51 protein-coding genes and 1 pseudogene (2 of these 52 running past the window's edge) are annotated in these 56939 nt (G+C 70.3%); 15 read left to right on the top strand and 37 right to left on the bottom strand.

What is annotated here, in order from left to right:
- The 4 genes from ACO0M4_RS04125 to ACO0M4_RS04110 all read left to right on the top strand — a co-directional run.
- Positions 1-251, top strand: the 3' portion of a protein-coding gene (locus tag ACO0M4_RS04125; RefSeq protein ID WP_430368226.1) for an Lrp/AsnC family transcriptional regulator. 223 nt of this gene lie to the left of the window's left edge; 251 of the gene's 474 nt are visible here — the last part of the coding sequence; its start codon lies off the left edge, out of view; it ends in the stop codon at positions 249-251.
- A gap of 2 nt (positions 252-253) precedes the next feature.
- A complete protein-coding gene (locus tag ACO0M4_RS04120; RefSeq protein WP_430368225.1) occupies positions 254-1615 on the top strand; it encodes an aspartate aminotransferase family protein in 1362 nt (453 codons plus the stop codon).
- Positions 1616-1828: 213 nt separating this feature from the next.
- Positions 1829-2569 (top strand): ABC transporter ATP-binding protein, encoded by a 741-nt coding sequence (locus ACO0M4_RS04115; protein ID WP_430368224.1) that lies wholly within the window; start codon positions 1829-1831, stop codon positions 2567-2569.
- Positions 2551-3729: a hypothetical protein gene (locus ACO0M4_RS04110; RefSeq protein WP_430368223.1), complete on the top strand. Its 1179-nt coding sequence runs from the start codon at positions 2551-2553 to the stop codon at positions 3727-3729. Before ACO0M4_RS04115 ends, ACO0M4_RS04110 begins: the two co-directional genes overlap by 19 nt.
- A gap of 1016 nt (positions 3730-4745) precedes the next feature.
- Here the strand turns inward: ACO0M4_RS04110 and ACO0M4_RS04105 are convergent.
- The gene (locus tag ACO0M4_RS04105; protein WP_430368222.1) at positions 4746-5168 is read right to left on the bottom strand and encodes a RidA family protein; all 423 of its coding nucleotides are present in this window, start codon (positions 5166-5168) and stop codon (positions 4746-4748) included.
- A 163-nt stretch (positions 5169-5331) separates the two neighbouring features.
- Between ACO0M4_RS04105 and ACO0M4_RS04100 the strand changes: the two genes are divergently transcribed.
- From ACO0M4_RS04100 to ACO0M4_RS04090, 3 genes are all read left to right on the top strand, one after another.
- Entirely contained in the window at positions 5332-5739 is a 408-nt protein-coding gene (locus ACO0M4_RS04100; RefSeq protein WP_430368221.1) for a MarR family winged helix-turn-helix transcriptional regulator, read from the top strand.
- Between the two features lie 845 nt (positions 5740-6584).
- Positions 6585-6788 carry an LOG family protein gene (locus ACO0M4_RS04095; protein ID WP_430368220.1) on the top strand — a complete coding sequence of 68 codons (204 nt, stop codon included), beginning with the start codon at positions 6585-6587 and terminating at the stop codon, positions 6786-6788.
- A 360-nt stretch (positions 6789-7148) separates the two neighbouring features.
- Complete coding sequence (locus ACO0M4_RS04090) at positions 7149-8201, top strand: hypothetical protein (RefSeq protein ID WP_430371235.1); 1053 nt, start codon at positions 7149-7151, stop codon at positions 8199-8201.
- Here the strand turns inward: ACO0M4_RS04090 and ACO0M4_RS04085 are convergent.
- Entirely contained in the window at positions 8118-8642 is a 525-nt protein-coding gene (locus ACO0M4_RS04085; RefSeq protein WP_430371234.1) for a glycosyltransferase, read from the bottom strand. The two genes, ACO0M4_RS04090 and ACO0M4_RS04085, sit on opposite strands and share 84 nt — an antisense overlap.
- 492 nt (positions 8643-9134) lie before the next feature.
- On the bottom strand, positions 9135-9572 hold the full coding sequence (locus tag ACO0M4_RS04080; RefSeq protein ID WP_430368219.1) for a hypothetical protein: 438 nt from the start codon (positions 9570-9572) through the stop codon (positions 9135-9137).
- A 461-nt stretch (positions 9573-10033) separates the two neighbouring features.
- Between ACO0M4_RS04080 and ACO0M4_RS04075 the strand changes: the two genes are divergently transcribed.
- Together ACO0M4_RS04075 and ACO0M4_RS04070 are read left to right on the top strand one after the other, a co-directional pair.
- The gene (locus ACO0M4_RS04075; RefSeq protein WP_430368218.1) at positions 10034-11188 is read left to right on the top strand and encodes a sensor histidine kinase; all 1155 of its coding nucleotides are present in this window, start codon (positions 10034-10036) and stop codon (positions 11186-11188) included.
- The gene (locus tag ACO0M4_RS04070; protein WP_430368217.1) at positions 11182-11868 is read left to right on the top strand and encodes a response regulator; all 687 of its coding nucleotides are present in this window, start codon (positions 11182-11184) and stop codon (positions 11866-11868) included. Before ACO0M4_RS04075 ends, ACO0M4_RS04070 begins: the two co-directional genes overlap by 7 nt.
- A 54-nt stretch (positions 11869-11922) precedes the next feature.
- Here ACO0M4_RS04070 and ACO0M4_RS04065 read toward each other — a convergent pair whose 3' ends face one another.
- The 9 genes from ACO0M4_RS04065 to rpsB all read right to left on the bottom strand — a co-directional run bounded on the left by ACO0M4_RS04065 (position 11923) and on the right by rpsB (position 21960).
- On the bottom strand, positions 11923-12993 hold the full coding sequence (locus ACO0M4_RS04065) for an ABC transporter ATP-binding protein (protein ID WP_430368216.1): 1071 nt from the start codon (positions 12991-12993) through the stop codon (positions 11923-11925).
- Positions 12994-14643: an ABC transporter permease gene (locus tag ACO0M4_RS04060; protein ID WP_430368215.1), complete on the bottom strand. Its 1650-nt coding sequence runs from the start codon at positions 14641-14643 to the stop codon at positions 12994-12996. It lies immediately after the preceding gene.
- Positions 14644-14696: 53 nt separating this feature from the next.
- Entirely contained in the window at positions 14697-15779 is a 1083-nt protein-coding gene (locus ACO0M4_RS04055) for a thiamine ABC transporter substrate-binding protein (protein WP_430368214.1), read from the bottom strand.
- A gap of 257 nt (positions 15780-16036) precedes the next feature.
- Positions 16037-17149: a 23S rRNA (adenine(2503)-C(2))-methyltransferase RlmN gene (gene rlmN / locus ACO0M4_RS04050; protein WP_430368213.1), complete on the bottom strand. Its 1113-nt coding sequence runs from the start codon at positions 17147-17149 to the stop codon at positions 16037-16039.
- Between the two features lie 168 nt (positions 17150-17317).
- A complete protein-coding gene (locus ACO0M4_RS04045) occupies positions 17318-18460 on the bottom strand; it encodes a phosphatidate cytidylyltransferase (protein WP_430368212.1) in 1143 nt (380 codons plus the stop codon).
- Complete coding sequence (gene frr / locus ACO0M4_RS04040; RefSeq protein ID WP_366337560.1) at positions 18460-19017, bottom strand: ribosome recycling factor; 558 nt, start codon at positions 19015-19017, stop codon at positions 18460-18462. Before frr ends, ACO0M4_RS04045 begins: the two co-directional genes overlap by 1 nt.
- A gap of 175 nt (positions 19018-19192) precedes the next feature.
- A complete protein-coding gene (gene pyrH, locus ACO0M4_RS04035) occupies positions 19193-19963 on the bottom strand; it encodes a UMP kinase (protein ID WP_016572241.1) in 771 nt (256 codons plus the stop codon).
- 162 nt (positions 19964-20125) lie between these two features.
- The gene (gene tsf / locus ACO0M4_RS04030) at positions 20126-20962 is read right to left on the bottom strand and encodes a translation elongation factor Ts (protein WP_390020818.1); all 837 of its coding nucleotides are present in this window, start codon (positions 20960-20962) and stop codon (positions 20126-20128) included.
- 107 nt (positions 20963-21069) lie between these two features.
- Positions 21070-21960, bottom strand: a complete 891-nt coding sequence (gene rpsB, locus ACO0M4_RS04025; protein ID WP_430368211.1) for a 30S ribosomal protein S2 — start codon at positions 21958-21960, stop codon at positions 21070-21072.
- A 337-nt stretch (positions 21961-22297) separates the two neighbouring features.
- On the opposite strand from rpsB, the gene ACO0M4_RS04020 reads away from it, so the two are divergent.
- A complete protein-coding gene (locus ACO0M4_RS04020) occupies positions 22298-23503 on the top strand; it encodes a murein hydrolase activator EnvC family protein (RefSeq protein WP_430368210.1) in 1206 nt (401 codons plus the stop codon).
- A 370-nt stretch (positions 23504-23873) separates the two neighbouring features.
- On the opposite strand, the gene ACO0M4_RS04015 is transcribed toward ACO0M4_RS04020, so the two are convergent.
- The 17 genes and pseudogenes from ACO0M4_RS04015 to ACO0M4_RS03935 all read right to left on the bottom strand — a co-directional run bounded on the left by ACO0M4_RS04015 (position 23874) and on the right by ACO0M4_RS03935 (position 38406).
- Positions 23874-24413 (bottom strand): TetR/AcrR family transcriptional regulator, encoded by a 540-nt coding sequence (locus ACO0M4_RS04015; protein ID WP_430371233.1) that lies wholly within the window; start codon positions 24411-24413, stop codon positions 23874-23876.
- A 393-nt stretch (positions 24414-24806) separates the two neighbouring features.
- The gene (gene whiG, locus ACO0M4_RS04010; protein WP_430368209.1) at positions 24807-25643 is read right to left on the bottom strand and encodes an RNA polymerase sigma factor WhiG; all 837 of its coding nucleotides are present in this window, start codon (positions 25641-25643) and stop codon (positions 24807-24809) included.
- A gap of 375 nt (positions 25644-26018) precedes the next feature.
- Positions 26019-27185, bottom strand: coding sequence for a DNA-processing protein DprA (gene dprA / locus ACO0M4_RS04005; protein ID WP_430368208.1), 1167 nt, complete (start codon positions 27183-27185; stop codon positions 26019-26021).
- A gap of 284 nt (positions 27186-27469) precedes the next feature.
- Positions 27470-29356, bottom strand: coding sequence for a YifB family Mg chelatase-like AAA ATPase (locus ACO0M4_RS04000; protein ID WP_430368207.1), 1887 nt, complete (start codon positions 29354-29356; stop codon positions 27470-27472).
- A pseudogene (locus tag ACO0M4_RS03995) lies at positions 29356-29709 on the bottom strand (YraN family protein); the annotation flags it as partial. The gene ACO0M4_RS04000 and the pseudogene ACO0M4_RS03995, both read right to left, overlap by 1 nt.
- A gap of 644 nt (positions 29710-30353) precedes the next feature.
- Entirely contained in the window at positions 30354-30662 is a 309-nt protein-coding gene (locus tag ACO0M4_RS03990; RefSeq protein ID WP_003980220.1) for a DUF2469 domain-containing protein, read from the bottom strand.
- Between the two features lie 38 nt (positions 30663-30700).
- On the bottom strand, positions 30701-31234 hold the full coding sequence (locus ACO0M4_RS03985; protein ID WP_430371232.1) for an NUDIX hydrolase: 534 nt from the start codon (positions 31232-31234) through the stop codon (positions 30701-30703).
- A 109-nt stretch (positions 31235-31343) separates the two neighbouring features.
- Positions 31344-32072 (bottom strand): signal peptidase I, encoded by a 729-nt coding sequence (gene lepB, locus ACO0M4_RS03980; protein WP_430368206.1) that lies wholly within the window; start codon positions 32070-32072, stop codon positions 31344-31346.
- Positions 32073-32126: 54 nt separating this feature from the next.
- Positions 32127-33089 carry a signal peptidase I gene (lepB, locus tag ACO0M4_RS03975; protein WP_430371231.1) on the bottom strand — a complete coding sequence of 321 codons (963 nt, stop codon included), beginning with the start codon at positions 33087-33089 and terminating at the stop codon, positions 32127-32129.
- Positions 33031-34077, bottom strand: coding sequence for a signal peptidase I (gene lepB / locus ACO0M4_RS03970; RefSeq protein WP_430368205.1), 1047 nt, complete (start codon positions 34075-34077; stop codon positions 33031-33033). The genes lepB (ACO0M4_RS03975) and lepB (ACO0M4_RS03970) overlap by 59 nt, the downstream gene beginning before the upstream one ends.
- Positions 34070-34834, bottom strand: coding sequence for a signal peptidase I (lepB, locus tag ACO0M4_RS03965; protein ID WP_430368204.1), 765 nt, complete (start codon positions 34832-34834; stop codon positions 34070-34072). Before lepB (ACO0M4_RS03965) ends, lepB (ACO0M4_RS03970) begins: the two co-directional genes overlap by 8 nt.
- Before the next feature lie 96 nt (positions 34835-34930).
- Positions 34931-35278, bottom strand: a complete 348-nt coding sequence (gene rplS, locus ACO0M4_RS03960; protein WP_430368203.1) for a 50S ribosomal protein L19 — start codon at positions 35276-35278, stop codon at positions 34931-34933.
- 133 nt (positions 35279-35411) lie between these two features.
- Entirely contained in the window at positions 35412-36221 is an 810-nt protein-coding gene (trmD, locus tag ACO0M4_RS03955) for a tRNA (guanosine(37)-N1)-methyltransferase TrmD (RefSeq protein ID WP_430368202.1), read from the bottom strand.
- A complete protein-coding gene (gene rimM / locus ACO0M4_RS03950) occupies positions 36221-36766 on the bottom strand; it encodes a ribosome maturation factor RimM (RefSeq protein WP_430368201.1) in 546 nt (181 codons plus the stop codon). Before rimM ends, trmD begins: the two co-directional genes overlap by 1 nt.
- Positions 36767-36976: 210 nt before the next feature.
- Complete coding sequence (locus ACO0M4_RS03945; protein WP_003980229.1) at positions 36977-37216, bottom strand: RNA-binding protein; 240 nt, start codon at positions 37214-37216, stop codon at positions 36977-36979.
- A 2-nt stretch (positions 37217-37218) separates the two neighbouring features.
- Positions 37219-37659 (bottom strand): 30S ribosomal protein S16, encoded by a 441-nt coding sequence (gene rpsP, locus ACO0M4_RS03940; protein WP_390020845.1) that lies wholly within the window; start codon positions 37657-37659, stop codon positions 37219-37221.
- 156 nt (positions 37660-37815) lie between these two features.
- Positions 37816-38406, bottom strand: a complete 591-nt coding sequence (locus ACO0M4_RS03935) for a hypothetical protein (protein WP_039632402.1) — start codon at positions 38404-38406, stop codon at positions 37816-37818.
- A gap of 557 nt (positions 38407-38963) precedes the next feature.
- Between ACO0M4_RS03935 and ACO0M4_RS03930 the strand changes: the two genes are divergently transcribed.
- On the top strand, positions 38964-39815 hold the full coding sequence (locus tag ACO0M4_RS03930; RefSeq protein ID WP_430368200.1) for a methyltransferase domain-containing protein: 852 nt from the start codon (positions 38964-38966) through the stop codon (positions 39813-39815).
- A gap of 84 nt (positions 39816-39899) precedes the next feature.
- On the opposite strand, the gene ffh is transcribed toward ACO0M4_RS03930, so the two are convergent.
- From ffh to nsdA, 5 genes are all read right to left on the bottom strand, one after another.
- A complete protein-coding gene (ffh, locus tag ACO0M4_RS03925) occupies positions 39900-41450 on the bottom strand; it encodes a signal recognition particle protein (protein ID WP_430368199.1) in 1551 nt (516 codons plus the stop codon).
- 144 nt (positions 41451-41594) lie between these two features.
- On the bottom strand, positions 41595-44102 hold the full coding sequence (locus tag ACO0M4_RS03920) for a [protein-PII] uridylyltransferase (RefSeq protein WP_430368198.1): 2508 nt from the start codon (positions 44100-44102) through the stop codon (positions 41595-41597).
- Positions 44103-44172: 70 nt separating this feature from the next.
- A complete protein-coding gene (locus tag ACO0M4_RS03915) occupies positions 44173-44511 on the bottom strand; it encodes a P-II family nitrogen regulator (RefSeq protein WP_039632407.1) in 339 nt (112 codons plus the stop codon).
- Positions 44508-45857: an ammonium transporter gene (locus ACO0M4_RS03910; protein WP_430368197.1), complete on the bottom strand. Its 1350-nt coding sequence runs from the start codon at positions 45855-45857 to the stop codon at positions 44508-44510. The genes ACO0M4_RS03915 and ACO0M4_RS03910 overlap by 4 nt, the downstream gene beginning before the upstream one ends.
- Positions 45858-46028: 171 nt before the next feature.
- Positions 46029-47549, bottom strand: coding sequence for a transcriptional repressor NsdA (nsdA, locus tag ACO0M4_RS03905; RefSeq protein WP_430368196.1), 1521 nt, complete (start codon positions 47547-47549; stop codon positions 46029-46031).
- A 477-nt stretch (positions 47550-48026) separates the two neighbouring features.
- Between nsdA and ACO0M4_RS03900 the strand changes: the two genes are divergently transcribed.
- Positions 48027-48737 carry a bifunctional DNA primase/polymerase gene (locus ACO0M4_RS03900; RefSeq protein WP_430368195.1) on the top strand — a complete coding sequence of 237 codons (711 nt, stop codon included), beginning with the start codon at positions 48027-48029 and terminating at the stop codon, positions 48735-48737.
- Positions 48738-49078: 341 nt separating this feature from the next.
- Here the strand turns inward: ACO0M4_RS03900 and ftsY are convergent, their stop codons facing one another.
- Positions 49079-50311 carry a signal recognition particle-docking protein FtsY gene (ftsY, locus tag ACO0M4_RS03895; protein WP_430368194.1) on the bottom strand — a complete coding sequence of 411 codons (1233 nt, stop codon included), beginning with the start codon at positions 50309-50311 and terminating at the stop codon, positions 49079-49081.
- A 111-nt stretch (positions 50312-50422) separates the two neighbouring features.
- Positions 50423-50674, bottom strand: a complete 252-nt coding sequence (locus tag ACO0M4_RS03890; RefSeq protein ID WP_430368193.1) for a hypothetical protein — start codon at positions 50672-50674, stop codon at positions 50423-50425.
- Positions 50675-51097: 423 nt separating this feature from the next.
- Between ACO0M4_RS03890 and ACO0M4_RS03885 the strand changes: the two genes are divergently transcribed.
- From ACO0M4_RS03885 to ACO0M4_RS03875, 3 genes are all read left to right on the top strand, one after another.
- A complete protein-coding gene (locus ACO0M4_RS03885; RefSeq protein WP_430368192.1) occupies positions 51098-52597 on the top strand; it encodes a purine-cytosine permease family protein in 1500 nt (499 codons plus the stop codon).
- A gap of 92 nt (positions 52598-52689) precedes the next feature.
- Positions 52690-53694, top strand: a complete 1005-nt coding sequence (locus ACO0M4_RS03880) for an LLM class flavin-dependent oxidoreductase (protein ID WP_430368191.1) — start codon at positions 52690-52692, stop codon at positions 53692-53694.
- A 77-nt stretch (positions 53695-53771) separates the two neighbouring features.
- Complete coding sequence (locus tag ACO0M4_RS03875; protein WP_430368190.1) at positions 53772-55490, top strand: ankyrin repeat domain-containing protein; 1719 nt, start codon at positions 53772-53774, stop codon at positions 55488-55490.
- A gap of 132 nt (positions 55491-55622) precedes the next feature.
- Here the strand turns inward: ACO0M4_RS03875 and ACO0M4_RS03870 are convergent, their stop codons facing one another.
- Positions 55623-56939 carry the 3' portion of a sugar porter family MFS transporter gene (locus ACO0M4_RS03870; protein WP_430368189.1) on the bottom strand. The gene runs 102 nt beyond the window's last position, so 1317 of the gene's 1419 nt are visible here — the last part of the coding sequence; its start codon lies beyond the right edge, outside the window — the gene reads right to left on this strand; its stop codon occupies positions 55623-55625.

The raw sequence follows: 56939 nt of genomic DNA, 5'->3' as shown, positions 1-56939 counted from the left end.
CAATGGTCGGCATCAACGTCGAGGGTGACCTCGATCCCGTGGCCGACGCCCTGACGACCATGGAAGAAGTCGAGTACGTCGTCATGACGGCAGGTTCCTTCGATCTCATCATCGAGATCGTCTGCGAGGACGACGACCACCTTCTGCAAATGATCAACAAGCGGATCCGCACGCTTCCCGGCGTCCGATCCACCGAGAGCTTCGTCTACCTCAAGCTCCGGAAGCAGACCTACACCTGGGGAACGAGATAGCAATGAGCGCTGACCTCTCCAAGACGGCGTACGACCACCTGTGGATGCACTTCACCCGCATGTCGTCGTACGAGAACGCCTCCGTGCCCACGATCGTGCGCGGCGAGGGCACCAACATCTACGACGACAAGGGCAAGCGCTACATCGACGGCCTCGCCGGCCTCTTCGTGGTCAACGCCGGCCACGGCCGCGTCGAGCTCGCCGAGACCGCCTACAAGCAGGCCCAGGAACTGGCCTTCTTCCCGCTGTGGTCCTACGCGCACCCCACGGGTGTGGAGCTGGCCGAGCGCCTGGCGAACTACGCCCCGGGCGACCTCAACAAGGTCTTCTTCACCACCGGCGGTGGCGAGGCCGTCGAGACCGCCTGGAAGCTCGCCAAGCAGTACTTCAAGCTCACCGGCAAGCCGATGAAGCACAAGGTGATATCCCGCGCGGTCGCCTACCACGGCACCCCGCAGGGCGCCCTGTCGATCACCGGCCTGCCGGCCCTGAAGGCCCCCTTCGAGCCGCTGGTCCCCGGCGCGCACAAGGTGCCGAACACCAACATCTACCGCGCCCCGATCCACGGCGACGACCCCGAGGCCTTCGGCCGCTGGGCCGCCGACCAGATCGAGCAGCAGATCCTCTTCGAGGGCCCGGAGACCGTCGCCGCGGTCTTCCTGGAGCCGGTGCAGAACGCCGGTGGCTGCTTCCCGCCGCCCCCCGGCTACTTCCAGCGGGTCCGCGAAATCTGCGACCAGTACGACGTGCTGCTCGTCTCCGACGAGGTCATCTGCGCCTTCGGTCGCCTCGGCACGATGTTCGCCTGCGACAAGTTCGGCTACGTCCCGGACATGATCACCTGCGCCAAGGGCATGACCTCGGGCTACTCCCCGATCGGCGCCTGCATCATCTCCGACCGCATCGCCGAGCCGTTCTACAAGGGTGACAACACCTTCCTGCACGGCTACACCTTCGGTGGCCACCCGGTCTCCTCGGCCGTGGCGCTGTCGAACCTCGACATCTTCGAGCGCGAGGGCCTCAACCAGCACGTGCTCGACAACGAGGGCAACTTCCTCAACACGCTGCAGAAGCTGCACGACCTGCCGATCGTCGGCGACGTCCGCGGCAACGGCTTCTTCTACGGCATCGAGCTCGTGAAGGACAAGGCCACCAAGGAGTCCTTCAACGACGAGGAGACCGAGCGCGTCCTCTACGGCTTCCTCTCCAAGGCGCTGTACGACAACGGTCTCTACTGCCGCGCCGACGACCGTGGCGACCCGGTCATCCAGCTGGCCCCGCCGCTGATCGCCGACCAGTCGGTCTTCGACGAGATCGAGCAGATCCTGCGCTCCGTCCTCACCGAGGCGTGGACCAAGCTCTGATCATCGCGTCACCTCCTGGTGCGCTAGTACACAAGTGAACATTCGACGGCCCGGATTCGCTCGTTCCCATCCATACGAGTGAATCTGGGCCGTTGTGGCTGCCGAACCACAAATGACCGGGGACCCGATTCCTTACCGTGCTGGTGACCGATACCCTCCGTGGTCGTTCCCCCGACCGGGGGAACGACCAGCGAACAAGCGAGAGGTGTGCAGATGGTGGCCCCGCCTGACAACGACGTTCTCTGGGCACGCGGCCTGCACCACATGCACGGCGCCACCGTCGCCCTCACCGGGGTCTCACTCGGTGTGAGCGAGGGCGAGATCCTCGCCGTCACCGGCCCCCGTGGCAGCGGCAAGACCACACTCCTCAAGTGTCTGTCCGGCCAACTCGTCCCGTCCGAGGGCGAGATCTTCTTCAACCGCGCCCCCGTACACACCCTCTCCTCCCCCAGCCGCGAGCGGCTGCGTCTCGAACGGTTCGGCTGGATCGACACCGAACCCCACCTCGTCCCCGAACTCACCGTCTGGGAGAACGCCGCCCTCCCCCTCCTGCTGCGCGGCACCGGCCACCGCGCGGCCAAGCACACTGCCCTCGAGTGGCTGGAACGCCTCGACGTGGGCATGTGCGCCCGCCGACGCCCCGCCCGGCTCGACCAGTCCCAGCGCCAGCGCGTCGCCATCGCCCGCGCCCTGGTCACCACTCCGCAGGTGCTCTTCGCCGACGAACCCACCGCCCCGCTGCACAGCGCAGACGGCACCCAGGTCCTGCGCACCCTGACCACCGCGGCCCGCTCCCACCACATCACCGTGGTCCTGGCGACCTACGACCCCCAGGTCGCCGCCCTCGCCGACCGGACGATCAGCCTCCTCGACGGCCGCCGCTCGGGCGCCGCCCCCGAGAACGCCGGCGCCTCCGATGAGGAAAGCAGGGCAGCGTGCTCGCTCTCCGTCTAGCCTTCCGCGTTCACCCCCTCGTTCTGCTGCGCCGGCTCCTCGTCGCCGCCGCAGCGGCCGGCACGGGCTTCCTGGTACTGGCCGCCCTCGGTCACGCCGCCGCCCACCCCGCCACGGCCGGCGACTCCCTGGCCCGGCTCCTGTGGTGCGCCGCCCCGCTCGCGGCCACCGCCCAGCTCGCCGTTTCCGTGGCCCGTACGGACCCGGCCGCCCGCCTTCAGCGCGGCATGACCGCCGCCGGTCTGGGCCCGTTCCGGCTCACCCTGCTCGCCGCGGCCTCCACCGCCCTCTCCTGCGCCCTCGGCGTCCTCCTCTCCCTCGTCGTCTTCCTGGCCCTCCGCGGCGACTTCGGCGACGCCGCCCGCACCACCGGCTCCCGCACCATCGACGCCGGTCTGCTCGGCGCCGGCCACCCGCTGCCGCTGATCGGCGCCCTCATGCTGCTGGCCCTCGTCCCACTGACCGCCGCCGCGGCCACCGCCTTCTCACTCCGCCCCCGCGCCGAAGCGGGCGCCGTCGACACCGAACCCGCCTCGACCACCGAGGCCGCCCCCTCCGGGCTCCCCTGGGGCGTCGCCCTGACCGCGGCCGGCCTGGCCATCGAGGCCTACACCAGCCCCGCCACCGGCACCCCCGGCGGACTGCTGCCCCTTCCCGGCCGGCTGATCGGCAGCCCGCCGGGCCTCCTCGCCGGCTGGGCCATGGCCGCCTTCGGCCTCGTCCTGGCCGGCCCCGGCCTGGTGTACCTGTCCGGCCAACTGCTGTGTGCGGGCCGCCCCGGCGCTCTGCGACTGCTGTCCGGGCGTGTGCTCCAGGAGGAGTCACTTCGCCTGGGCCACCCGCTCGGCGTCATGTGCGCGGTCGCCTCCGGTACCTACGCCGCCGTCGCGGTATATCAAGCTGCTCCTTCCCGTCCCCTCGGTCCGTTCACTGCGATCGGCGCGGCGATCGTCCTCGCCTGCGTCACCGTCAGCGCACTCTCCGCCGCCCTGGAATCCCGGACGGCTCGTGCCCGCACCACGGCCGCCCTGCGCCGGCTTGGCGCATCCGCCTCCGCCTTCCACCGCGCGACGGCCCTCCGAGCCCTGGCCTTGTTGCTCGTCCTCGGCCCCCTGACCTGGACCGTCGCCGAAATGGCCACACTTCCGCTGGTGCACTGAGTTGGGGCGCGTGGAGCTCCAGACCGGGGAACTCTGGTGCCTCGGAAATGGGGCGCCGGATTTCCGGCCTCGTGGGTTCCGGCCTCGCGAGTTCCGGCCTCGTGAGTTCCTGTGTGGTGGGTTCTCGTGTGGTGGGTTCCGGTCTTTTTGAGTTCCAGCGCGGTGGATTCCCACTCGTTGATGCCAGCGCTTGGCCTGTCGGACGCTGGCCTTGTTGAGGTCCGGCGATGGGTCCTGCGGCCCGTTGAGTTCCGGCTCATTGGGCTCCGGCTCGTTGGGCGCGGTTGGGTGGCCGCTGGCCCATGGGGTACCCCTGAGACCACGAGGTCTTAGGCGATATCCCGTGAGGCGAAATTCGCTGAGGCGTTGTTCGTTGCGGCCCGGACCCCAGAGGCGTTGTTTCGGCGGCGATGTGCGGCCCTGAAGCTCGGTGCCGCCGATCCGGAGCGTCGAGGGTTGACGCGGCCAACACCCTGCGCCGGAGGGGCGAATACCAAAGGACCGTGTACTGAAGTCCCTTGCGGGATATGTGCGTTCGCCTGTGCCTGCACTCCCTTGTATGCGCGTTCTTCCGGTGCGAGGAAGGGTGCCGAGGGCCGTGGGGATGCAACTGGACTTGCTTGCTGCTGGAGCGGGGTGAGCCGACGAGGCGGAGAGGCGGAGCAGCCGATAGGGGCGGAGCGGCCGGCAGAGGCAGGCAAGGGCAGCTCGGTCCGGCGGGCCCGTGTGCAGAGTGGCGGCGATTGGTCGGAAGGCTGGCAGGCTGGCAGGGCTCAGGACCGTGGCGCGATGAAATTGCTGCGGGTGATGCCCCTGGGCCCCGTCCCGGTGGGATCCGGCCGGTCTGGATCCCCTTGGTGTCGGCACCGGCACCGGCATCGGCATCGGCGTCGCCCAGCGCCCAGCCGCTGCCCGGGGAGAAACCGAGGTCCTGGACGGGGCGAGGCGCGCCTGGCAGGGGCAGGGACTTGGGCCGTGCGCCCCGGACTGTCCGGCAACCCCTGGGGGCTTGGGCTTCAGCGGGCGAGGGCGGTGACCTCGACCTCTATTCGCCACTCCGGTTGGGCCAGCGACGAGACCTCGAGCAAGGTGTCCGCGGGATAGGGCTCGGACAAGAACTCCTCGCGCAAGGTGATGACATGGCCGAGGTCGGTGGCCATGTCCGTGACGAAGATTCCGACCTTCACCACGTCGGCGAGCGACGCGCCGGCCTCGGTGAGCACCCGCTCGACATTCGCGAACGCCTGACGCCCCTGGGTCAGGAAGTCATCCGAAACGGTCCGCCCCTGTTCATCGATCCCCGCCTGCCCTGATACATGGATCAGTCCGCCGGCCTTGATGGCCTGTGAAATCTTGTACGGCTCGTACCAGTCCGGCGTGGTCGCAATTCGCTGAATCTCCTGCGCACTTCCCACTTCTGCGACATCCGTCAACGACATGACGCTCCCCCTCAAAGTTCCATGTCCACACATCCCTTGCATGCACATACATAAGTTTCAGGCGCATGTACGCTGATGTCAAGCGCATCAGTGGAAGATGCCTCGGAAGGCGTCCGGGGCGGGACGCGCCAGAGAAGGCGGACGAGGGAAGAAAGCGGAATCGATGGACGCGGAGCACTGGGACCGGTTCGGAGCACTGCACACACGCGTCGAGCAGGAGCTCGCGAAGGCCCTGCAACAGCGCCACAGGCTCGGCCTCTCCGAGTACCGCGCGCTGGCCCGACTGGCGGAGTCGGAGGACGGCGAGCTGCGGATGCAAGAGCTCGCGGATCTCATCGGCCTCAACCAGAGTTCCGTCAGTCGGCTGGCCTCGCGGCTGGAGTCGTCCGGTCTGACCCGCCGGGACCTGTGCCCCGACGACCGACGCGGTGTCTACAGCGTGATCACCAACGAGGGCCGCGAAGCACAGAGCAGGGCCCGCCCGACGTACGACAGCGCGCTGCGCACCGCTCTGGACTCCGCCGCCGAAGACGGCTTGCTCGGGCCCCTGGTGAAGTCCCTGCGCCCCTGACATGAGAGGCGTGCAGTCGAACGCAGCACCCCGATACCCCGACACCCCGCCACCTCCGCTGACACAACCGCGCGATCGACTGGCTCGCGGAGTTCAACCAGGTCACCGCGACCGGCAGCCTCGCCGGATACCGCATCCACTCCCTTGGCTTGACGGACCGTAGGTTCACCCCGCTCGCCCCGCTCGCCCCGCTCGCCCCAGAGACGTTCCCACCGGCGCCGGACCTTCCGTTCGACCCGCATCGCGGGCACTCTCAACAACCGACGAACTCTTCAACGGACTGCCCGACTCTTGTCACCGCACCCCGGACGCCCGCACTTACGGCTGACGCTAGGAGACCGGGGCGGCCGGCACCGTGGGTCCCCGGCATGCTGCGAAGCCTTCATGACGGCGCCCTCTCGGACGCTCTGAACCGGATCACGCCGGTGCGCGTGGTGGGAATCCAGGGCGGGCACCACCCCCTGGAGCGCGGCTCCGCCCCTTACACGGGCACGGCCAAGCTCGGGCGTCGGCTGAGCCGCGATGGCCTGACCTTGCGCCCGGCGGCGGCCCCGGTGCGAGGGAGGCACGGACCTCGGGCGTACACCGTGCCGGCCGAGGACACCATGCTCGACGCGACACCGGAACCCCACTCCAAGGCGCCGCGCTTCAAGCCCTCGGTCTCGGAACGGGCGCGCTCCGCTTTCGAAGCGCTTCGGAGCCGACCGGGCAGTGCCCCCTCCGTCGCCGTGCCCAGTTGATCGTATGAGCATGAGCTCCCGAACGCCTTCGCGTCCCACCTGGCGGAGCGCTTCGTCGACCCATGCCATGAGGAGTGTCTGCTGGCCTGGCCGAACACCGGCGCGGTGTTCCTGCCCGGTGGTGCGGGGACCGTGCAGGAGGTCTTCCACGCCACGACCACACACTCCCACCAGTCGCACAGCGAACCGACGCCCATGATGCTGGTGAACCGCGAGCACTGGACCGGCACGCTGCCGGTCCGGCCCTTACTCCAAACACTTGTGGTCGGCCACCCGATAGCGCTCCGGATCGCCCCGGTCGAAACTTGAACGACGCCCCCAAGACACTGGCCCGCCCCATGACCAGGGTCAGCTGCCGCGGCCGTTCCTGACGCTGTTCCTGCGGCCGCTGTGCGGAGTGCCGGCGGCAGACCGCCATACAGCGACGCCCGAGGCAGCATAGGGAGCTCCCGTAAGTCGGCGGTGCGCGGAGGCCCGCGAAACGCCCGTGCCGGGAGTTCCCCCGAGCCAGCGGAAAGACCTCCTCGAACCCGCCGTCGCACCCCCTTCCCTCCCCGAAGCCCTGGCAGCAAGAGATCTTTTTGCCCATGGAGGCAACTCACATCCCGAAATGCGCGTCTGCCAAGCCAGGTAATGAACAGGTAATACGGCGTGCGAACGGAGCTTTCGGTGATCCTCGGCCTTCTGACGGCCATAGCGGCGTCCGCCTGCTATGGCACGGGTTCGGTCCTTCAGGCGGTGGGGTCGCGGAAGTCCGCTCGCCAGGAGGCGGCGAAGGCATCCAGCAGCGCCGTCACGCAGCACGGCGGCCCCAGCCTGTCGTCGACCGCCAAGGCGGCCGTGACCTGGCAATTCATGGTCGGCACTGTGCTGGACTTCATAGGTTTCGGGCTGGGCGCGCTCGCGGCGCGGATGCTGCCACTGTTCCTGTCGCAGACCGTGATCAGCGCGAACCTCGTGATCACGGCAGTGCTGAGCATCAAGCTCCTCAACATTCGCCTCACCTGTCGTGAATGGGCTTCCATCGGTGTCGTCTGCTCGGCACTGGTGCTGCTGGCCACCGCCGCCGGTCCGGAGGGCGGCAGCCATACGCCGATCAGCACCCATTGGTGGTTGCTGGCCGCCTCGGTTGCGCTCATCGGTGGCGGCATCCTGATCGTGCGTCTGCTCGGCGGACGGGCCGCGATCCTCGCCGGGCTGCTGTCCGGCCTGGGATTCGGCGCCCTCGGCGTCGGCGTACGCGTCCTGAATGGTGTGGACCCGTTCCGTCTGCCGTCCCTTCTCGGCGACCCTGCGTTGTACGCGATCCTGGTCGCGGGCATCGGCGGAATGTATCTCCACACCGTCGCCCTGCAGATCGGTTCGGTGAACGGCGCCACGGCCGCGCTGGTGGTGGGCGAGACCGTGGTGCCCGGCATCCTCGGAGTGCTGTGGCTGGGTGACTCCTCTCGTCCGGGCTTCGCCTGGATGGCGATCCTCGGCTTCGTGGTCGCTGTGGCCGGGGCCGTCGCGGTCGCCTGGTTCGGCGAGCCGGAGTCGGGACCGGGGCCGGCTCAGGAGTTGGGTTCGGATCGGGAGCCGGCTGCCGGGCCTGCGGCCGGATCGGATCAGAGAAACGGCGCGGGCCTGGAGTCCGGCTCAGCTGGACCGGACGGGGGCGGCAAGGAGCCTGTGGAGACCGGGGGCTCGTCTACGGAGAGGCCACGGAGCGCGGCGGTGTGAAGGCCACTGCTGATGCCACGGGTGGTGCCGGTACCACGGCCCTCGCCCGCGGTGGCCTCGGGCGACCGTGTGCGGCCGGGGCCGACGCCGGAGTGTTCGGGCAAACTGCCCGATATCCCGTGCTCGCTCACGGCTTCCTGACCAGCAACAGCACCATTCTTCACAGGACCGGGCCCAGTCCCACTCCGCTGCCACCCAGGCCCGGCCCTTCTCGCCCATCGCCCGCGCGGCACCCGGGTCGGTGAGCATGGCTATCAGCCGCGCCGCCACGACGGCGAGACTTCGTCCGTTCACCACATGCCTCGTCTCACCGTCGTGTACAGCGTCTGGCAGACCGCCCGAGTCGCCGACCAGTAGCGGGAGTCCGGCGGCCGCCGCCTCCAGGAAGACGATGCCCAGACCCTCAACCTCCAGCCCGCGTCGTCGAGTGCGGCAAAGCATCGGCCGCGGCGTAGACGTCGGGTGGGCACGATGCGGTTGGGCGCCCGCGAAGATCGCTGCCTCATCCATGGACTCCGTGGTGGGAAGCCTGTGCAGCTGCAGAGAGGCGGCAATGCCGATGGCGGTGGCCGCCAACAGCACCATCGCGACGAGTGTCCCGCCCGGAACGTAGGTGGCCAGGAGCCGCCCGGGCAACGGACTTTCGGCAGGTGACGCCGTCGTCCCCAACCCGAGCGGGAACTCCAGGACGTTTTCGGCGAAGGCGCCAGGGGCTGTGAGCAGGAAGGGGAGAGCCACTGTCGATACCGTCAGCATTGCCACAGCGCCACAGGTAACGGCCTGGCGCCGGCTGTGCCTGGCGGCCGCCAGCACGAGCGCGACGGGCACAGCGGGCCAGGCCGTCCACTTCAGCGCTGCTGCGATGCCCAGCAGCAGCCCCGCGCCCCGACTTGCCGCATCCGGCCGCGACCAGGCCCCAGCACATCAGGCCGATCACCGGAAGGTCGATCCCACCGACAGCCACCGGCAGGGCCACCAGCGGGCAGGCCGCGAGCCGCAGCAGCACAGGTGTGCTGTCGCGGTGGAATGCGGCACGGTACCCGAGCCGGCGGTCGGACTCCGCTCACGAACGCGCCGGACGAGTGTCCTCACCGCGGCGGCCGTCGCCAGGAAGAAGGTGCCGGCCATCCACCATCGTGCGTCCGTCAGAAGCCCGTCACCGAACACCGCGTGAGGCAGGCCGAAGACCGCCATGCCCGGAGGGTACGGGTTGTAGTCCGCGACCGTGGCGGGTGCGGGTATGTGGGGACTACTGAAGTGCAGCAGCAGGTCGCTGGAGCGCTCAACGACCGCGACCTCAAGCTGTGCGCTGCCACCCAGCACGAGAAGGAATATCGGCACGAACACCGGACCCACCACCGCGAGCAGCACCGGAAGTTGACTGGTAACAGCGGAAGCTCGTGGTGTCCGCCACCCTTTCACGCGAAGTGCCGCGGCCGTCGCCGCGCGGCCGTATCCGACTGCCGCGGAGAGACCCCAGATGCGGTGTGGGGGAAGGGTGGTGAGGAGTCCCAGGCCGAGCGCGGCGATCGTGCACGCACCCCATCCCCAGACCTCGCGGCACCTGCGTCCGCTCTGACCGCCGCCCCCACCCCGCGGCGTAAGCGAAACCCGCAGCAACTCGCCACACGACGCCAATTCCCTTACTTTGCAGGTCAGTTGATTCTTCATTACGCTCCCGTCCTCGCCTTGATCACGAGGCTATGGACGGCCGGACCACGGAGCGTCAAACGAGCAACCGAACTTCGACGTCAACCCGTGGCATGACATGGCGGCCATGGATCAACCCGTGCGGCGACGCGACCGCTACCGCGAACCGAAAAAATAACGGCATGAGCATCTCTCTCCGGCAGCGGCTCCGTGCGTGGGTCGCGTCGCCGTCTTATCCCTGGGTCTCCGGCGGGACGCTCACGGCGTTCGCGGCCGTGGAGCTGGTGGTCGTGCCGCGGCACTCGCTGGTGATCGCGCTGGGCGTGCTGCTGTCCGCGGCGGCACTGCCATGGCGTCGTGCGCGCCCGGCCATCGCAGCCCTCTCGGCCTCAGCGGTCCTGGTGAGTTTCGCTGCCGGGACAGACCTCTATATTGCGGCGGCCGTCAGCGGACTCGTCGCGTGCTACACCCTCGGACGCCACCGCGTGACGCATCCGGCGCTGCTCGTCGGTACCGGTTCGGCGCTCTCCTTCGCGGCGAATGTCTGGCATATCGCGTCCTGGCACCCGAGGTCGTACTCCGTCGACCTGCTTGCCGAGTGGTTCGTCCTGACCGTCGCGGTCCTGGCCGCGGTATCGATGGGCGACGCGGTACGCGCGCGCGAGGAAACTCAGCGCGAGCGGACGGCCGCGCAGGCCCGGCTCCTCGCGATGGAACGGCGTCAGGCTGCCGAGGCCGAACGGGCGGTGATCGCCCGCGAATTGCACGACGTCGTGTCGCACTCCGTCTCCGTGATCGCCGTGCAGGCGGAGAGCGCCACCTACACCACACCGGATCTGTCGCCGCAGGCCCGCGAGGGCTTTCAGCAGATCGCCACGTCTGCCCGCGCGTCGATGGCGGAGCTGCGCCGGCTCCTGGGGGTGCTGCGGACGGACCCTGAGGATCGCACCGGTACGGCGCCCCAACCGACCTTGGACACGTTGGGCGAGCTGATAGCACAGCACCGGTCGGTGGGCGGTGAGGTGGAGCTGCGGATCAGCGGTGACCGGGTCGCGTTGCCCACGTCCTGTGAGTTGTCGGCGTACCGCATCGTGCAGGAGGGGCTGAACAATGTCCGTCGACACGCGCCGGGAGCCCATGCGGTGGTGGAGATCGACTACCGGCCCGACCGGCTGGCGGTGCGCATTGCGGATGACGGGCCAGGCGCACCGGGCGTGGCCCATGTCGGCCATGGCCTGGTCGGCATGGAGGAGCGGGCGGCGTTGCTTGGTGGGAAGCTCACCGCGAGCCCGGGCCCGGACGGCGGCTTTCTCGTAGAGGCGGAATTCCCATGGTGATCAGAGCAATCGTGGCCGACGATCAGGCCATCGTCCGCACCGGGTTCGTCAACCTCCTGGGAACGCAGGACGACATCGAGGTGGTCGGTGAGGCGGAGGACGGTGTTCAGGCAGTCCGGATCGCCGCGGAGCAGCGCCCCGACCTCGCGCTGCTGGACATTCGAATGCCGCACAAGAACGGTATCGAAGCCGCCCGTGAGATCACTCAGGCGTCCGGCGGTGCCACCAAGGCGCTGATGCTGACCACGTTCGGAGTCGATGAGTACGTGTATGACGCGCTCGCGGCCGGCGCCAGTGGATTCCTCCTCAAGGACACCACGTTCCCCGAACTCCTGCATGCCGTAAGGGTGGTGGCGGAGGGCAATGCGCTGCTGGCTCCCGAGTTGACCAAGCGGCTGATCGCGGAGTTCGTCAAACAGCGGTCGGCGCCAGTTCCCGTGCGCACGGTGCGGGAACTGACCGGCCGTGAGGTGGAGGTGCTCGTCCACATCGCCCAGGGGTTGTCCAACTCAGAAATCGCCGCACGACTGACGATCACCGATCACACCGTCAAAACGCACATCAACCGGCTCTTCACGAAGATGGATCTCCGTGACCGCGCCCAGGCGGTGATCCTCGCCTATGAGCTGGGGCTGGTCGTCCCGCAGGGCCGGCGCCCTGCCCCTCCCCCGCGCAGCTAGTGGCGCCCGACCCTTCAGGAGCGATCCATGGCACAGCACCGGTACGCGGCGCGGTCATTCCGCCGCGTCGTCCAGCACCACCACGTCCTCGGCGGCGAAGGAGATCCCCACCCGGTCCCCGGTCTCAGGCGCCTCGCGAAGTGGGCACGCCGCCTCCACCTGTGGCCCGCTCGCTGGTTGGAGCAGCAACGCGACATGTGTGCCGCGGAAGGTCCGGGCCGCGACCGTGCAGGGCAGCCCATCCGCCGTGGAGGTCAGCCGGACGCCGGCCGGGCGGACGAGCAGGCGACAGGAACCGTCCGGGGTGCCTTCCGGCACCGGCACCTTGCCCCACGGGGTGGCTGCGGACTCGCCCTGCACGGTCGCCTCGACCACGTTGTCGAAGCCGAGGAAGCGGGCGACGAATGCGGTGGCGGGCCGCTGCCAGACCTCCAGCGGGGTGCCGCTCTGCGCGATCCGGCCGTCCCGCATCACCACGACACGGTCGGCGAGCGCGAACGCCTCCCCCTGATCGTGGGTGACGGCGAGCACCGTCGTCCCCAACTCTCGGAAGAGTCGCCGCAGTTCGACGACGAGGCGCTCACGCAGCCCCCGGTCCAGTTGCCCAAGCGGCTCGTCCAGCATCAGCAGCCGCGGGCGTGGGGCGAGCGCACGTGCCAGCGCGACCCGCTGCTGCTCGCCGCCGGACAGCGACGCCACGGCCCTCCGCTCGGCGCCCGGCAGCCCGATGAGGTCCAGCAGTTCGGTGACCGCGCGCTCCTGCTCGGCGCGGGGAGATCGCCGCATCCGAAGCCCGAACGCGACATTTCCCGCGACGTCGCGCTGGGGGAACAACTGGTGGTCCTGGAACATCAGCCCGACGCCGCGCCGGTGCGTGGGCACTCCCGCCTGGTCGCGCCCCTCCAGCAGCACCGCCCCCGCGTCGGCGTGCTGCAGTCCGGCCACCGCCCGCAGCAGAGTGGACTTGCCGCTACCACTAGGGCCCAGGACGCAGACGATTTCGTGCGCGGCAACGTCCAGGTCCACCCCGTCGAGGGCGGGGCGCGCACCGGGCGTGCCGAAGTGAACGGTGACGCCGTCCAGCCGCAGCATTTCCGGTGCCGTGGTCCCGGCCTGTGCCGTCATCTAGAACTCCCCGGAGTGATCGGTACGGATGCGTTCCAGGGCCAGCAAGGCGCCCGCGCACACCACCATCAAGATGGTCGACAGAGCCATCGCCTGGCCGTAGTTGAACTCCCCCGCGCGGCCCAGCAGTCGTGTGACGGCCACCGGCAGAGTCGGCTGGTCCGGCCGTGCGATGAAGACGGTCGCGCCGAACTCGCCGAGCGATACGGCGAAGGCGAAGCCTGCCGCGATGAGCAGCGCCCGCCGGACCATCGGCAGGTCCACTTCGCGCCAGACCTGCCAGGGCGAGGCGCCGAGGACGGCCGCTGCCTCCCTCAGCTTGTGGTCAACCGCCCGCAGGACGGGCAGCATCGTGCGGACGACAAACGGCACGCCCACCAGGGCCTGCGCGAGTGGCACCAGCCACCAGGAGGCCCGCAGGTCCAGCGGCGGCTTGTCGAGGGTGATCAGGAAACCGAAGCCGACGGTCACGGCGGAGACCCCGAGGGGCAGCATCAGCAGCCCGTCGAAGCCGCGCAGGAGCCGGGTGATCATCGGTGTCCGCCCAGACGGACCGGTCTCCGGCCGGGAGCGGGTGAGTGCGGCGGCCGCCAGGCTGCCGATCAGGAGGGCGATCGCGGTGGCCGCCGCGCCGTAGGCGAGGGAGTTCCAGAGGGCGTCGAGGGGGGCGACGGCAAAGGTGCTGTCGGCGGACGCCGCGTCGCGCAGCGTCTCGTAGAAGATCAGCCCGTAGCCGTCAGGCCCGGCGAAGGACCGCTCGACGAGCACGGCAAGTGGCAGGACGAGCAGCACGGCGATGAGGGTGAGCGTGCCCCACAGCAGCGCCCATTGGCCCGGGCCGTGCGGGCGACGAACGGTCCGGGAGGCGTCGACGAGCCGCAGGGTGGATTCGCGGCGTCGCACGGTCCAGGCGTGCAGCGCCAACAGGCCCAGTACGGCCGCGAACTGGATCAACGTCAGGACGGCGGCGGTGGGCAGGTCCAAGAAGTCGGCGGTCTGCCGGTAGATCTCCACCTCCAGAGTGGAGAAGGTCGGCCCACCCAGGATCTGCACGACTCCGAAGGAGGTGAAGGTGAAGAGGAACACCATCAGCGCCGCTGCGGCCACGGCCGGGCCCAGCGCGGGCAGCGTCACCTTCCGCCAGGCCGCGAACCGTCCGGCTCCCAGGACCCGGGCCGCCTCTTCCTGACGCGGGTCGAGCTGGGCCCACAGTCCGCCGACGGTACGGACGACAACGGCGTAGTTGAAGAAGACGTGCGCCAGCAGGATCGCCCATACCGAGGTGTCCAGCCGAACGCCCCACAGGTCGTCCAGCAGTCCACCCCGTCCGACCAGCGCCAGGAAAGCGGAGCCGACGACGACGGTGGGCAGGACGAACGGCACCGCCACCACCGCCCGCAGCAGTTGCTTGCCGGGGAAGTCGAAACGCGCGAAAACGTAAGCGCCGGGCAAGGCGACCAGCAGCGTCAACGCGGTCGACGCGGCGGCTTGCCACAGGGTGAACCACAGCACGTGAAGGACGTCCGGATCACCGAGCACCGCACTGAACCGGCCGAGCTGCCACTGTCCGCCGTCGTTCAGCCCCCGGCCGACGATCACAGCGACCGGGTAGGCGAAGAACACCGCGAAGAAGGCGAGTGGCACGGCCATCAGTCCGAGCCGTACCGCCGTTCCCCGCGCGGGCCCCCTGCGGCGGCTGCGGGCTACTTCAGAACGAGCGAGGACCACTGCTTGATCCACTGGTCACGGTTCTTGGTGATCGTCTCTGGTGCGAGCGCCGCCGGCTTATCGATCTTGGCGCCGTAGCGGGTGAACAGCTCCGGCTCCTTGGCGTCCGTGCGTGCCGGGTTGACGAACATCTGCAGCGGCATGTCCTCCTGGAACTTCTTCGACAAGAGGAAGTCGAGCAGCGCCTTGCCGCCCTTCTCGTTCTTGGCGCCCTTGAGCAGACCGCCGAATTCGATCTGTCGGAAGCAGGTGCCGGTCGCGACGCCGGTCGGGGCCTCCTTGGGAGCGGGGTTCTTGCCCATCACCTCGGCGGGCGGGCTGGAGGCGTAGGAGACCACCAGCGGCTTGTCCCCCTTGCCCTTGCCGGCGGCGGAGCCCGAGAAGCGCTCGTTGTACGCCTGCTCCCAGCCGTCGACGACCTCGACGCCGTTGGCCTTGAGCTTCTTCCAGTAGTCCGGCCAGCCGGCTTCGCCGTGAGTGGCGATGGTGCCGAGTTGGAAGGCGAGCCCCGGAGAGGAGGTGGCGGAGTTCTCCGTGACGAGCAGTCCCTTGTACTGCGGCTTGAGCAGGTCGTCAAAGGTCTGCGGCGGCGCGAGCTTGTGCTGGGTGAAGTAGGCGCGGTCGTAGTTGACGCAGATGTCGCCGTAGTCGAGGGGCGTGACCCAGTGGGCGTCCTTGTCGAGCTGCAGGTCGGCCGGGACGCTGTCCAGGCCCTTGGCCTTGTAGGGGGTGAAGATGCCGGCGTTCAGGCCGCGCGAGAGCAGGGTGTTGTCGATGCCGAAGAAAACGTCGCCCTGCGGGTTGTCCTTGGACAGGATGGCCTGGTTGACGGCTTTGCCGGCGTCCCCGCCCCTGAGCACCTTGACCTTGTAGCCGCTCTCCTTCTCGAAGGCGGCCAGGACGGACTTGGAGGCGTTGAACGAGTCATGGCTGACGAGCGTGACGGTCTTGGCGTCGGCGCTGTTGCCGCCGGTGCCCGAGCTGCCGCACCCGGCGAGTGCGGTCATACCGGCCGCGGCAGCCAGCGCTGCCGCGGTGATCCTGCTGGTGGTGCTCACTGATTCCTCCTGGCTGGCCAGGAAGAGACGCGGCCCCGCCCGGTGTCCGCTGCGTTCTGCGTCGGTGACGTTCGGCAACGGACGGTGGGCGGGGCGCAACAGCATGAGTGACGACCGAACTTCCTACCCGGAATGACCCAGGCGAGGTTCAAGGGTCTGCGGGCGCCGTAGGGCTACGACGTGTCCGCACTCTCAGCGCTGTGGCGCTCCCCTGTCGGAATGTGCATTTGTTCGACGACACCGTACCAGCGGGTGGCTCAGCGCTCCGAGGCAGCGAGCTGTCCGCAGGCACCGTCGATCTCCTGGCCCCGGGTGTCCCGAACGGTCACGGGCACGCCGTGCGCCTCGATGGCCCGCACGAACGCCAGCTCGTCCTCGGGCCGCGAGGCGGTCCACTTCGAGCCTGGCGTCGGATTGAGCGGAATGAGGTTGACATGGACCCGCTTGCCCTTGAGCAGCCGTCCCAGCAGGTCACCGCGCCATCCCTGGTCGTTGATGTCGCGGATCAAGGCGTACTCGATCGAGACCCGACGGCCGGACTTCTCGGCGTACTCCCACGCCGCGTCGAGCACCTCGCGGACCTTCCAGCGAGTGTTGACCGGCACGAGGGTGTCCCGCAGCTCGTCGTCGGGCGCGTGCAGCGACAGCGCGAGCCGGCACTTGAAGCCCTCGTCGGCGAACCTCAGCATCGCCGGCACGAGCCCGACCGTGGAGACGGTGATGCCGCGCTGGGAGAGGCCCAGCCCGTCCGGCTCGGGGTCGGTCAACCGCCGGATGGCACCGACCACCCGCTTGTAGTTGGCGAGCGGCTCCCCCATGCCCATGAAGACGATGTTGGACAGCCGCGCCGGCCCCCCGGGCACCTCGCCGTCGCGCAGCGCCCGCATCCCGTCGACGATCTGGTGCACGATCTCGGCGGTGGAGAGGTTCCGGTCCAGGCCAGCCTGGCCGGTGGCGCAGAACGGGCAGTTCATACCGCAGCCGGCCTGCGAGGAGATGCACATGGTGACCCGGTCCGGGTAGCGCATCAGGACGGACTCGACGAGGGTGCCGTCGTGCAGCCGCCACAGGGTCTTGCGGGTGGTGTCGTCGTCACACGAGATATGCCGCACCACCGACATCAGGTCCGGGAGCAGCTCCGCCGCCAGCTTCTCGCGCGCCGCCGCGGGGATGTCGGTCCACTCCGCAGGGTCGTGCGCATAGCGGGCGAAGTAGTGCTGCGACAGCTGCTTGGCGCGGAACGGCTTCTCGCCGATCGCAGCCACCGCCTCGCGGCGTTCCACCGGGCTGAGGTCGGCGAGGTGCCGAGGGGGCTTCTTCGCGCCGCGGGGGGCGACAAACGTCAGTTCTCCCGGGGCCGGGCGTGCCATGGGCGGAAACTCCTCTGTGCGACAAGGCTGGGCGGCTGCTGCCGACGCGGAACCAGGGGCCGGACGGAGCCGGAACCAGGAGGCCTCACGGATCACCCCCGCGGTCGCGGGGGCGGAAAGGGCGCGCCGCGAATGTGCGACGCGCCCTTCAAGGGTAACCGGCGGCGCTCAGCCCGATCCCACGAAGATCACGAACAGCAGCCAGACCACGGGGGCGGTCGGCAACAGGGAGTCCAGCCGGTCCATGATGCCGCCGTGACCGGGCAGCAGGGTGCCCATGTCCTTGATGCCCAGATCCCGCTTGATCATGGATTCGCCGAGGTCACCGAGGGTGGCGCTGACCGCGACCGCGAGGCCGAGCAGCAAGCCCTGCCACCAGACGCCGTCCTTGATCAGGAACTGCATGCACAGCGCGCCCGCCGCCATCGCGAAGAGCACGGCGCCGACGAGTCCTTCGCGGGTCTTGCCGGGGCTGATCCGCGGCGCGAGCTTCTTCTTCCCGAAGCGCCAGCCGACCGCGTAGGCCCCGGTGTCACTGACGACCGTCAGCAGCAGGAAGGTCAGCACCCGCTGCGGCCCGTCGTCCGCGGCCGCCAGCATCAGGGCCACGAAGGTTGCCAGGAACGGGACGTAGAAGGCCGCGAAGACGCCGGCGGTGACGTCCCGGAGGTAGTTCTGGGGCGCCTCGGTCATTCGCCAGACGAGGACGGCGAGCGCGCTGAGCGCCATCGCCACCCATGCCCCTTCGGCGCCGCGCACGTATCCGGCGACCACCATGGCGGTGCCGCCGATCGCGAGCGGGACCAGCGGCACCCGGATGTCCTTGCGCTCCGCCAGCCGCGAGGTCAGCTCCCACAGGCCCACGACGACGGCGATCGCTATGACGCCGATGAACACCGGCTTGTAGACGAAGAGCGAGGCGAGGATGACCGCGCCGAGTCCGACGCCGACCCCTATGGCGGCGCGCAGATTGCGCCCCGCGCTCTTCTTCTGCGGTTTCACTGGGTCGCTGTCGGACCCGGGGAGCGAGGTGGGCATGGGCTCCTGCGGCCTGTCGTCGCGGAACAGGGGGCCGCTCAGGCGAGCAGCCCCCCGGTCGTCCGAGTTATCCCGGATGTCCCGATGGTCGTCCTGGTGTCCGCCCGGCTCGGGCACGATGGGCATGGGCCGAGTCTGCGCCGCGCCGCCCCCGTCGTGCAGGGGACCCGCCGGGACGGGAGGCGCCGCACCGCGCAGCGAGGCGGCCGGTCCGTGGTCGGGCGGTCCCCACTGGCCGGCGCCGGGCGGGGTCCCCCAGGATGACTCGTTCATCAGACCTCTAGGAGCTCGGATTCCTTGTGCTTGAGGAGCTCGTCCACCTGCGCGACGTACTTCGCGGTGATGTCGTCGAGCTCCTTCTCGGCGCGACGCACCTCGTCCTCGCCCGACTCCTTGTCCTTGACAAGCTTGTCGAGCGATTCCTTGGCCTTGCGCCGCACGCTGCGGATCGAGATCTTCGAGTCCTCGGCCTTGTTCTTGGCGACCTTGATGAACTCGCGGCGGCGCTCCTCGGTGAGCTCCGGGAACGTCACACGGATGATGTTGCCGTCGTTGCTCGGGTTGACGCCGAGGTCCGAGTCACGGATCGCCTGCTCGATGTTGCGCAGTGCGCTCTTGTCGAACGGGGTCACCACGGCCATCCGCGGCTCCGGCACCGAGAACGACGCCAGCTGGTTGATGGGCGTCATGGCACCGTAGTAGTCCGCCACGATCTTGTTGAACATCGCCGGGTGCGCACGCCCGGTGCGGATCGCGGCGAAGTCCTCCTTGGCGACCACGACGGCCTTCTCCATCTTCTCCTCGGCTTCGAGGAGGATCTCTTCGATCACCACTTGCTCCTGGTCTTTTCGGTAAGAAGCAGAGCCTCGCCCCTGCCGCGCGTCTTCTCCTGCACGGTGTCCGACCGGCAGGCGGTTGTCCATCCCCGTACCGAGGTCTTCCCACGACCGGGGGTTGCCGCCCGCACGGGCCGACGCCCGTGCGGAATCACGGCAGTTGAGGCCCTCAGGCCCGGGTGTTCTGATCGCTGACGAGCGTGCCGATCTTCTCACCCTTCACCGCACGCGCGATGTTCCCCTCGGCGAGCAGTTCGAACACGAGGATCGGGAGCTTGTTGTCCCGGCACAGCGTGATGGCGGTGGCGTCGGCGACCTTCAGGTCGCGGGTGATGACCTCGCCGTACTCGAGAGCGTCGAACTTGACCGCGTCCGGGTTCTTCTTGGGATCGGAGTCGTAGACCCCGTCCACACCGTTCTTGCCCATCAGCATGGCCTCGGCGTCGATCTCCAGGGCGCGCTGGGCGGCGGTGGTGTCGGTGGAGAAGTACGGCATGCCCATGCCGGCGCCGAAGATGACGACCCGGCCCTTCTCCAGGTGGCGCACCGCGCGCAGCGGGATGTACGGCTCCGCGACCTGGCCCATGGTGATCGCCGTCTGGACGCGGGAGTCGATGCCCTCCTTCTCCAGGAAGTCCTGGAGGGCCAGGCAGTTCATGACCGTACCGAGCATGCCCATGTAGTCGGAGCGGGCCCGGTCCATACCGCGCTGCTGCAGTTCGGCACCGCGGAAGAAGTTGCCGCCGCCGATCACGATGGCGATCTCATAGCCGTCACGGACCACCGCGGCGATCTCGCGGGCGATGGCGTGCACGACATCGGGGTCGACACCCAGTCCTCCGCCACCGGCGAACGCCTCGCCCGACAGCTTCAGAAGGAAGCGCCGCCTGCCGCCGTTCCCGGCTTTGTGTGTGTCCGCGCCGTCGGCACCGTGATTCATTGAGCTCTCCTCGTGCACATACGAAGAAGGCCATTGCCGTGGGTCTTGGTCAGATCCCTGTCCGGCAATGGCCTCCTCGTCACATCTGCGGCCGACCGATGAGCGGCCGACTGCGTACGACCCTAGCGGGGCCGTAAGTCATTCGCTGCCTTCGAAGCAGGCTCAGATGCCGACCTTGATGCGCGAGAAGCGCTTCAGGGTGACACCGGCCTCCTGGAGGACCTTCTCGACGGACTTCTTGTTGTCGAGCGCGTACGGCTGACCGAGCAGCGTCGCGTCCTTGAAGAAGCCGTTGAGGCGACCCTCGACGATCTTCGGCAGTGCGGCCTCGGGCTTGCCCTCGGCGCGGGTGGTCTCCTCGGCGACGCGACGCTCGGCCTCGACGACCTCGGCCGGGACGTCCTCCTTGGAGAGGTACTTCGGGGCGAAGGCGGCGATGTGCTGCGCGATGCCCTTGGCGACCTCGGCGTTCTCCTTGTCGAGCTCGACAAGGACACCGATCTGCGGCGGCAGGTCAGGCATGGTGCGGTGCATGTACGCCGTCACGTAGCCGCCGGCGAACTGCGCGAAGCGGTCCAGGACGATCTTCTCGCCGAGGTTCGCGTTGGCCTCGTCGACGAACGCCTGGACGGTCTTGCCGGCCTCGATCTCGGAGGCGAGCAGGGCCTCGATGTCGGCCGGGTTGGTCTTGGCGACATGCGCGGCGAGAGCGTTGGCGACGGACTGGAACTTCTCACCCTTGGCGACGAAGTCCGTCTCGCACTTCAGCTCCACGATGATGCCGGAGGTGTTGTCGTCAGCGATCAGGGAGACCACAGCGCCGTTCTCGGCGGAGCGGCCCTCGCGCTTGGCGACGCCCTTCTGACCCTTGACGCGCAGGACCTCGACGGCCTTGTCGACGTTGCCCTCGGCCTCATCCAGTGCCTTCTTGCAGTCCATCATGCCGGCGCCGGTGAGCTCGCGGAGCTTCTTGACGTCAGCGGCGGTGTAGTTCGCCATGGTCTGTGAATCTCTTCTCGGAATCGCGAAAGTCGAAAGATCTACGGGTGAACGACGGGGGAGGCGCTTGTGGCACTCTCCCCCGCCGTCATCAACCGGTCCTGAGGTCAGCCCTGCTCGGCCGGCTTCTCGGCCTCGGCAACCGGGGCGTCGGCCTCGACGGCCGGCTTCTCGGCCTCGGCGGCCGGGGCCTCGACCTTGGCGGCCTCTTCGTCAGACTTCTTGTCGCCTTCGAGCAGGTCGCGCTCCCACTCGGCCAGCGGCTCACCGGCCTTCTCGCCCGGCTTCTGGTCACCGGTGGCGGCACCGGAACGGGCGATCAGGCCCTCGGCGACGGCGTCGGCGATCACGCGGGTGAGCAGGGTGACGGAGCGGATCGCGTCGTCGTTACCCGGGATCTTGTAGTCGACCTCGTCCGGGTCGCAGTTGGTGTCGAGGATCGCGACAACCGGGATGTTGAGCTTGCGCGCCTCACCGACGGCGATGTGCTCCTTCTTGGTGTCCACGATCCAGACGGCGCTGGGCACCTTCTGCATCTCGCGGATACCGCCAAGGGTCTTCTCCAGCTTGGCCTTCTCGCGGGAGAGGACCAGGAGCTCCTTCTTGGTGAGGCCGGAGGCGGCCACGTCCTCGAAGTCGATCTGCTCCAGCTCCTTGAGGCGCTGCAGACGCTTGTAGACGGTCGAGAAGTTGGTCAGCATGCCGCCGAGCCAGCGCTGGTTCACGTAGGGCATGCCCACGCGGGTCGCCTGCTCAGCAATGGCCTCCTGGGCCTGCTTCTTCGTACCGACGAACATGACCGAGCCGCCGTGGGCAACGGTCTCCTTGACGAACTCGTAGGCGCGGTCGATGTACGACAGCGACTGGAGCAGGTCAATGATGTAGATGCCGTTGCGCTCGGTGAAGATGAAGCGCTTCATCTTCGGGTTCCAGCGGCGGGTCTGGTGCCCGAAGTGGACGCCGCTCTCCAGCAGCTCCCGCATCGTTACGACGGCCATGGCCGTACTCCTAGTTTCTCGGTTCCACTGCGACCGGCCGGCCGCAGTGCCTGACGCCCCGACGCGCCTGCCAGGGGAGGAACCGGGTGGAACCTTCCGAGGACCGAGAGCGCGGCCGATGTGCTGCCCGAAAGGGACTGGTGCACTGGTGGCGGGGCGTGCGAAGTCGACCCGGTGACCCGGATCGCCATCAGAAGTGTACGGGACCGGCGATGCACCGGGCGACACGCACCATTTCGCGCCCCTGTCGAGTGACGCCGTTATCCACAAGCGGCCCGTCATCCACAGCTTTTGACCAAGATCCCCACGCCGGTTCCGCATCCGCCATGGTCAACACATGCGACGACTCACCGGCCGCACCGAGCGGCAATCCCGACACCCCCGCCCCACATGTCCTCCGTCCCCACGAGAGCACCTGACCGGTCCGCGAGGTTCCGCCCCGACGCGGAAGCAGCACATGCGACGAGGCCAGTGGACCGGACCGGTCGCCCGGCGTCCCGACGTGCAGCGCGCGGGTCCGCGACATCCGCCGGGCCGGCGCCACGAACCACCGGCAAGCCCGACGGACGGACCAGCACCGAATCGTACGGTCCCGGAGCGGACACCTTCCGTAGCTCGGACCCGCCGAGGAAAGCGGTATTCACTCCCCGTGCTCGCCATGTGCGCTCTGTCCGCCGTGCCGACCGTGGGGGCGATCGGCGCGGCCAGCATGGCCGAGGCTTCAACCCCATACGTCGGGGTGGCACGGGCCACCGGCCCAGCAGCTCCGGCATCGGAGCGCTCCTGGCCCGTCGACGGCCCGACCGGGACACGCCCCGCGGTGTTGCACGGTTGGGAACCCCCACCGACCCCCTGGGCTGCGGGACACCGAGGCGTAGACCTGGCGGCGAGCGACGGCTCCATCGTCAAAGCCGCCACGCCTGGACAGGTCGCGTTCGCCGGCACCGTCGCCGGCCGTGGCGTCCTGACCATCGAAGTGTCCCGATCGGGCCATCCGCCCTTACGCACGACGTACGAACCGGTCCGCGCCACCTCCCACGAAGGCCAACACGTCACCGCCGGCCAGCCCGTCGGCGTACTGGAAGGCGGCCCCTATCACTGCCGCGCCCCGTGCCTCCACTGGGGCCTGCGACGCGGTTCGACGTACCTGAACCCTCTCTCACTGCTGCCGCCAACCGCACTCCGCAACGGCCACTCAAGGCTGCTCCCCGTCTTCGGCATCCCCGAAGCAAGGCCAGTCCCGGAACCCGGACCCGACCGTCCACATCGTGAGCAGCCGGCGCCAACGGCCCATACAGCGAAGGACTCATCGACAGGCATCACGAGCACTGCCCTGCTCGGTGCGGTCTCACTCACCGGCATCGCCCTGTGGGCATTCGGCCGCCTCCGCCATGGGCCAGAGAGAACGAGTACAGCCAGGCGGCGTAGCTCTGCCCCATGGGCTACGAGCAGGAGGAGACAGCTGGACCACATACGGCGCGGCGACAGCCGTGAAGAACCGCACGCGCATGAGAAGGAGGAGATGCCTACGCGAACGGCGTGAACGAGTACGGCCGGTTCGGCATACAGAAGACACCCGCGCGACACCGGAGCAGCGACACCCAGCTCACTTTGGGCTGCGGGCTGCGGGCTGCGGGCTGCGGGCTGCGGGCTGCGGGCTGCGGGCTGCGGGCTGCGGGCTGCGGGCTGCGGGCTGCGGGCTGCGGGCTGCGGGCTGCGGGCTGCGGGCTGCGGGGCGAACGAGGGGGTGGGGTGGAGGAGGGGCGGGGGCGGGAGGGCGGGGGCGGGGCCCGGGGCGGAGGCAACCAGGGGGCAAAGGAGCAGCCCCACCAGAAGACCCCCAGGAGCCATGCCTCGGACAAACGAATGCCCCTCGGCCCGCCCAGGGCCCGTACCCGAGCCCCTACCGGATTTCAGCCACGCACCCCGTTGAGGGCCATCGCCACCGCTGCCTCGGTGATCTCGTCCGGGTCTTCGGCGGCGCCGAGTTCGATGCGGCGTACCGCGGCGTCCACGACCCCCTGGAGCAGCATCGCGGCGAGGCGGGGCTGGGCGTGGCCGAGGGCGGCCAACGCCTCGACGATCATGGCGATCAACCCACCGTGCGCGGCGCGGATCTTCTCCCGGGCGCCGGCGTCCAGTTCTCCTGCGGAGATGGCGACGACGGCGCGGTGGCGGCGGTCGCCGACCAGTGCCAGCTGCCTGCGCACATACGCTTCGACCTTCGCCTCGGGCGATTCGGCGCCCTCCATCGCGGCCTCGACCTCCGCGGCCCATACAGGGAAGTCGACGACGCACAGTTCTTCGACGACGGCCGCCCGGGAGCGGAAGTACTCGTAGACGGACGAGCGCGCGAGCCCCGTCCGTTCGGCGAGGGCAGGGAAGGTCAGCGCCTCCGTTCCACCCTCGGACAGCAAGGTACGGGCGGCGTCCAAGAGGGCGCCGCGCTGCATCGTCCGGTGCTCGGCCACCGAGGCCGCTCGAATCCTGGGCACGCCACCACTGTACGGATGGCGTCCTCGCTGTAGCACGCCGCATCGCGACACGAATCGGTGCCGGTGCACTCATCGGCGTCCGGTTGGCCTTGCCGGCCTCGGGGCGCAGTCGACCGCGCAGCTGGGCAACCAGCGCTGGATCCTGGGCCGCCGCCCCCTACCCTCCACGCCCTGGGCCCTGTCCGGTCGGCCACGATCAACCTCAGGCCCCACGTTGGCCCGGGAGCCCGATGGTCAGGGAGTCCGATGGTCAGGGAGCCCGATGGTCAGGGAGCCCGATCGTCCCTCGCGTGGTCCAGCACCACTCCCAGCCGCCCCATAACCAGCTCGGCGCCACACAAGCCGCGGCGTTCAGCGCCCCACGTCCGCCAGTTTCGCCCGGAGCTGGAGCACGGACTTGGTGTGGATCTGGCTGACCCTGCTCTCGGTGACGCCGAGCACGTTGCCGATCTCGGCGAGGGTGAGCCCCTCGTAGTAGTAGAGGGTGACCACGGTCTTCTCACGGTCGGGCAGGGTGTTGATGGCGCGTGCCAGCAGCCGCCGCAGTTCGCGGTCCTCGGCGATCTCGACGGGGTTCTCGGCGGCGGTGTCCTCCAGGGTGTCCATCAGACTGAGGCGTTCACCGCCCTCGCCGCTGACGTGGAGGAGTTCCTCCAGCGCTACGACGTTCGCCAGGGACAGCTGGCTGAAGACGCCGTGGAGTTCCTCCAACGGGATGCCCATCTCGCCGGCGACCTCCGTCTCGGTCGGTGTGCGGCGCAGCTGCGCTTCGAGGGTGGCGTAGGCGCGTTCCACGGCCCGGGCCTTCTGTCGTACGGATCGGGGGATCCAGTCCAGGGCGCGCAGTTCGTCGATCATTGCGCCGCGGATGCGGGTGATCGCGTACGTCTCGAACTTGATGGAGCGTTCGGGCTCGAACTTCTCGATGGCGTCGATCAGTCCGAAGACTCCAGAGGAGACGAAGTCGGCCTGCTCGACGTTGGGCGGCAGTCCGACGCTGACACGGCCGGCGACGTATTTGACCAGCGGTGAGTAGTGCAGGATCAACTGTTCCCGCAGGCGTCCGTCGCCTGACGCCTTGTAGGAGCGCCAGAGCTCGTCGACCGAGGTGGGCGGGGCGGGGCGCACGCTGCCGCGCGCGGCGGGTGGTACTGCCGCGCGGTCAGACCCGGAGGTGTGCTGGGGCATTCGTCGCCTTGAGCCGTTCTGCCGAGACGGGGGGTGGGTGGATGTATGAGGCTTGAACTGTCGTGAGCGTAGCGTGACCACGACGTCGCGGTGTGCGAGGAAGGTGGGTTGGGTGTGCGCAGATACGTTCCGCTGCCCGCACCCCGGGGTTACTTCGCGCGACACGGCGACACTCGGAAGGAGGGCCGGAGTCGCGTTCGCCCGGGATGCATTCCTGGAGGGCGGTGCGGGCGGTCGCGGTGATGCGGCAGGCGGAAACCCGCGCGTGCGCTGGGCCGTGTCATCGACGCCCAACGGGCCGGCCGCACGCACCGAAGCACGGCAAATCTGGATTCTGCGGTCATTCCCCTCACCCTTTCACCCGTTCGCGCCAGGTCAAGTACCGCCTCGCCGGGAACCTCCGGTCGAGTTGACGCGTCGCACCAACTCCCAGCGCTCACCGCACCTTTGAACGAATCCGAGGCACTGGAGCTCAAAGAGCTTGCCCCGGGTGAGGTCGCGGGGTGTGCCCGACTCCCGGGCCAGGTGGTCGGTATCCGCGCCGCCGCGTGCGGGCAGCGCTTCGAGTACGCGGCGGGCGACGGGGTCCAGCAGATCGCGGGCGTGGGTCGGGCCGCGGCGCTCGGGGGCGAGGTCACCGATGCTGCCGACGAGCTCGATGACCTCGTCGGCGTCGGTGACCACCGTCGCCTCGCCGCGCAGGAGTTGATGCACTCCGGCGGACAGTCCGCTGGTGACCGGGCCTGGCATGCCCATCGTGAAGCGCCCGAGGGCCAGCGCGCGCCGCGCGGTGACCAGTGAACCGCTGCGGAGTTCGGCTTCCACGACGACCGTACCGCGGGTGAGGGCCGCGATGACGCGGTTGCGCTGGACGAACCGGCTGCGGGTGGGATGGTCGCCCGGTGGCAACTCGGCTACCACCAGCCCCTGTTCGGCGATGCGGTCGATCAACTCGGCGTGTCCGCGCGGATAGGAGTGGTCGACGCCGGAGGCGAGGACGGCGATGGTCGGGCCGTCCGCGGCGAGCGCACCGCGATGGGCTGCACCGTCGACGCCGTACGCGGCTCCGGAGACGATGGTCCAGCCGCGGTCGGCGAGTCCGGCGCCGAGGGTGGTGGCGAGGTGGGCGCCGTAGTCGGTGCAGGCGCGTGCTCCTACCACAGCCACTGAGCGCAGCGCCCAGATTCGTAAGTTGGCCCGGCCGCGTACCCAGAGGCCGATGGGGCGGGCGTCGCCGAGGTCGTCCAACTGGCCGGGCCATTCGTCGTCACCGGGGCAGAGGAAGCGGCCGCCGAGCGCGGCGACGGCGGCGAGGTCGGCGGCGGGGCGGGCCCGCGCGGCGCGCAGTCGGAGTCCTGCGATCTTGGTCGGACTGGAGCCGATGGGTGGGGGCGCATTGTCTTGGGACAGTGCGTGCCAAAGCGCCACCGGGCCCATCTCACGCAGCCATCGGCCAGCCGTTTCGTCGCCGGGTTCGAGGATGCGGGTGAGTGCGGCGCGGGCCGCTCGCTGCGGTTCGTAGGTGTCGTGTGCTGGGTGCACAGTGTGCGCCCGGTGGGCAGCGGGACGCTTTCGGACCGCGGGGGGTGGTGTGGTCGGCGGCGAGGTTGGCGTGCTGGTGGGACGGTGTGGACCCGCGAAGGCGCGGCGGGTGGGGCAGTGGCCACCAGGCTCCGCCCCCGATGCCGCCCTCGCATTCGCTCCCTCTCCAGGTCCCCGGTCCGTCGCGGGTTCTGTTTCAGATCCCGGCTTCGATCCATGATCCGGGCCGGGTTCCGGTTCCTGCCCCGCTCCGTTCGTGACGAAGCCCCATTCGTCGATGGTGTTCATCGTTCGCCTCGGCTCTCCACAGGGCGGACGAGTGCGACCCGCGGGCGGCGATCCGGTGTCTTCCGGAGTCGCTCCTCCAGTCCTCTCACTGCCGGTGTTCCGGCCGTGGTCGCTGCCGTCTCCGTCCGCTCTGTCCCTGTCTCGGATTCCTCGTCCGTCCCAGCTTCTGGCGACCCTTCGCGGCGTGCTTCCGCCCGTGTGCCGGCTCTCGCCTGTGTGCTCGGCCGCACGGCCGCGATCGGGCCCGCTCCGGCCCCTGTGCCTGGTCCCCCTCCCACTGCCGATCCCGTCGTCACTGCGCCGCGCCGTACGCCCGTGCGGAGCTCCAGTGCCCAGTTGACGTCCTCCTTCGTCGGGCGATCACGGCCGGCGAGGTCGGCGGCGGTCCAGGCGACGCGGAGGACGCGGTCGAAGCCGCGGGCGGTCAGGAGCCCGCATTCCAGGTCGCGTTCGGCCTGGGCGAGGGCGCCGGGGTGTACCGGCCAGCGGGTGCGCAGTTCGTGGCCCGGTACCTCGCTGTTGGTCTGCCAGGGCGTGTCGGTGAGGCGGGCCGCGGCGCGTTGGCGGGCGGCGCGGACCCGTTCGGCGACGGTGGTGGTGGATTCGGCCCCGCGGCCGAGTGCGATGAGTTCGGAGCGAGCGACCGGCTCCACGGCGATCCGCAGGTCCACCCGGTCCATCAGTGGCCCGGAGAGCCGGGCGCGATAGCGGCGGATCGAGGAGGGGCGGCATTCGCAGCCGCCGGCGGCGGTGCCGTGCCGCCCACACGAGCACGGGTTGGCTGCGAGGGCGAGCAGGAAACGCGCGGGCATCCGCAGCATGCCGCCGGCGCGCGCCACGACGACATGGCCGGATTCGAGTGGTTGGCGTAGGGCATCCAGGACGCGTGGGCTGCATTCGGCGGCTTCGTCGAGAAAGAGCACGCCGTGGTGGGCAAGTGAGGCGGCTCCTGGGCGGGGCAGGCCGGTTCCGCCGCCGACCAGTGAGGCCATGGTCGCCGAGTGGTGTGGGGAGCAGTAGGGCGGGCGGTGGACCAGTGGCTGTCCTGGTGGGAGGGTGCCGGCGACCGAGTGGACGGCGGTGACCTCCAGGGATTCTTTGGGCGTCAAGGGCGGCAGCAGTCCGGGGAGCCGCTCGGCGAGCATGGTCTTGCCGGCTCCCGGTGGGCCCTTGAAAAAGATGTGGTGGCGCCCGGCGGCGGCCACTTCCAGGGCGCGCCGGGCGTTGTGTTGGCCCGCGACGTCGGCGAGGTCGGGGGTGTGGTCGCCCGGTGGCAGGCCCGCGGTGATGCCGGTGCCGGGCATGACGAGGCCGGCCAGGAGCGGGTCGGGGCGGCCTTCGTCGAGGGGGTTTTCCTCTTCGGGGACCGGTTCGTCGGCGAGGACGGCGATGAGTTGCCGCAGGCTGCGGATGCCGAGGACGGAGACGCCGGGGACGAGTGAGGCTTCGGCGACGGTCTGTTCCGGTACGACGACCTGGCGGTATCCGGCATCGGCGGCGGCGAGCACTGCGGGCAGTACACCGCGGACGGGGCGGACGCGGCCGTCGAGGCCGAGTTCGCCGATCATCATCAGGTCGGTGAGCTCGCGGGGGTCGAGTCGTTCGGCGGCGCCGAGGACGGCGCAGGCCACGGCGAGGTCGAAGCCGCTGCCGCTCTTCGGGACGGATGCGGGGCTGAGGCCGACGGTGAGCTTCTTCTGCGGCCATTCGGCGCCGGAATTGACCAAGGCGGCGCGGACGCGATCCTTGGACTCGACCAGGCTCTTGTCGGGGAGCCCGACGAGTGTGAACGCGGCCACGCCGGGTTCCAGGTCGGCTTGGACTTCGACGACGACTCCTTCGACGCCTACGAGCGCGACGGAGCAGGTGCGGGCGAATCCCATCACGCCACCCCCTTTGCGTGTTCGACCACGGGGGCGCCGCGGGCGGGCAGCAGGACGCCGATGACGTCGATGCGGACGCCGCCGGGCGGCGGGCCGCCGTGCCGTTCCAGCCAGCGTTCGGCGAGGAGGCGCAGTCGGGCGGTCTTCTCGGCTCGGACTGCCGCCATGGGGTGTTCGTACCAGCCTGCACGGCGGGTCTTGACCTCGCAGACGACCAGGGTGTCGCCGTCGGCGGCAACGATGTCGATTTCTCCGTCGCGGCAGCGCCAGTTGCGGTGGAGAATCCGCATTCCGGCTTCGGTGAGCCGTCGGACGGCCAGGTCCTCGCCGTAGCGGCCGAGGGCGTTGCGGGACGTCGTCGGTGGGGCGGGTTGCCTTGTTTTCGCTGGCTGCGCGGTGGGGGTCGGCTGCGTCGCGGGCGGTGTACGGGATCCCCGTGGACGACCCTCGGCCGCCGTCGGTGGTTGGTCTCCGACCGCCGTCGGGGGCTGGCCCCCGGGCCGCCTTCCGCGCCTACGGTTCCCTGCCCCGGACCCGTTGCTCACGGTCCCGACGTCGCCGCCCGCGGTCCGTGACCCACAGTTCTCAGTCCTTGACCCATGATTCTCGATCCGTGAGCCACGAATCACGGCTTCCGGCCCATGGTCCAGGGCCTGTGCCTCACGGGCGTCCGTGTCTAATCCGAGGTCTCCACCCCCTGTCCCGCCCTTGTGGTGCGTGCGGGTGGGGTCGTCGTTCCCTGGCGTGTGCTTCCCCGTGCGCGCTACTGCACCCGTGCCTGCTGCTGTGTCAACGACCTGTCGGCCGGTGTGTGTGGCGTTCATGCGGTACCACCTCCGGCACCGACTGTGACGCCTCAGCACAGATCTATTGGATCTTGGTGGATAACCGCCCGGTTGTGGATAACTCCGTCACCCGTCGGGGCGACGCACGACACCGTCCGGGCAGCCGACAGCGACCGCAGCCCGGAAGTCGACCACCGACCCGCAGAAGATCCTCAGCTACCCGGAAGATCCAGATCGCTCTTGTTCAGCTCTTCGATGTTCACGTCCTTGAACGTGAGCACTCTCACCTGCTTGACGAACCGAGCTGGCCGGTACATGTCCCAGACCCAGGCGTCGGCCATTGAGACCTCGAAGAACACTTCACCCTGGACCGAGTGCACCTGCATCTCGTAGTCATTGGTGAGGTAGAAGCGACGCTCGGTCTCGATCACGTATTTGAACAGCCCGACGACGTCGCGGTACTCCCGGTAGAGCTTCAGCTCCATCTCGGTCTCGTACTTTTCGAGGTCCTCGGCGCTCATGGCAGATCCCCTTCAGCCGTGCGTCCCCCTATTGTGCGTCAGACCCTCTCGGTCTCCAGGAGCACCGGCGCACTCGGGGGCCCTTCGTCGAGCAGTGTGCGCAGCAGCTCGGCGAGTCTGGTCGGATACACCGTCTCATGCGACGCCGACAGTTCCTCCGAGGTCCACCACTTCAGTCCCGAGACGCTGCGTCGTTCCAGGTCCGTGTGGCCGGCGGTGTCGGTGGCGGTCCGGTCCGTCCGGGCCAGGTAGTACCACTCGTCCTGCTCCCAGCGTCGCCCGTCGAAGGGAAAGGCGCAGCGGCGCTTCCACAAGAGGGGGCCGAGGGTGGCCTCGGTGATGCCGGTCTCCTCGGCGAGTTCGCGGAGGGCTGCCTCTTCTCGGGTCTCGGTGCCCTCCAGGCCACCGCCGGGGGTGAACCACCAGGTTTCGGCCGGGCGGTGCGGTTCGAAGCCGTGCAGCAGCAGGATCCGGTCATCCGCGTCGAGCAGCACGACCCGGGAGACCCGACGCACCGCCGTGGCTTGCCCGGCCGCAGCGGTCCCAGTGGCCGCAACGGTCACAGCGGTCACCTTGGTCGCAGCGGCTTCGCCAACACCCTCACAGGCAACCTCGCCGGCTTCCTCAGCCCGCCCCCGCCCGCCTTCCTGCCAGGGCTCCGGCACCTGCTCCCACTCCCGCTCACCCACGTCCACGCCCCTTCCGCCGTGCGATCGGCCCGTATGCCGCACCCCCAAGGATGAGCACAGCACCGGCGACGACCGCGAGGACGAGGGGCCTGAGCGGTCCCGGCTGCGAGGTACCGCCGGGGAGCGCGGCGAAGCTCGCGGGGCGCTGGAGCATGCCGATGCTGTCGAGCGGCCAGGCGCGGGCGTCGACCCGGGCGGCCACGGCACTACGCGGTACGGAGCCGTGGTCGCCGTCGGTGAGGTGGACGCGGGAGTCGAGGGAGTCGTTGCGGTGATCGCCGAGGAGGAAGAGCTGGCCGGTGGGGACGGCGGCCTTGAAGCCGATGGGCGAGGCGGGTCCGTCGCTCTGGAGGTACGGCTCCTCGATGGGGGTTCCGTTGACCGTCAGCAGGCCCTTCTTGGTGCAGCAGGCGACCGTGTCGCCGCCGACGCCGACGACCCGCTTGACCATCGGCAGGTCGCCCCAGGTGGCGTCCTTAAAGACGACGATGTCGCCGCGGCGTATCTCGGAGCCGCTCACCTTCTCCGCCAGGACCCGGGCGCCCGCGGCGATGGTGGGCGACATGGAGTCGGTAGGCACCGTGTACGGACGGTAGACCAGCGCCCCCCAGACGAAGCCGCCCAGGAACAGCGCACAGCCGACGGCCACGGCCAGACCGGACAGCACACTGCCCGTGGTCCGGCCGCGGCCGTCCGTCGTACGTTCCGTACTGCTGCTCATCCCAGCGCTCCCGCCCCGCGGGACGGGCCCGCGTCGAAGATCCGGGACGGCACCTTACCTGGGGTTACGCGCTGCGGTCAGCCTCCGGCGACGCCAGATCACGAGCGGGACCGCGCCGGCCAGGCCCAGTGCGGCCGGAGCCGCACCCATTGCCTTGTTGATCCCGGACTGGTCGAAGGTGTCCGGTACGGGGAGGGTTGCCCAGCGGTTGATCGGCCAGGCGATGGTGAAGGCGCGGCCGACGACCTCGTCCTCGGAGACGGTGCCGTTGCCCTTGAGGTTCTGGTGGTACCGGGAGTCGAGGGAGTCGTCGCGGTGGTCACCCATCACCCAGATCCGCCCCTTGGGAACGTGGATCGGGCCGAACGGGCGGTCACCACAGGGGGTGGCGCCGGGGAAGACGTAGGAGTCTTCCTTCAGGGCCTTGCCGTTGACCTTGACGGGGCCGACGCCCTGGCATTCGACGGTGTCTCCGCCGACCGCGATGACCCGCTTGATCAGGTCCTTCTCCTCGGCCGAAGGCATCAGGCCGATGAAGCTGAGGACCTTCTGGACGGGGTTGGGCTGCGGCGTGGGCGTCTCGTTGAGCCAGCCACCCGGGTCGTGGAAGACGACGACCTCGCCGCGCTGCGGCTTGGCACCGAACCACGGCGTCAGCTTGTCGACCAGCACCCGGTCCCCGCGCTGGAGGGTGTCCTGCATGGAGTCGGACGGGATGGAGAACGCCTGCACCAGGAACGTCTTGATCAGCAGGGCCAGGAGCAGGGCGATGCCGATGAGGATCGGCAGTTCCTTCCAGAAGGCACGCGGCTTCTTGCCTTTGGTCACGCTGCCGGTCGCCTCCTCGTCGGCCTCTGCATCCGACGGCTTCGATAGATCGGTGCGCGGCCGACCGGGTGCGGACCCGCCTGACTGCGCCTGTGGCTGATGTACGGAACTCATCGCCTGCTGCGCGGACTCACCGCGCCCCGCGGGCTCTTCGGGCTCTTCGGTTCCGGACCGCGCGCCGACCGCCAAGTCCCCCACATCTGCTCCTCACTCCGCGCTCTCGCCCGCCCGTCAACCGGTGCAGGCCCACCACTCCCATAACGAGCGGGAGTTCCGCAGGGGTCGGGAGTACGGTCAAACTCTCGGATGACACCCTATGCGCTGTGCCCCCTGCCGCCGCCTTCGCGCCCGGCGCGTCGTGCACGGTGGCGAAGGTGTCGGGCTCGTTGAGGAACTGCCAGTGGCTGAACGGCCAGGCAATGAGCACGGCCCGGCCCACGACGTTGTCCTCCGAGACCGTGCCGCGGTACGGCTCGTCCAGGTGGTAGCGCGAGTCCGCCGAGTTGGAGCGGTGGTCGCCCATGACGAAGATCCGTCCGGTGGGGACGTTCACCGTGAACTTCAGCTCAGAGGGCGGGTTTCCGGGGTGCACGTACGGCTCGGTGAGCGGGGTGCCGTTGACCGTGACCCGACCCTTGGTGTCGCAGCAGCGGACGGTGTCGCCGCCGACCGCTACCACGCGTTTGATCAGGTCCTGCTCGTTGGCGGACGGCAGCAGTCCGATGAAGGTCAGGACGTCGTTGATCGGGCCGGATCCCCCCGTGGACTGGTTCTGCTCGCCCTTGAGCCAACCGCCGGGGTCCTTGAAGACGACGACGTCACCGCGGTGCGGCTTGGCGCCGAACCACGGGGTGAGCTTGTCGACAAGTACCCGGTCGCCGATCTTGATGGTCTGTTCCATGGAGCCGGACGGGATCACGAACGCCTGGACCAGGAAGGTCTTCAGGACCAGCGCGATGGCCAGCGCCACCCCGACGAGGATCGGGATTTCTTTGAGGTAGGAGCGACGCCTGCGGCGCTTGATGCGCTGGGCCTGGCGGCGCCGCTCGGCCCGCCCGCCGGTCGCCGGCTGGGAGCTCGGCGCACCGTCGGCCTCTGCTGCCCCGCCGGCGGTGTCGTACATCCCGTCGTCGGGGGTGTCCTCGCGCCCGTGGCGGGGGCGTCCACGGTTACCCACGGGGGCCTGCCGGTGCCGGTATACGAGCGAGGGCTCCGGGGGTGCTGAGGGTGCTCCACCGGTCGAACGGCCAACTGATCAGGTCGGCACGGCCGATGACCTGGTCGACCGGGACGGTCCCGCCACCGGGCTCGCCCAGGTGGTCACGGGAGTCGCTGGACCGGGTGCGGTGGTCTCCCATGACCCAGAGCCGGCCCTTGGGCACCACGATGTCGAAGGGGACGGCGGAGGGCGCGTCCCCGGGATGGAGATAGCCCTCGATCACCGGCACTCCGTTCACGTTGATCCGCCCCCGTTTGTCACAGCAGGTCACATGGTCCCCGCCGACACCGATGACGCGCTTGACGTAGTCGGTGTCGTCGGACCGGGCCAGGCCCAGTGCCGCGCCGGCCTTGCGCAGCAGTCCCGTGACGGGATTCTCCCCCTGCTCCCTGTGAACGAAAGATCCCGTGCCGTCGAAGACGATGACGTCGCCCCGCTGCGGGGTGGCACCGAAGCGGTACACCAGCTTGTTCACCAGGACCCGGTCGCCGACGCGCAGGGTGTTCTCCATGGAGGTGCTGGGGATCAGGAACGGCTGCGCCACGAACGTGCTGAGCAGGAACAGGAAGGCCAGACAGAGCGCGAAGAGGGTGACCGGCCGGTACCGCAGCTGCGCCACCACGGCCCGGAAACGCGCGGAGCGCGACCGCCGTTCCGACCCCTGGGCGGGGTCGGGAGCGGGGTCGCGCTCCGTGAGTTGTGCGTCGGTGTCCATGGGGCCCAGAGCCTATCCGGCCGGGCCCGGACGCCAGTCGCGAGTGTGGCCTCGCGGTGCACCGGGGCGGGATTCCGCAGCCCGGTGCGGCGCGGCTCAGCGCTCGCGCTTCTCCTTGATCTTGGCGGCCTTGCCGCGCAGCTCACGGAGGTAGTACAGCTTGGCGCGACGGACGTCACCGCGGGTGACGACCTCGATCTTCTCGACGATCGGGGTGTGCACGGGGAAGGTGCGCTCGACGCCGACCGAGAAGCTGACCTTGCGGACCGTGAAGGTCTCGCGCACGCCGGAGCCCTGGCGACGGATGACAACGCCCTTGAACTGCTGCACACGGGAGCGGTTGCCCTCGATGACGCGGACGTGGACGTTGACGGTGTCACCCGGGCGGAAGGCCGGGATGTCGCTGCGCAGGGCTGCGGAGTCGACAGAGTCGAGGAGGTTCATAACCCACTGCTTTCTTCGCTGATGCCACAGGTCATCAGCGGAATCATCGGAAAAGTTGGTTCGCTGTCGGATCGCCGGGCGGACGTCGTTCCCCCTGTGGCAGGGGCGCACGCCGGACGCAGTCAGCAGCGGCTCATTCTTCCACGGACTGACTCGTCCGCCCAAATCGGCCGTCCTCGCGCTGCGCCCAGCCCAGTGCGGCCAGGATTTCCCGGTCCTTCTTGTTGAAGGCGGCGGGGTCGGCGCGCTCGATCAGATCGGGTCGGTTGCGGTCGGTGCGGCGGAACGCCTCGTCGCGGCGCCAGCGGGCGATCTTGCCGTGGTGGCCGCTGAGCAGCACCTCGGGGATGGTGCGCTCGCGCCACTCGGGGGGCTTGGTGTAGACGGGGCCTTCCAGGAGGTCGGCCATCGCCCCGGGGGCGAAGGAGTCGTCCTGGTGGGAGGCGGCGTTGCCGAGGACACCGGGCAGGAGCCGGGCCACCGCCTCGACCATGACCAGGACCGGGGCCTCGCCGCCGGCAAGTACGTAGTCGCCGATGGAGACCTCGCGGACGTCCAGGCGGTCGCCGTACTCCTCGATGACGCGGCGGTCGATGCCTTCGTAGCGGGCCGGGGTGAACACCAGCCAGGGCTTGCCGGAGAGTTCGACGGCGAGTTCCTGGGTGAAGGGGACGCCGCTGGGGGTGGGGACGACGAGGACGGGGGTGCCTTCACCGGACGCCAGGACGTGGTCGAGCGCCTCGCCCCACGGTTCGGGCTTCATGACCATGCCGGGGCCGCCGCCGTAGGGGGTGTCGTCCACGGTGTTGTGCTTGTCGTGGGTCCACTCCCGCAGGTCGTGGATGCGGACGTCGAGCTGTCCGCGGGCGCGGGCCTTGCCGACCAGCGAGACGTTCAGCGGTTCGAGGTATTCGGGGAAGATCGTGACGACGTCGAGCCGCATCAGCTGTCCTCGCGGCTGGAGGCGATCTCGGCCTGGGCCTCGTCGAGGAGTCCGGGCGGCGGGTCGATGACCGCGCGCTGCTCTTCCAGGTCGATCTCGGGCACGATCTCGGTGACGAACGGGATCATGACCTCGCCGCCCTCGGGGCGGGCGACGATCAGCAGGTCCTGGTAGGGCAGGTGGGAGACCTCGGTGATCCGGCCGACGGCGGTGCCGTCGCGGGTGACGACGTCGAGGTCGATCAGCTGGTGGTCGTAGAACTCCTCGGGATCCTCGGGGAGTTCCTCGGGGTCGATCTCGGCGATCAGCAGGGTGTTGCGGAGCGCCTCGGCGGCGGTGCGGTCCGCGACGCCCTCGAAGCGCAGCAGCAGCCGGCCACTGTGGACCCGGCCGGTGGCGATGGTCAGCGGCCCGACGGAGGACGGGTCGGTGGCGAGGACGGCGCCCGGGCCGAGCCGGAGTTCCGGTTCGTCGGTGCGCACCTCTACGGTGACCTCGCCCTTGATGCCGTGAGCGCGGCCGATCCGGGCCACTACCAGCTGCACTGTGCTCCCTCTTTGCTGCTAAACCGTCGCCGCTCTCGCGGACGTGGCTGAGGAACGCCGTGGTTCCTCATGTGATGGTGACGGTCGTGGATCCGATGGGGGTGGTGGACGGGGATCCGACACGGGTACCCGTGGTTCCACGATCACATATCGACGCGGGCCGGGGACGACCCGAAGGTCCTCCCCGGCCCGAGCCGGTGTTCAACTTGATCAGCGAACTTGGTCGACGTCGACGAGGTCGACGCGGATGCCCCGGCCGCCGATGGCGCCGACGACGGTCCGCAGTGCGCGGGCGGTCCGGCCGTTGCGGCCGATCACCTTGCCGAGGTCGTCGGGGTGGACCCGGACCTCCAGCACGCGCCCGCGACGCAGGGTGCGCGAGGCTACCTGCACGTCATCGGGGTTGTCGACGATGCCCTTGACGAGGTGCTCAAGGGCCTCCTCAAGCACGCTCAGTCCTCGGAGGACTCAGAGGTGGACTCGGCCGCGGCCTCGTCCGCCTTCTTGTCGGCCTTCTTCGCCTTCGGGGTGATGGCCTCACCCTTCGGCTCGTCACCGGAAGCCTTGGCGGCGGCCTCGAAGAGGGCGCGCTTGTCGGCCTTCGGCTCGGCAACCTTCATCGGCGCGGGGGCCGGCAGACCCTTGAACTTCTGCCAGTCGCCGGTGACCTTGAGGATGGCCAGAACGGGCTCGGTCGGCTGGGCGCCGACGCCCAGCCAGTACTGCGCGCGCTCCGAGTCGACCTCGATGCGGGAGGGGTTCTGCACCGGGTGGTACAGGCCGATCTCCTCGATCGCGCGACCGTCCCGGCGGGTGCGGGAGTCGGCGACAACGATGCGGTAGTGAGGCGCGCGGATCTTGCCCAGACGCTTCAGCTTGATCTTGACTGCCACTGGAGTGGTGTCTCCTGGTCTTGACGTGGTGGGGCACAACGAGATGCCACGTGGGGTTGCGGTACTCGGGGGCCCCGATGGACGCGTCAGCCGGAGGAGAGAGGGGTCCTATGCGACTGTCGAGTACAGCTGGCAATTGTGCCACACACCCGGAGGTCAGCCGACCGCGGCCACCTCGGGGATCCGGAAGGGCTTCCCGCAGCCGCCGCAGACGATCGGAGCCTGGGCCAGCACGGACGGGACGACCCGGACGTTGCGCCCGCAGTCGCAGACGGCTTTGACGCGGACGCCGCCTCCGGAGGAGCCGTGCCGGGCGGCCGGACCGCGGAAGCTGCGGGTGGTGTCGGTGGCGGTGGCGGCACTGTGGGCCTTGAGGGCTCTGGTGAGCCGTTCGATGGTGGGGCGGTAGCGCCGTCTCGCCTCGGGGTTGAGCGTGACCAGCGAGAAGCCGCTGCTGGGGTGCGGCTCGTCGGTGTGGTCCAGGCCCAGCTCCTCGGCGATCGCCAGGAACCGGCGGTTGTGGTAGCGGCCTGCCCGGGAGGTGTCGCGGATGCCGCGGGCGGCGGCGATGCCGTGGACTGCCTCATGGAGCAGCCGTTCGAAGGAGAGTTCGGCGCCGCAGGCGGACGAGGACTCTCCGATCAGGGACTCGGGCGCGGCCAGGTCCGGCAGCTCGGGGTGGTGCCGTTGAATGTCGGCCCACGCGAGCGCCAGCTCGGCGGCGAGAACAGGCGGTGTCGTGCTCACGTCGTGACAACGAGCCGGAGTCGCCCAGTGTTCCGATTCCGGGGCATCCCAAATAATTTGCACGTACCGGTCAGTTTCTGGGCATGCGGCATGGCCCGTACGTGGTGCGCCGATCTGCGGAGAAGACGCCCGCGGGCGGCAAGCCGGTACGTAGGGCGCGTACCCCCGCGTACACCGCATGGCGTAAGACGCCGCGCGCCGGGGCACGGGACGCGCGGCGATGTTACCGGCGGCACGAAAGGCTGCGGGCCTCGGCCCCGCCCCTCCACCGTAGGGCAGCGGGAACGGGCGGCCGTCGGCGGGGATCCCGCGGTCGGCGCGCCGGGCGGCGGGCACTGCCGTGGCGGGACCGCACTCCCCAAGGCACCCTGGAACGGCGCTCCGGGAGCACGGAGGCCGGCGCACACAGGGGCGCGCGGGAGCCAAACCCCGGCGCACCCTCTGGACGGCCGGTCGGAAGCGCAGTTGTCTGGATCGCGGGGGCGCACAACGTTCGGAAACACGGGGGCGGACGGTACTGATCAGCTTCGGGTTCTCGGCGAATAGGGGCGCTATCGATGTCACCCACGCTCGTGCGGCACCAGCTTCCGAACACCGGGACCGGGCACGCTGAAGGCTCGGCCGCGCCGGTCGGCACCCGCGCCCGCGACTGGGCGGAGATCCAGGAACGGATGCTGGTGCCCCTCTACGAAGCCGCGTACGACCGGCTGGGTGTCGGCCCCGGCACCCGGCTGCTGGGTCTGGGCTGCGGGTCCGGGCTGGCGCTGCTGCTCGCGGCGGCGCGCGGGGCACAGGTCAGCGGTGTGGACGCGGACGAGTGCCGGCTGGAGCTGGCGCGCGAGCGGCTCACACCGGACGGGATGCCGGAGGTCACCCGGCTGGTCAGCGGCGGACTGGTCGATGCGGCACCCAAGGACGCGGCGTTCACTGTGATCACGGCGTTCCACCCGGTGGGCTGCGGTGGCGGCGCCGAGGAGGTGACCGGGGCACTGGCCTCGGCGGCGGCGATGGCCGAGCGCGGCAGTGCGGTGGTGCTGGGCGGTTGGGGCCCGGTGGAACGGTGTGCGGCGGCCGGGGTGCTGCGGGTGGCGGAGCGGCTGACCGCCCGGACTGCGGGCTTCGACGCGGGCTGGCGGCCGGCCGGGCGGGACGACCTGGAGGAGTTGGCGGACCGGGCGGGGCTGCGGCCCGACGGATCGGGGCGGGTGGCCTGCCCGTTCGGGTACGCGGACATGGCGAGCGCGGTGCGCGGGATGCTGTCGACCGGGCTGTTCGACGCGGCGCTGGAGGTGGCCGGGCCGCGACAGGTGGAGAAGGAGCTGGCCGAGGCGCTCCATCCGTATCAGCGGGCGGACGGAACGGTCTGGATGGCGAACGTCTTCCGGTACCTGATCGCGCGGACCCGCTAGCCGGGGCCCGGTGCACAACGGCCGAGCCCCCGACCATCCAGAGGTGGTCGGGGGCTCGGCCGTTGGTGCCGTACGGGCGCCGCTTTAGTTCATGAACTTCTTGAACTCCTCGGGGAGTTCGAAGTTCTGCGGGTCCTGGCCGCCCTGCGGAAGGCCGAGCGGGTTGCCGGCCGCGGCCGCCTCGCGGCGTGCCACCTCGGCCTCCTCGTCGGCCTTGCGCTTCATCGGGTTGCCGCTCTTGCGCTTGCCCTTGGCCTGCTTGATCTGCTTCTTCTTCCGGCCGGCGCCGCCGCCCATGCCCGGGATGCCGGGCATACCGGGCATGCCGCCGCCCTGGGCCATCCGCGACATCATCTTGCGCGCGTCGAAGAACCGCTCGACGAGGTTCTTGACGGTGCTGACGTCAACACCGGAACCCCGGGCGATACGGGCCCGGCGCGACCCATTGATGATCGTCGGGTCCTGGCGCTCGCCCGGCGTCATCGACTTGATGATCGCGGCCGTGCGGTCGACCTCGCGCTCGTCGAGGTTGTTGATCTGGTCCTTCATCTGCGCCATGCCGGGCAGCATGCCGAGGAGCTTGGAGATGGAGCCCATCTTGCGGACCTGCTCCATCTGGGCCAGGAAGTCGTCGAGCGTGAACTCCTTGGGGCCCTTCGCCAGCTTGGCCGCCATCTTCTCGGCTTCTTGCTGGCTGAAGGTCTGCTCGGCCTTCTCGATGAGCGAGAGCATGTCGCCCATGCCGAGGATGCGGGACGCCATGCGGTCCGGGTGGAACGCGTCGAAGTCGTCCAGCTTCTCGCCGTTGGAGGCGAACATGATCTGCTTGCCGGTGACGTGCGCGATGGAGAGCGCGGCACCACCGCGGGCGTCGCCGTCCAGCTTGGACAGCACCACGCCGTCGAAGCCCACGCCGTCGCGGAACGCCTCGGCGGTGTTGACCGCGTCCTGGCCGATCATGGCGTCGACGACGAAGAGGACCTCGTCCGGGCTGACCGCGTCCCGGATGTCCGCGGCCTGCTGCATCATCTCGGTGTCGATGCCGAGGCGGCCGGCAGTGTCGACGACGACGACGTCGAACTGCTTGGCGCGGGCGTACTCGATCGAGTCCTTGGCCACCTGGACCGGGTCGCCGACGCCGTTGCCCGGCTGGGGGCCGTAGAACGCGACGCCGGCGCGCTCGGAGACGACCTGGAGCTGGTTGACGGCGTTGGGGCGCTGGAGGTCACAGGCGACCAGCAGCGGGGCGTGGCCCTGGCTCTTGAGCCAGCGGCCGAGCTTGCCGGCGAGGGTGGTCTTACCGGCGCCCTGGAGGCCGGCGAGCATGATCACCGTCGGGGGCTGCTTGGCGAAGCGGAGGCGCCGGGTCTCGCCGCCGAGGATGCCGACGAGCTCCTCGTTGACGATCTTGATGATCTGCTGGGCCGGGTTCAGCGCCTGGCTGACCTCGGAGCCGAGCCCGCGCTCCTTGACCTGCTTGATGAAGGCACGGACGACCGGCAGGGCGACGTCGGCTTCCAGCAGGGCGATCCGGATCTCGCGCGCGGTGGCGTCGATGTCCGCCTCGCTCAGGCGGCCCTTGCCCCGGAGGTTTTTGAAAGTACTCGCCAAGCGGTCGGAAAGCGTATCGAACACGGCGGTCGTCGATCCTCGGGGTCGGGGGCTTAGGTCCAGTCGGCTTCTAGGGTATCCGGCCACGCAAGTGACTCCGTCGTGGCCCGCTCCGCTCCGGTGCACCGGGCGCCGCCGGGGGCGTCCCGGAGCGCGGCGTGCCCGGCACTACTGGAGCGCGGTTTCGATCGCCTCGGCCACCTTGTAGGCCACCGGATCGGGCAGCGGTGCCCCGTCCGGGCCCGTGACGTAGAAGGCGTCGACGGCATTCGCGCCCAGCGTGCTGATGTGGGCGCTGCGCACGCAGACCCCCGCCGCGTCCAGGGCCCGACCGATCCGGTGCAGCAGTCCGTGCGCGTCCTGGGCGCGGATCTCGATGACGGTGGCGGTACGGGAGCTGCCGGCGGCGACGGTGACGCGGGGCGGCGGGGCCAGGACGGTGCGGGAGCGGCGGGCGTAGGCGCGTTCGCGTTCGGCGAGGCGGTCGGGGACGTCCAGGGAACCGTCCAGGGCGCGGATCAGGTCGGCGCGGAGCCGGCCGGCCTCGGGCAGCGAGCCGTATTCGGCGGCGACCCGCCAGCTCAGCAGCAGCACCGGGCCCTGGCCGATGGGGTCCAGGGTGCGCAGGTCGGCGGCGCGAACGGTGAGGCGGTGCAGGGCCAGCACGCCGGCCGCGGCGGGTAGTACGCCGGGCTGGTCGGGGACGACGATGAGGAGCTCCACGCCGACCGGTTCCCGGCCGGTGGCCCCGGTGGCGTCGCCGGTGGGTTCGGTGGGGCCGTCCGCGGTGCCGGGCGGGCCGCCCTCGGGGCGGCTGCGGAGCGTCAGCACCGGGCCGCCGGTGCGGCCGGCCTCGATGGCCAGGCGCTCCTGTTCGGCGGTGGGGACGTCGGTGTCGCGGGGGTCCGGCGCGGGCTGCCCGGCGAGCCGGTCAGCGACGCGCTGGACGAGGGCGGCGACGAGGCCGGCGCGCCAGGAGCTCCACGCGGCGGGCCCGGTAGCGAGCGCATCGGCCTCGGTGAGGGCGTGCAGCAGTTCCAGGGGGCCGGGGCTGCCGACGGCGTCGGCGACCGCGCCGACGGTCTCCGGGTCGTCCAGGTCGCGCCGGGTGGCGGTCTCGATGAGCAGGAGGTGGTGTCGGACGAGGGTGGCGATCACCGCGGTGTCGCCGGGGCCGAAGCCGAGCCGGGCGGCCACGTCGCGGGCGATGGTCTCGCCGGCCACCGCGTGGTCGCCGGGCCAGCCCTTGCCGATGTCGTGCAGCAGGGCGGCGACCAGCAGCAGGTCGGGCCGGTGGACGCTGCGGGTCAGCGCGGCGGCGCGGACCGCGGTCTCGACCAGGTGGCGGTCCACGGTCCAGGTGTGCACGGGGTTGCGCTGGGGGCGGCAGCGGACGCGTTCCCAGTCGGGCAGGAGGCGGGCGATGACCCCCTCGGCCTCCAGTGCCTCCCATACGGGCACGGTGTGCGCGCCCGCGCCGAGGAGGGTGACCAGTTGTTCGCGGGCCTCGGCCGGCCAGGGCACCGGCAGCGGTGCGGCGGCGGCGCAGCGGCGGATCGCGTGGGTGGCCAGCGGCAGCCCGGCCTGGGCGGCGGCGGCCGCGGCGCGCAGCAGCAGGACGGGGTCCCGTTCGGGGCGGGCGGTGCGGGCCAGTACCGCTTCGCCGTCGAGTTCGACGACGCCGTCGGCGAGCGGTGAGCGTTCGCCGCGGCCGGCGGTGCGGCCGGGCAGCAGCCCGCGCAGCACCGGTTTGACGGACCGGGCGCGCAGCACCCGGCCGACCTCGCGCCAGGTGACGTCGGCGGCGTAGGCGATGGTGCGGGCGGATTCGTAGGTCCGGCGCAGCAGGGCGTCCGCGTCGAGCAGGCCGAGGGCGCCGGCAACCTGGTCCTGCTCCTGGAGGGAGAGCCGGTCGGTGGCGCGCCCGGTGGTGAGGTGGAGGGCGTCGCGGGTGTTGAGGAGCTGGGTGCGGGCGGCCTCCAGTCCACCGCGGGGGGCGTCGGCGAGCCAGGAGGCGGCGATGGCTCGCAGTGCGGTGGCGTCCCGTAGGCCGCCGTGCGCCTCCTTGAGGTCGGGTTCGAGGAGGTATTGGAGTTCGCCTTGGCGGGCGGCGCGCTCCTGGCAGAGTTCGCGGAGTTCGGGCAGCCGCTTGGGGGCGCATTCCCGCCAGTCGGCGTAGGCGGCGGTGCGGACCGCGGCGGTCAGCTCGGGGTCCCCGGCGATGTGGCGGGCGTCGAGCAGGCCCAGCTGCACCTTGAGGTCGTCGCGGGCGGCGCGGCGGGCTTCGGCGGGGGTGCGGACGGAGTGGTCGAGGTCCAGGCCGAGGTCCCAGACGGGGTACCAGAGGCGGTCGGCGAGGGTGGCGAGGTCGGCGGTGGCGGCGCGGCCGTCGTGCAGCAGGAGGAGGTCGAGGTCGCTGCGCGGGGAGAGCTCGGCGCGGCCGTAGCCGCCGACGGCGACCAGTGCGGTGCCGCCGGCCCCGGGATCCGCCCCGGCCAGCAGGGCGGCGAGCCAGTCGTCGGTGAGCCCGGCGAGGGCGGCGCGGCGGTCGGGTCCGCTGGGGGCCTGGGAGGTGGGGACCTGGAGGAGCCGCAGTCGGGCGGCGGGGTAGCCGCCGCCCGGGCCGTCTCCGGGGACGGCGGCGGGGTCCGCGGTGTGCTCGGGGCTCTCGGTCAACTCGGGCTCTCCTCGGTCGTGTTGTCCCCCGCGGCGCTCCTGTCGTCCCCCGCCGCCCTCGGCCGGCGACTCACAGTGCGTCGGGTCCGCGCTCCCCGGTCCGCACGCGCACCGCCTCCTCCACGGGGACGCTCCACACCTTCCCGTCGCCGATCTTGCCGGTGCGGGCGGCCTTGACCACGACCTCCACCAGCTCCTCGGCGTCCGCGTCCTCGACGAGCACCTCGATGCGGATCTTGGGCACCAGGTCGACGGTGTACTCGGCGCCCCGGTACACCTCGGTGTGCCCGCGCTGCCGTCCGTAGCCGCTGGCCTCGGTGACAGTGAGGCCGTGTACGCCGAACGCCTGGAGGGCGTCCTTCACCTCGTCGAGCCGGTGCGGCTTGATTACTGCCGTGATGAGCTTCACGCGTCCACCTTCTTGGTCAGGGAATCGCCGAGTGCCGTGGTCCTACGGGCCGCCGTGCCGCCGCCCGCGCCGGCGAAGTCGTACGCGGTCTCGGCGTGCGCGGCCTGGTCGACGCCGGCGATCTCCTCGTCCTCGCCGACCCGGAAGCCCATCACCAGGTCGATGGCCTTGGCAAGGACGTACGAGACGACCAGCGAGTACAGCAGGACGCAGACCACTCCGACGGCCTGTTTGCCGAGCTGGCCGAAGCCGCCCCCGTAGAAGAGGCCCTTGGCGTCGCTCTGCACGCCGCCGGTGGCGAACAGGCCGATCAGCAGCGAGCCGACGATGCCGCCGACGAGGTGGACGCCGACGACGTCGAGTGAGTCGTCGTAGCCGAACTTGTACTTGAGGCCGACGGCCATGGCACAGAGCACGCCGGCGATCACGCCGATCGCGATGGCGCCGAGCGGGCTGACCGCGCCGCAGGCGGGGGTGATGGCGACCAGTCCGGCGACCGCGCCGGAGGCCGCGCCGAGGGTGGTGAACGAGCCGTGCCGGAGCTTCTCGTAGGCGAGCCAGCCGAGCATCGCGGCGGCGGTGGCGACCTGGGTGTTGACGAAGGCGACCGCGGCGATGCCATCGTCGTTGTTGAGCCAGGAGCCGGCGTTGAAGCCGAACCAGCCGAACCACAGCAGACCGGCGCCGAGCATCACCAGCGGCAGGCTGTGCGGCCGCATAGGGTCCTTCTTGAAGCCGATGCGCTTGCCGACGACGAGGATCACGCCGAGCGCGGCGGCACCGGCGTTGATGTGGACGGCGGTGCCGCCGGCGAAGTCGATCACGCCGAGTTTGAAGAGCCAGCCGCCGTCGCCCCACACCCAGTGGGCGACCGGGAAGTAGACGACGGTGACCCACAGGGCGATGAACAGCGCCCAGGCGGTGAACTTCACCCGGTCGGCGAGGGCACCGCTGATCAGCGCCGGGGTGATCACCGCGAACATCAGCTGGAAGACGGCGAAGACGTAGATGGGGATGGTGGTGGTGCCCCACAGCTGGGTCAGGCCGATGTGGCCGAGGCCGGCGAAGTCGCTGTTCCAGCCGATGATGCCGCCGGTGTCGGTGCCGAAGGCGAGCCCGAAGCCGTAGAGCACCCACAGGATCGTGACGATGCCCAGGCTGATGAAGCTCATCATCAGCATGTTCAGGACACTCTTGACCCGGACCATGCCGCCGTAGAAGAAGGCCAGGCCGGGGGTCATGAGCATCACCAGCGCGGAGCAGATGAGCATGAACCCGGTGTTGGCGGCGCTGAGCGTAGCTTTTTCCGCGAGGCCGTCTGCGAGCGTAAGGATGCCTGGGGGCATCGGCGTCTCCTCGTCGTCGATGCGGCCCGTGCGGGTGTGGGGTGGGCCGGCTTCGCGATGAGGTTGTCGCAGCGCCGTTTCGGCCAAACCTTGTCGGTGTTTCACCGGGGTGACGAAGCCGTCCTGCGTGTTACGCGCCGGTGAATTCCGAGGTCGTCGCGGGCGGTCCGGTCAGCCCGCCACGGCGGATTCCGGGAGCTGGCGGGAGAGCTCGTCGCTGAGCTGGATCACCTCGGTGACGTTGCCGAATTCCCGGACCGCGGTGTCCACCGTTTTGCGCAACCGGGTGTTGACCCGTTCGGACCGGACCTGCCGGGCGAACGGTATCGCCTGCTGGGCCATCACGGCGCACGCCTCGGGCTCCTTCTGGAGCAGGTGGACGGTGGCCATCCCGATCAGGTTGAGCGCGTACGAGCGCTGGTGCTCGGAGTCCTTGCCGAACAGTTCGACGGCGCGCTGCATGACGGGTTCTGCGAGCGAGGCGTAGGTGGGGCTGCGGCCGGCCACGTAGGCGAGGTCGCGGTAGGAGTGGGCGTTCTCGGCGTTGAGCTCGGCCTCGGAGAAGAAGCGGATCCAGTCCGGCTCCGGCTCGCCGGGGGCGACGTCGGAGAAGGTGTCCTCGGCCATCCGCACCGCCCGCTTGACCTTGCTGGGCTGGCCCATGCCGGCGTAGGCGCGGGCCTCCATCGCATACAACATGGCCTGGGTGCGCGGGGTGGCGGTCTCCCGGCTGCCGTACTGGGCGAGGTGGATCAGCTCCAGCGCGTCGTCGGGCCGGCCGAGGTGGATCATCTGCCGGCTCATGCTGGAGAGGATGTACGAGCCCAGGGGGCGGTCGCCGGCCTCCTTGGAGGCGTGCAGGGCGAGGACGAAGTACTTCTGGGCGGTCGGCTGGAGGCCGATGTCGTAGCTCATCCAGCCGGCGAGTTCGGCGAGTTCGGCGGCGACCTTGAACAGCCGCTGGGCGATCTCCGGCGACTGGGGTTCCTGGAGCAGGTCGGTGACCTCGTGGAGCTGGCCGACCACCGCCTTGCGCCGCAGGCCGCCGCCGCACTGGGCGTCCCACTGCCGGAACATCGCGGTGGTCGCCTCCAGCAGCTCCAGCTCGGGGTGGGAGAGACGGGCCGGGCGCCGGGCCCGGTCGGACGGCATCGCGGCCTCACCCCGGACGGCGGGCACCGGCACCAGCCAGCGCTGCATCGGCTCGATGAGGGTGGGGCCGGCGGCGAGGGCGAGGGAGGTGCCCAGGAAGCCGCGGCGGGCCAGCATCAGGTCGCTGCGGGTGAACTCGCTGATGAGGTTGACCGTTTGGGGACCGGCCCAGGGGAGGTCGACACCGGAGACGGAGGGCGACTGGTGGGCCGAGCGCAGTCCCAGCTCCTCGATGCCGACCACGCAGCCGAAGCGTTCGGAGAAGAGTTCGGAGAGGATCCGCGGGATGGGTTCCCGGGGCTGCTCGCCGTCCAGCCAGCGGCGCACCCGGGAGGTGTCGGTGCTGATGTGGTGGGCGCCCATCTGGCGCGCCCGACGGTTGACCTGCCGGGCCAACTCGCCCTTGGACCAGCCGCTGCGCAGGAACCACGAGCCCAACTGCGCGTTGGGACGTTTGGCAGTGTCCGAGGAGTCCCTGCCGTCCCTGCTGTCCCTGCCGTCCGTGCCGTTGGAGCCGGCGGTGTCGCCCGTGCCGCCCACAGGAATGCCCCCATTCCGATAGCGCTTGTCCGCGAACCCCCCACAGGATGCCGCCTGTTGCGGCGCCCGTTCCGCGCTACATCTACCCGACCGCGGAATCCGGCCACACCTCCGGTCGCCGCCTGGTCGCGTTGCCACCGGCATACCCGTGCGAAGAATGCCGCTCCGGGGTTCGTGCACCGAAAGTAATCCTACGATCACGCCCGTCGGGAGGGCGATTACGGAAACGCCACCATTCGCCACCCCTTTGCGTGAACTCCCCGGCCGCCTCTCGCGATTGACTTGACACAGGTCGTACGGGGACAGGCGGAGCGGAGCACGCCGAGGCGCGCGCACCGCATCGCACCACCCGGCGTACGACGGCACACCACCGGCACCGCGGACCGCCGACGGAGCGTGAACACCAGAGTGAAGAACCGTCTCCTCGTCAACACCCCGACTCGTAACCACTCGTACGCACCACCCGTTGGAGGGGGCATGGGTTTCACGATCGGCGGCATCCGGGACCTCCGTTCCGGTTCGCGCCGTCGCGTCCGCTCGGCCGAGGGCACCGCGGTGGCGGAGTACACGGGGCTGTGGGGCTGGGACGTCGTCCCGGGGGCCCGCGCGGTCCGGGCCGGTGACCGGACGGACTGCTCGTGCGGGGCCGCGGACTGCTCGTCCCCGGGCGCCCATCCGCTCTCCTTCGGCCGGGAACTGCCGGCCGGCGCGACGCTGGAGAAGGCGCTGGCCGCCTGGGCGGAGACGCCGGGCGCGGCGGTGCTGCTCCCGGTGGGCCGGTCCTTCGACGTCCTCGACGTGCCGGAGGACGTCGGCCGGGGCGCGCTGGTGCGGCTGGAGCGGATGGGTCTGCCGCTGGGTCCGGTGGCGGCCACGCCGACCGGGCGGGCCCTGTTCCTCGTCGCCCCGGGGGCGGCCGCCGCGCTCCCCGACCTCCTCTACCGCATGGGGTGGGACGACGCGGATCTGGACCTGCGTCCGCTGGGGCACGGTGACCACATCACCGCGCCGCCGTCCGACCTAGGCGGCCACGGGCCGATGCGCTGGCTGCGCCCGCCGACCCTGGAGGCCGCCGGCCGGCCGCCGCAGGCCCGGCTGCTCCTGGGGACGCTGGCGTATGTGTGCAACAGGTCGGCGGGCGGCCGGGCGGCCTCCGATCCTGCGGTGTCCGGCCCGTCGGTGTGCTGAGCCGGGGCAAATCGTTTCGCCGTCGGGTCGGGGCACCGACGGGGGTGGCGCGGGGCGGTGGTCCCGCGCGGCCCTCGCCTGCGGTAGCGACCGCGCGCCCGGCCCGCCGCACCGCCGGTACGCACCACCCGTCCGTATGGGCCCGATGTGTCCGCCACCGGCACCGGTCCGGCGTCTTGGCTTGATCCAAACGCTGCGGGCCCTCCGGACGCTGCGGGCACTCCCGACGTCCCGGGCGAGAGCGGGCGCCGAGCCACTGCACCGTACGAAGAACGGCGGCGGCCCCCGTACCCGTCATCCGCAGGTATCGGGGGCCGCCGCCGTCGCGTCGGGCCGTGAGATCAGTCGATCAGTGCGTCCACGAACGCCTCGGGCTCGAACGGCGCCAGGTCGTCCGGGCCCTCGCCCAGGCCGACCAGCTTGACCGGAACGCCCAGTTCGCGCTGGACGGCGATGATGATGCCGCCCTTGGCGGTGCCGTCGAGCTTGGTGAGCACCACGCCGGTGATGTCCACGACCTCGGCGAAGACCCGCGCCTGCACGAGGCCGTTCTGGCCGGTGGTGGCGTCGAGGACGAGCAGCACCTCGCCGACCGGGCCGTGCTTCTCGACGACCCGCTTGACCTTGCCGAGCTCGTCCATCAGGCCGGTCTTGGTGTGCAGCCGGCCGGCGGTGTCGATCAGGACGACGTCGGCGGACTCGGCGATGCCTTCCTTGACCGCGTCGAAGGCGATGGAGGCCGGGTCACCGCCCTCCGGGCCGCGGACCGTGCGGGCGCCGACCCGCTCGCCCCAGGTCTGGAGCTGGTCGGCGGCGGCGGCGCGGAAGGTGTCCGCCGCGCCGAGGACCACGGACTTGCCGTCGGCGACCAGGACCCGGGCCAGCTTGCCGGTGGTGGTGGTCTTGCCGGTGCCGTTGACGCCGACGACCAACACGACGCCGGGGATCTCGTCGCCGCCGTTGCCGATGCCGTTGGCGGTGTGCACGGTGCGGTCGGCGTCGGTGCCGATGAGGGTGAGGAGTTCCTCGCGGAGCAGCTGGCGCAGGTCCTCGGGGGTGCGGGTGCCCAGCACCTTGACGCGCTCGCGGAGCCGCTCGACCAGTTCCTGGGTGGGGGCGACGCCGACGTCGGCGGTCAGCAGGGTGTCCTCGATCTCCTCCCAGGTGTCCTCGTCGAGGTGTTCCCGCGACAGCAGGGTCAGTAGGCCCTTGCCGAGGGTGTTCTGGGAGCGGGCGAGCCGGGCGCGCAGCCGCACCAGGCGGCCGGCGGTCGGCTCGGGGACCTCGACGGCGGGCGCCGCGGGCGCCTCCGGTTCGGCGACCGGTGCCTCGGCCTCGGCCACGGGGGCCGCGGCGGCGGGCAGTTCGACTTCTTCGATGGTGCGACGTTCTTCGTCGCGGGGGGTTTCGGCCTCCTCGCCGACCTGTGGTTCGGCGGGGGGCGCGGTGACGGAGGGCTTGGGGGCAGCCGACGGGGGCGGCAGCTGCTTCTTCTTGCGGCCGCTGACGACGAGCCCGCTGATCGCGCCGAGCACGACCACGGCGATGACTACAGCAAGGATGACGGTTTCCATAACCCCTCCAGTATCAGCCACGCCCCGCCGCGGATAGCCGCACGCGCCCGGGGATCCGCCGCGGGTCCCGGCGGGACTCCGCGGGGGCCCGGGGCGGCGTGGCGCTCCGCATCAGGACTCCCGGCGTTCCTCCGTGCGCCAGCGCTCCAGGGTGGGGTCGCGGTGGGAGTCGTACGTCCCCGAGCCACGGCAGTGCCGGCACTCGCCGGCCCGCTGGACCGTCTCGTAGGGGCCCCGGAACGGGTCGACGCCGGGGACGTAGACCAGGGCCTGGGACACATAGCCGGTGCCCTGGCACCACTGACACGTCTTGCTGGACATACCAGGCACATCGACCTCCTGCGCGCGCTCGCTGTCGTTCATCGGAATCACCTTGCACCAATTCCGGTGCGTCATGCCGGGGAGGTCGCCATCTCGCCGTCCGGCAGTCCGTCGACGGCGCTCAAACGAGACATGCATCTCTCCGACGGGCTCGCGGCGGGGCTCCGGAGTGGGACGCAAGCACGGAAGAGGAATCCCTGATTCACCTTCCGAGGGGCCAGTGCGTCTTGTATGTCCTGATCAGGGGGGTGTGACTGGATTCATCGACAGGACGACACCATTCGTGTCATCGTCAAGGAATCCAAGGGGGCGGACCGGTAGAAGTTGGATCAAAGTACGATGGTGAGCGGCTGCGCAACGCGCGTAGAGTCCTGGCAACCACTTTCCGGCCAGGCACCACAGCCGCTGCCTGCACCTCCTCCCCGGGGGTGCCCCCCAGACCCCCGCACGGAGACAGCTGCACCCATGGGCACCAGCACTGCGTCTACATCCACGTCCCTTTCCGAAGCCGACGGCGCCGTCGAAACGCGCGGTATCGAGCCGGTTCCGGACCATGAACGCCGGGGTCGGGTCCGCGAACTCTTCCCGACCTGGGTGGCGGCCAACATCAGCGTGCTGCTGCTCACCATGGGCGCCTCCCTGGTGATCAACAACGGCCTGAACTTCTGGCAGGTGCTGGTGGTCGCCGCGATCGCGTCGGCCCTTTCCTTCGGGATCGTCGGCCTGTTGTCGGTCTCCGGGAAGTGGGGCGGCGCGCCGGGCGCGATGCTCTCCCGGGCCGCCTTCGGCGTGCGCGGCAACTACTTCCCGGGCGCGATCCTGTGGGTCGCCCGCTTCGGCTGGGAGACGATCAACGCGGTCAGCGGCGCCTACGCGATGCTGACCGTGCTCCGCCTGGTGTTCGGCATCCAGACCAACAACGTGCTGGTCGTGGTGACCCTGCTGGGCTTCGTCGCCTGCACCTTCCTGGTGAGCGGGATGGGTCGCAAGGCCCTCAACGTCTGCAACAAGTACTCCACGTACCTCTTCAGCCTGATCAGCGTCGTCGTCCTGGTGTACCTGATCGTCGAGATGCCGTGGGGCGCCATCTTCGCCAAGTCGCCGGGCAGCGGCGCGATGATGATCGCGGGCATCGGCACCATCGCGGCCGGCGGCCTCAGCTGGGTGCCCACCGGCCCGGACTTCGCGCGCTACCTGCCGCACTCCGCCTCCGGCAAGAAGATCGTCGGCACCACCGTCTCCGGCGCCGCCCTGGTGCTGGTCCCGATGGTGGTCATGGGTGGCGTGATGGCCGTCTCCAACCCGGAGCTGGCCAACCAGAACACCGACCCGATGTCCTTCCTGGGCCAGGTGCTGCCGTCGGCCATCGCGATCCCGTACCTGATCACCGCGCTGATCGGCATGATGCTGATCAACAGCCTGTCGATGTACTCCGCGGGCTTCACCGCGCAGACCATGGGCGTCAAGCTGCCGCGCGCCCTGGCGGTCAGCATCAATGCCGTCATCAGCCTGGTCGGCGGGCTGTTCATGATGCTGGTGGCCAAGGACTTCGTGGGCCAGTTCATCGCCTTCCTGACGCTGCTCGCGGTCTCCTTCTCCGCCTGGATCGGCGTCTACGGCATCGACATGGCCCGCCGCCGCAAGAAGGCGGTCCGCTACCACGCGGAGAGCCTGATGACCATCGGCCCCGCCAGCCGCTACTGGTACAAGGGCGGCTTCTGCTGGCAGGCCATGACGGCCTGGGCGGTCGCGCTGATCGCGGGCCTGTGCTTCACCAAGGTGCAGTGGTTCACCGGTCCGCTGGCTGGCACCTGGATCGGCGAGAACGGTCTGGGCTGGGTGGCCACCATCCTGATCGGCGCGGTGGTCTTCGCGGTTCTGCCGGCCGCCCAGGAGAACGAGGCCCCGGCGTCGACTCCGGTCGCCCAGGACGAGGAGCTGCGGCCGGCCGTCGAGGTCGGCTGACCACCGGCCGGTTCTCGACCACCACCCTGGTGAACTGACGTATCGTCAGTTACGGTCCCCTTCGCCACCTGCTCCGGCGAAGGGGACCTGTCATGTCCGCCGGCACCACCGCACCCACCACGGTCGTGCGCTTCAACCTCGCCGGCCCACCGGCCGAGCCCGACGTGCTCTCCGCCCGCTACCGGGCCGCCGTCGAGATGGCCGAGTACGCCGACGCGCACGGCCTGGGCATGATCCAGACCGAGGAACACCACGCCACCGACAACGGCTGGATGCCCGCACCGCTCACCTTCGCGGGCGCCGTCCTCGGCACCACCCGCCGGATCGGCGTCACCGTCTCCGCCCTGATCACCCCGCTGCACGACCCGCTGCGGCTGGCCGAAGACCTCGCCGTACTCGATCTGCTCGGCGCCGGCCGGCTGGTCAGCGTCGCCGGCCTGGGCTACCGGCCCGAGGAGTACGCGGCCCACGGCAAGGAGTGGCGGAACCGCGGCGCCCTCCAGGACGAGGTGCTCCGGACGCTGCTGGACGCCTGGACCGGTGAACCGTTCCGCTACCAAGGGCGCACGGTCAAGGTCACCCCGCGCCCGTACTCCCGGCCGCATCCGCCGCTGCTCATCGGGGGCGCCTCGCGGCCCGCGGCCCGGCGCGCGGCCCGCCTGGGGCTGCCGTTCTTCCCCAGCGCCCACCTGCCGGAGTTGGAGCGCTACTACCACGAGCAGTGCGCCGCGGCCGGGACCGCCGGCTGGGTGCTCCAGCCGCCGCGGCGCACCTGCCTGCTGCACCTCTCCGAGGACCCGGACCGGAGTTGGGCCGAGTACGGCGGCCACCTGCTGTACGAGGCGCAGCGGTACGCGGCCTGGCAGTCCGCCGGGGCCCGCTCCGCGGTACGGTCCGCCGCGCAGGACACCGCGGCGCTGCGCGCGGAGGGCGTGTACCGGATCGTCACGCCGGACGCAGCGGTCCGGCTGGCCCAAGAGGACGGCGCCCAGGGCGCGTTGATCCTGCATCCACTGTGCGGCGGGATGCCGGTCGAGGAGGGGTGGCGGTCTCTTCGGCTGTTCGCGGAGCGGGTGCTGCCGCGGCTGACGGGCTGACGGGCTGACGGGCTGACGCGAAGCCGGCGGCGGCCGCTGCGCGGTCGATTGTCAGTGGCGGGTGCCACGATCGAGGCATGAGCTTCTTCGACGGTCTGCCCGCATCCACACCCCCAGCCGAACCTCCCGACGAGACCCTGGAGTTGTGCGCCTATGCGCCAGGAGAGGACGAGGAGTTCGCGCCTTCCCACTGGTTCGTCCCGGCGCAGCTCGCGCAGGTCGCCGAGGCCGGCGCGGGCCCGGACGTGCGGATCGTACTCACCGGCTGGCAGGTCTGGCCGAGGTCGGTGACGATGCGGCTGTCGGTCTTCCTGCGGCGGATCCGCCCCGGCGGCCGGACGTCGCCGTACGGGCATCCGGGCGGCGGGGCGCTGCGCTGCGGTCTGCTGCTGGCCGACGGACGGAAGGTCACCACGCTCGACGGCCCGCCCGGACCGATGACCGGGCCGCCCCGTCCGACGCTGCGACTGAGCGGCGGCAGCGGCGGCGCCTTCCACTACGAACTGGAGCTGCACCTCTCGCAGTTGCCGCCCGCCGGCGCCACCCAGCTGGTCGTCGAGTGGCCGGACGAGCAGGTGCCCGAGACGGTCACCGTCTTCGACGCCGGGCCGCTGCGGGCGGCGGCCGGCGAGGCGCGGGAGATCTGGCCGGACGCCGCATCGCCGACCCCTCGGGCGGTGGGTGAGGAGTCGCGGGGGTTCCTCAGCCTCAGCCTGGGGCCGGCGGAGATCATGGCGCAGCCGCCCGAGCCGCAGCCGTGGTCCCCGCCCGCGCCGGATCCCGCGCGCGGCGACTGGGAGCTCCTGGCCCCGTTCCACTGGCGGGACACCGATCTGGTGCTGACCCGGCTGGCCAACGGCGCCGACCCCGGCGCCCTGGCGCCCGGCAACCGCGAGGCGCCGCTGCATCTGGCCGCCGCCCAGGGGTCCGCCACGGCCGTCGCGGCGCTCCTGGACCGGGGCGCAGCGGTGGACGTGCCGGACGACCAGGGCTGCACCCCGCTGTGGCACGCCGTCTGCCACGGCGCGGAGGAGAACGCGGCGCTGCTGCTGCGGGCCGGCGCCGATGCCTGGCGTCCGCAGGTCGGCGGCCGCTCCCCCGGCCACCTGGCGCTGACCACCACCCTGGCCCCGCTGTTCGCCGAGCTGCCGGGAGCGGTGCCGCTGACGCCCGAGGAGCGGGCCGCGCAGCAGGACGCGGACGAGCGGGCGGCGGTGTTCCGGGGGGTGGACACCGAGGGCGTCTCGGTGGCGTTCGTGGCGGGGATCGACGAGGCGGAGGCGATCCGGCGCCTGGGCCGGGATCCCGACGACTGCCCGCCGCTCGCTCCGGACGCCGGTGCGGATCCCTACGACACCGGCCCGTACGGCGTCGACATGTACGACGCCGAGGAGTCCCACCGCTGGGTGGGTGTGACGGGGGTGGCCGGCGGCTGCGTCCTGCTCCAGCCGTCCTCGTATCTGCTGAGCACCGACCTGGTACTGAACGCCCTCTCGCCGGGCACCGCCGCGTACGGCCTGTACTTCAACCCCAGCGGCGGCACCTTCGGCGCCCTCTCCCGCGGCGGCCGCACCGAGCTGACCGAGGAGATCGGCCTCCCGCCGTACGGCGACGAGCCCGAGGGGCACTGGCACTACCGCTTCTGGAGCTGGTCCCGGCCGGAGGACCTGTACGGCGCGAGCGAGTTGGGGTACGCCGCCGCGGCGGCCGGCCTGCGGGTGACGGACCCGGGGCCGGTGACCGGCCCGCCCCGCCGCTGGGTCGAGATACCCGAGGGCAGCCCGCTCCTCGGGTAGGGCCTGTCCGGCCCCGATCCACCGGACCGGCCCTACGACCGGCCCGGTTACGCCCGGCCGCGGAAACCACCGCTGCCCCGGCTCGGGTGAGCCGGGGCAGCAGCGAGAACTGAGGAGAGGGCTGGCGGGGAGTTAGCCCATCTCCTCCAACGCCTTGCCCTTGGTCTCCTTCACGAACTTGAGCACGAAGGGGATCGAGAGCAGAGCGAAGACCATGTAGATCACGTAGGTGCCGGACAGGTTCCAGTCGGAGAGGCTGGGGAAGCTGGCCGTGATCGCCCAGTTGGCGATCCACTGCGCGGAGGCGGCGACGCCGAGCGCGGCGGCCCGGATCTTGTTGGGGAACATCTCACCGAGGAAGACCCAGACCACGACGCCCCAGGAGAGGGCGAAGAAGAGGACGAAGCCGTGCGCGGCGATCAGGGCCACGGTGCCTTCGGCGGACGGCAGGGTGCCGGCCGCGGTCTTGGCGGAGAAGGCCCAGGCTTCCAGGGCGAGCGCGACGGCCATACCGGCCGAGCCGATCAGCGCCAGCGGACGGCGACCGATCCGGTCGACGAAGATCATCGCGATCACGGTACCGATGATGTTGATGATCGAGGTGGTGAAGCTGTAGAAGAACGAGCTCTCCGGGTTGACGCCGACCGACTGCCACAGCGTCGAGGAGTAGTAGAAGGCGACGTTGATGCCGACCAGCTGCTGGAAGACGGAGAGTCCGATGCCGACCCAGACGATCGGCAGGAAGCCGCCCTTGCCACCGAGCAGGTCCTTGAAGGTCGACTTGTGCTCGCGGCGCATCGCGTCCTGGATCTCGGTGACCCGGGCGTCAAGGTCCACCGTGTGGCCCTCGACCTCGGAGAGCACCTCCTTGGCGCGGCCGAGCTTGCCGACGGAGATCAGGAAGCGCGGCGACTCGGGGATCGCGAAGGAGAGCAGACCGTAGAGGATGGCGGGGACGACCATCACGCCGAGCATCCACTGCCAGGCTTCCAGGCCGGCGATCTTGCCGCGCTGCTGACCGTCGGCGAGGTTGAGGATGCCCCAGTTGACGAGCTGGGAGATGGCGATGCCGACGACGATGGCAGCCTGCTGGAAGGAGCCGAGCCGGCCGCGGTAGGCGGGCGGCGAGACCTCGGCGATGTAGGCCGGGCCGATGACCGAGGCCATACCGATCGCCATGCCGCCCAGGACGCGCCACATCGCCAGGTCCCACAGGGCGAACGGCAGCGCGGAGCCGATGGCGCTGATGGTGAAGAGCACCGCGGCGATCTGCATGACCCGGATCCGACCGATCCGGTCGGCGATCCGGCCGGCGGTGGCGGCACCGATGGCGCAACCGATTAGGGCAACGGCGATCACCTGCGCAAGGACGGCGGACCCGACGTCGTAGCGGCTGCGGATCGCCTCGACGGCGCCGTTGATCACGGAGCTGTCATAGCCGAAGAGGAA

The organism is Streptomyces sp. RGM 3693 (genome assembly GCF_050471125.1).
In the GTDB taxonomy this organism is placed as follows: domain Bacteria; phylum Actinomycetota; class Actinomycetes; order Streptomycetales; family Streptomycetaceae; genus Streptomyces.
The sequence above is the reverse complement of the archived record's forward strand: the minus strand, read 5'-3'. Positions and strand labels throughout refer to the sequence as shown.

Coding starts and splice junctions, on each gene's coding strand:
- ACO0M4_RS03990 (WP_003980220.1), bottom strand. CDS start 30,662: ATGAGCGCCGAGGACCTCGAAAAGTACGAGACCGAGATGGAGCTGAAG.
- rplS (WP_430368203.1), bottom strand. CDS start 35,278: ATGAACCTCCTCGACTCTGTCGACTCCGCAGCCCTGCGCAGCGACATC.
- tsf (WP_390020818.1), bottom strand. CDS start 20,962: ATGGCGAACTACACCGCCGCTGACGTCAAGAAGCTCCGCGAGCTCACC.
- lepB (WP_430368204.1), bottom strand. CDS start 34,834: ATGGACACCGACGCACAACTCACGGAGCGCGACCCCGCTCCCGACCCC.
- trmD (WP_430368202.1), bottom strand. CDS start 36,221: ATGCGGCTCGACGTCGTCACGATCTTCCCCGAATACCTCGAACCGCTG.
- ACO0M4_RS03930 (WP_430368200.1), top strand. CDS start 38,964: ATGTCACCCACGCTCGTGCGGCACCAGCTTCCGAACACCGGGACCGGG.
- ACO0M4_RS04120 (WP_430368225.1), top strand. CDS start 254: ATGAGCGCTGACCTCTCCAAGACGGCGTACGACCACCTGTGGATGCAC.
- rpsB (WP_430368211.1), bottom strand. CDS start 21,960: ATGGCCGTCGTAACGATGCGGGAGCTGCTGGAGAGCGGCGTCCACTTC.
- ACO0M4_RS04045 (WP_430368212.1), bottom strand. CDS start 18,460: ATGAACGAGTCATCCTGGGGGACCCCGCCCGGCGCCGGCCAGTGGGGA.
- pyrH (WP_016572241.1), bottom strand. CDS start 19,963: ATGAATCACGGTGCCGACGGCGCGGACACACACAAAGCCGGGAACGGC.
- ACO0M4_RS03890 (WP_430368193.1), bottom strand. CDS start 50,674: ATGAACGACAGCGAGCGCGCGCAGGAGGTCGATGTGCCTGGTATGTCC.
- ACO0M4_RS04065 (WP_430368216.1), bottom strand. CDS start 12,993: ATGACGGCACAGGCCGGGACCACGGCACCGGAAATGCTGCGGCTGGAC.
- ACO0M4_RS03880 (WP_430368191.1), top strand. CDS start 52,690: ATGTCCGCCGGCACCACCGCACCCACCACGGTCGTGCGCTTCAACCTC.
- ftsY (WP_430368194.1), bottom strand. CDS start 50,311: ATGGAAACCGTCATCCTTGCTGTAGTCATCGCCGTGGTCGTGCTCGGC.
- ACO0M4_RS03910 (WP_430368197.1), bottom strand. CDS start 45,857: ATGCCCCCAGGCATCCTTACGCTCGCAGACGGCCTCGCGGAAAAAGCT.
- whiG (WP_430368209.1), bottom strand. CDS start 25,643: ATGCCCCAGCACACCTCCGGGTCTGACCGCGCGGCAGTACCACCCGCC.
- ACO0M4_RS04105 (WP_430368222.1), bottom strand. CDS start 5,168: ATGTCGTTGACGGATGTCGCAGAAGTGGGAAGTGCGCAGGAGATTCAG.
- ACO0M4_RS04015 (WP_430371233.1), bottom strand. CDS start 24,413: ATGCAGCGCGGCGCCCTCTTGGACGCCGCCCGTACCTTGCTGTCCGAG.
- ACO0M4_RS04000 (WP_430368207.1), bottom strand. CDS start 29,356: ATGGGATTCGCCCGCACCTGCTCCGTCGCGCTCGTAGGCGTCGAAGGA.
- lepB (WP_430368206.1), bottom strand. CDS start 32,072: ATGAGCAGCAGTACGGAACGTACGACGGACGGCCGCGGCCGGACCACG.
- ACO0M4_RS04060 (WP_430368215.1), bottom strand. CDS start 14,643: ATGGCCGTGCCACTCGCCTTCTTCGCGGTGTTCTTCGCCTACCCGGTC.
- ACO0M4_RS03900 (WP_430368195.1), top strand. CDS start 48,027: ATGGGTTTCACGATCGGCGGCATCCGGGACCTCCGTTCCGGTTCGCGC.
- ACO0M4_RS04115 (WP_430368224.1), top strand. CDS start 1,829: ATGGTGGCCCCGCCTGACAACGACGTTCTCTGGGCACGCGGCCTGCAC.
- ACO0M4_RS04085 (WP_430371234.1), bottom strand. CDS start 8,642: ATGCTTTGCCGCACTCGACGACGCGGGCTGGAGGTTGAGGGTCTGGGC.
- ACO0M4_RS04070 (WP_430368217.1), top strand. CDS start 11,182: ATGGTGATCAGAGCAATCGTGGCCGACGATCAGGCCATCGTCCGCACC.
- ACO0M4_RS03875 (WP_430368190.1), top strand. CDS start 53,772: ATGAGCTTCTTCGACGGTCTGCCCGCATCCACACCCCCAGCCGAACCT.
- ACO0M4_RS04075 (WP_430368218.1), top strand. CDS start 10,034: ATGAGCATCTCTCTCCGGCAGCGGCTCCGTGCGTGGGTCGCGTCGCCG.
- ACO0M4_RS04020 (WP_430368210.1), top strand. CDS start 22,298: ATGCGACGACTCACCGGCCGCACCGAGCGGCAATCCCGACACCCCCGC.
- rlmN (WP_430368213.1), bottom strand. CDS start 17,149: ATGGCACGCCCGGCCCCGGGAGAACTGACGTTTGTCGCCCCCCGCGGC.
- ACO0M4_RS04100 (WP_430368221.1), top strand. CDS start 5,332: ATGGACGCGGAGCACTGGGACCGGTTCGGAGCACTGCACACACGCGTC.
- ACO0M4_RS03885 (WP_430368192.1), top strand. CDS start 51,098: ATGGGCACCAGCACTGCGTCTACATCCACGTCCCTTTCCGAAGCCGAC.